38 protein-coding genes, 5 tRNA genes, 3 rRNA genes and 1 riboswitch (2 of these 47 only partly in view) are annotated in these 57,671 nt (G+C 71.5%); of the genes, 23 read left to right on the top strand and 23 right to left on the bottom strand.

What is annotated here, in order from left to right:
* From hrpA to R2E43_RS17955, 5 genes are all read right to left on the bottom strand, one after another.
* Positions 1 to 3,889, bottom strand: partial view of an ATP-dependent RNA helicase HrpA gene (gene hrpA / locus R2E43_RS17975; RefSeq protein ID WP_016326762.1) — the 5' portion only. It extends 95 nt beyond the left edge of the window; only the first 3,889 of its 3,984 coding nucleotides appear in the window; the start codon lies at positions 3,887 to 3,889; the stop codon falls past the left edge of the window.
* A gap of 109 nt (positions 3,890 to 3,998) precedes the next feature.
* A tRNA-Phe gene (locus tag R2E43_RS17970) sits at positions 3,999 to 4,072 on the bottom strand.
* Positions 4,073 to 4,096: 24 nt separating this feature from the next.
* Positions 4,097 to 4,171, bottom strand: a tRNA-Asp gene (locus R2E43_RS17965).
* 34 nt (positions 4,172 to 4,205) lie between these two features.
* Positions 4,206 to 4,278, bottom strand: a tRNA-Glu gene (locus tag R2E43_RS17960).
* An 80-nt stretch (positions 4,279 to 4,358) separates the two neighbouring features.
* A complete protein-coding gene (locus R2E43_RS17955; protein ID WP_003974879.1) occupies positions 4,359 to 6,023 on the bottom strand; it encodes a metallophosphoesterase family protein in 1,665 nt (554 codons plus the stop codon).
* A gap of 71 nt (positions 6,024 to 6,094) precedes the next feature.
* On the opposite strand from R2E43_RS17955, the gene R2E43_RS17950 reads away from it, so the two are divergent.
* From R2E43_RS17950 to R2E43_RS17930, 5 genes are all read left to right on the top strand, one after another.
* Positions 6,095 to 6,445, top strand: coding sequence for a metallopeptidase family protein (locus R2E43_RS17950; RefSeq protein ID WP_011029427.1), 351 nt, complete (start codon positions 6,095 to 6,097; stop codon positions 6,443 to 6,445).
* A gap of 96 nt (positions 6,446 to 6,541) precedes the next feature.
* Complete coding sequence (locus tag R2E43_RS17945; protein ID WP_011029428.1) at positions 6,542 to 7,099, top strand: lipoprotein; 558 nt, start codon at positions 6,542 to 6,544, stop codon at positions 7,097 to 7,099.
* Between the two features lie 312 nt (positions 7,100 to 7,411).
* The gene (locus R2E43_RS17940) at positions 7,412 to 9,598 is read left to right on the top strand and encodes a DEAD/DEAH box helicase (protein ID WP_003974877.1); all 2,187 of its coding nucleotides are present in this window, start codon (positions 7,412 to 7,414) and stop codon (positions 9,596 to 9,598) included.
* A 138-nt stretch (positions 9,599 to 9,736) separates the two neighbouring features.
* Positions 9,737 to 11,272 carry an amino acid permease gene (locus tag R2E43_RS17935; RefSeq protein WP_003974876.1) on the top strand — a complete coding sequence of 512 codons (1,536 nt, stop codon included), beginning with the start codon at positions 9,737 to 9,739 and terminating at the stop codon, positions 11,270 to 11,272.
* 116 nt (positions 11,273 to 11,388) lie between these two features.
* A tRNA-Lys gene (locus R2E43_RS17930) sits at positions 11,389 to 11,461 on the top strand.
* Here R2E43_RS17930 and R2E43_RS17925 read toward each other — a convergent pair.
* Positions 11,459 to 12,148 (bottom strand): CatB-related O-acetyltransferase, encoded by a 690-nt coding sequence (locus tag R2E43_RS17925; protein ID WP_037898125.1) that lies wholly within the window; start codon positions 12,146 to 12,148, stop codon positions 11,459 to 11,461. The genes R2E43_RS17930 and R2E43_RS17925 overlap by 3 nt on opposite strands.
* A gap of 100 nt (positions 12,149 to 12,248) precedes the next feature.
* Here R2E43_RS17925 and R2E43_RS17920 point away from each other — a divergent pair, with 100 nt between their 5' ends.
* The 3 genes from R2E43_RS17920 to R2E43_RS17910 are packed head-to-tail and all read left to right on the top strand — an operon-like array spanning position 12,249 to position 13,755.
* Positions 12,249 to 12,920, top strand: coding sequence for a TetR/AcrR family transcriptional regulator (locus R2E43_RS17920; RefSeq protein WP_210985140.1), 672 nt, complete (start codon positions 12,249 to 12,251; stop codon positions 12,918 to 12,920).
* A gap of 37 nt (positions 12,921 to 12,957) precedes the next feature.
* A complete protein-coding gene (locus tag R2E43_RS17915; RefSeq protein ID WP_003974873.1) occupies positions 12,958 to 13,350 on the top strand; it encodes a hypothetical protein in 393 nt (130 codons plus the stop codon).
* 6 nt (positions 13,351 to 13,356) lie between these two features.
* Positions 13,357 to 13,755 carry a hypothetical protein gene (locus R2E43_RS17910; protein WP_003974872.1) on the top strand — a complete coding sequence of 133 codons (399 nt, stop codon included), beginning with the start codon at positions 13,357 to 13,359 and terminating at the stop codon, positions 13,753 to 13,755.
* Here R2E43_RS17910 and R2E43_RS17905 read toward each other — a convergent pair.
* Genes R2E43_RS17905 through R2E43_RS17895 form a run of 3 tightly spaced genes read right to left on the bottom strand, consistent with a single transcriptional unit; the run spans position 13,736 to position 16,707 of the window.
* Positions 13,736 to 14,695 (bottom strand): MerR family transcriptional regulator, encoded by a 960-nt coding sequence (locus R2E43_RS17905; protein WP_003974871.1) that lies wholly within the window; start codon positions 14,693 to 14,695, stop codon positions 13,736 to 13,738. The genes R2E43_RS17910 and R2E43_RS17905 overlap by 20 nt on opposite strands.
* Positions 14,696 to 14,754: 59 nt before the next feature.
* Positions 14,755 to 16,026 (bottom strand): M20 family metallopeptidase, encoded by a 1,272-nt coding sequence (locus tag R2E43_RS17900; protein ID WP_136209222.1) that lies wholly within the window; start codon positions 16,024 to 16,026, stop codon positions 14,755 to 14,757.
* Positions 16,027 to 16,050: 24 nt separating this feature from the next.
* On the bottom strand, positions 16,051 to 16,707 hold the full coding sequence (locus R2E43_RS17895; protein WP_193485314.1) for a trimeric intracellular cation channel family protein: 657 nt from the start codon (positions 16,705 to 16,707) through the stop codon (positions 16,051 to 16,053).
* A gap of 782 nt (positions 16,708 to 17,489) precedes the next feature.
* On the opposite strand from R2E43_RS17895, the gene R2E43_RS17890 reads away from it, so the two are divergent.
* From R2E43_RS17890 to R2E43_RS17870, 5 genes are all read left to right on the top strand, one after another.
* A complete protein-coding gene (locus R2E43_RS17890) occupies positions 17,490 to 18,620 on the top strand; it encodes a dihydrofolate reductase family protein (protein WP_332056353.1) in 1,131 nt (376 codons plus the stop codon).
* 70 nt (positions 18,621 to 18,690) lie between these two features.
* Positions 18,691 to 18,764: transfer RNA gene (locus R2E43_RS17885), tRNA-Met, on the top strand.
* A 171-nt stretch (positions 18,765 to 18,935) separates the two neighbouring features.
* Entirely contained in the window at positions 18,936 to 20,171 is a 1,236-nt protein-coding gene (locus tag R2E43_RS17880) for a PP2C family protein-serine/threonine phosphatase (RefSeq protein WP_016326766.1), read from the top strand.
* 224 nt (positions 20,172 to 20,395) lie between these two features.
* Positions 20,396 to 20,553, top strand: a riboswitch (cyclic di-AMP (ydaO/yuaA leader).
* A gap of 10 nt (positions 20,554 to 20,563) precedes the next feature.
* On the top strand, positions 20,564 to 21,607 hold the full coding sequence (locus R2E43_RS17875) for a M23 family metallopeptidase (RefSeq protein ID WP_011029440.1): 1,044 nt from the start codon (positions 20,564 to 20,566) through the stop codon (positions 21,605 to 21,607).
* 138 nt (positions 21,608 to 21,745) lie between these two features.
* A complete protein-coding gene (locus tag R2E43_RS17870; protein ID WP_030872475.1) occupies positions 21,746 to 22,690 on the top strand; it encodes an aldo/keto reductase in 945 nt (314 codons plus the stop codon).
* Positions 22,691 to 22,714: 24 nt separating this feature from the next.
* On the opposite strand, the gene R2E43_RS17865 is transcribed toward R2E43_RS17870, so the two are convergent.
* A complete protein-coding gene (locus tag R2E43_RS17865; protein ID WP_210985142.1) occupies positions 22,715 to 24,088 on the bottom strand; it encodes a PrsW family intramembrane metalloprotease in 1,374 nt (457 codons plus the stop codon).
* 9 nt (positions 24,089 to 24,097) lie between these two features.
* A complete protein-coding gene (trmB, locus tag R2E43_RS17860; protein WP_003974862.1) occupies positions 24,098 to 24,913 on the bottom strand; it encodes a tRNA (guanosine(46)-N7)-methyltransferase TrmB in 816 nt (271 codons plus the stop codon).
* 99 nt (positions 24,914 to 25,012) lie between these two features.
* On the opposite strand from trmB, the gene R2E43_RS17855 reads away from it, so the two are divergent.
* Entirely contained in the window at positions 25,013 to 25,438 is a 426-nt protein-coding gene (locus tag R2E43_RS17855) for a Dabb family protein (protein ID WP_329431398.1), read from the top strand.
* An 85-nt stretch (positions 25,439 to 25,523) separates the two neighbouring features.
* Here R2E43_RS17855 and lhgO read toward each other — a convergent pair whose 3' ends face one another.
* Both lhgO and R2E43_RS17845 read right to left on the bottom strand, forming a co-directional pair.
* Positions 25,524 to 26,792, bottom strand: coding sequence for an L-2-hydroxyglutarate oxidase (gene lhgO, locus R2E43_RS17850; RefSeq protein ID WP_319128934.1), 1,269 nt, complete (start codon positions 26,790 to 26,792; stop codon positions 25,524 to 25,526).
* A gap of 82 nt (positions 26,793 to 26,874) precedes the next feature.
* Positions 26,875 to 28,296: an MFS transporter gene (locus tag R2E43_RS17845; RefSeq protein WP_003974859.1), complete on the bottom strand. Its 1,422-nt coding sequence runs from the start codon at positions 28,294 to 28,296 to the stop codon at positions 26,875 to 26,877.
* 712 nt (positions 28,297 to 29,008) lie between these two features.
* Here R2E43_RS17845 and R2E43_RS17840 point away from each other — a divergent pair.
* Positions 29,009 to 31,132, top strand: coding sequence for an asparagine synthase-related protein (locus R2E43_RS17840; protein ID WP_011029443.1), 2,124 nt, complete (start codon positions 29,009 to 29,011; stop codon positions 31,130 to 31,132).
* Positions 31,133 to 31,173: 41 nt separating this feature from the next.
* Positions 31,174 to 34,482: a BTAD domain-containing putative transcriptional regulator gene (locus tag R2E43_RS17835; protein WP_332056352.1), complete on the top strand. Its 3,309-nt coding sequence runs from the start codon at positions 31,174 to 31,176 to the stop codon at positions 34,480 to 34,482.
* Here R2E43_RS17835 and R2E43_RS17830 read toward each other — a convergent pair.
* Together R2E43_RS17830 and R2E43_RS17825 are read right to left on the bottom strand one after the other, a co-directional pair.
* Positions 34,469 to 36,538, bottom strand: coding sequence for a sigma-70 family RNA polymerase sigma factor (locus tag R2E43_RS17830; RefSeq protein WP_332056351.1), 2,070 nt, complete (start codon positions 36,536 to 36,538; stop codon positions 34,469 to 34,471). The two genes, R2E43_RS17835 and R2E43_RS17830, sit on opposite strands and share 14 nt — an antisense overlap.
* A 182-nt stretch (positions 36,539 to 36,720) precedes the next feature.
* On the bottom strand, positions 36,721 to 37,617 hold the full coding sequence (locus R2E43_RS17825; RefSeq protein WP_332056350.1) for a TetR/AcrR family transcriptional regulator: 897 nt from the start codon (positions 37,615 to 37,617) through the stop codon (positions 36,721 to 36,723).
* A gap of 374 nt (positions 37,618 to 37,991) precedes the next feature.
* Here R2E43_RS17825 and R2E43_RS17820 point away from each other — a divergent pair, with 374 nt between their 5' ends.
* Positions 37,992 to 39,371 (top strand): NAD(P)/FAD-dependent oxidoreductase, encoded by a 1,380-nt coding sequence (locus tag R2E43_RS17820; protein ID WP_003974853.1) that lies wholly within the window; start codon positions 37,992 to 37,994, stop codon positions 39,369 to 39,371.
* A gap of 182 nt (positions 39,372 to 39,553) precedes the next feature.
* A complete protein-coding gene (locus tag R2E43_RS17815; protein ID WP_003974852.1) occupies positions 39,554 to 41,212 on the top strand; it encodes an ATP-binding SpoIIE family protein phosphatase in 1,659 nt (552 codons plus the stop codon).
* Between the two features lie 54 nt (positions 41,213 to 41,266).
* Here the strand turns inward: R2E43_RS17815 and R2E43_RS17810 are convergent, their stop codons facing one another.
* A complete protein-coding gene (locus R2E43_RS17810) occupies positions 41,267 to 42,544 on the bottom strand; it encodes an MDR family MFS transporter (RefSeq protein ID WP_003974851.1) in 1,278 nt (425 codons plus the stop codon).
* A gap of 145 nt (positions 42,545 to 42,689) precedes the next feature.
* Here R2E43_RS17810 and R2E43_RS17805 point away from each other — a divergent pair, with 145 nt between their 5' ends.
* The 4 genes from R2E43_RS17805 to rrf all read left to right on the top strand — a co-directional run bounded on the left by R2E43_RS17805 (position 42,690) and on the right by rrf (position 49,010).
* Positions 42,690 to 43,238: a MarR family winged helix-turn-helix transcriptional regulator gene (locus R2E43_RS17805; RefSeq protein ID WP_003974850.1), complete on the top strand. Its 549-nt coding sequence runs from the start codon at positions 42,690 to 42,692 to the stop codon at positions 43,236 to 43,238.
* Positions 43,239 to 43,880: 642 nt separating this feature from the next.
* Positions 43,881 to 45,407: ribosomal RNA gene (locus tag R2E43_RS17800) — 16S ribosomal RNA — on the top strand.
* A 280-nt stretch (positions 45,408 to 45,687) separates the two neighbouring features.
* Positions 45,688 to 48,809, top strand: a 23S ribosomal RNA gene (locus R2E43_RS17795).
* 84 nt (positions 48,810 to 48,893) lie between these two features.
* Positions 48,894 to 49,010: ribosomal RNA gene (gene rrf, locus R2E43_RS17790) — 5S ribosomal RNA — on the top strand.
* Together the 16S, 23S and 5S rRNA genes form the textbook arrangement of a ribosomal RNA operon.
* Before the next feature lie 64 nt (positions 49,011 to 49,074).
* Here rrf and R2E43_RS17785 read toward each other — a convergent pair.
* The gene (locus tag R2E43_RS17785) at positions 49,075 to 49,743 is read right to left on the bottom strand and encodes a response regulator (RefSeq protein WP_011029450.1); all 669 of its coding nucleotides are present in this window, start codon (positions 49,741 to 49,743) and stop codon (positions 49,075 to 49,077) included.
* Complete coding sequence (locus tag R2E43_RS17780) at positions 49,740 to 51,014, bottom strand: sensor histidine kinase (RefSeq protein ID WP_030868540.1); 1,275 nt, start codon at positions 51,012 to 51,014, stop codon at positions 49,740 to 49,742. The genes R2E43_RS17785 and R2E43_RS17780 overlap by 4 nt, the downstream gene beginning before the upstream one ends.
* A gap of 94 nt (positions 51,015 to 51,108) precedes the next feature.
* On the opposite strand from R2E43_RS17780, the gene R2E43_RS17775 reads away from it, so the two are divergent.
* Positions 51,109 to 51,669 (top strand): GNAT family N-acetyltransferase, encoded by a 561-nt coding sequence (locus R2E43_RS17775; protein ID WP_030868536.1) that lies wholly within the window; start codon positions 51,109 to 51,111, stop codon positions 51,667 to 51,669.
* A 47-nt stretch (positions 51,670 to 51,716) separates the two neighbouring features.
* On the opposite strand, the gene R2E43_RS17770 is transcribed toward R2E43_RS17775, so the two are convergent.
* From R2E43_RS17770 to R2E43_RS17750, 5 genes are all read right to left on the bottom strand, one after another.
* A complete protein-coding gene (locus R2E43_RS17770) occupies positions 51,717 to 53,216 on the bottom strand; it encodes a type IV secretory system conjugative DNA transfer family protein (protein ID WP_106518678.1) in 1,500 nt (499 codons plus the stop codon).
* A gap of 73 nt (positions 53,217 to 53,289) precedes the next feature.
* Positions 53,290 to 54,705, bottom strand: coding sequence for an ATP-binding protein (locus R2E43_RS17765; protein ID WP_003974843.1), 1,416 nt, complete (start codon positions 54,703 to 54,705; stop codon positions 53,290 to 53,292).
* A gap of 12 nt (positions 54,706 to 54,717) precedes the next feature.
* Entirely contained in the window at positions 54,718 to 56,259 is a 1,542-nt protein-coding gene (locus tag R2E43_RS17760; RefSeq protein ID WP_003974842.1) for an SCO6880 family protein, read from the bottom strand.
* Between the two features lie 14 nt (positions 56,260 to 56,273).
* Positions 56,274 to 57,605: a hypothetical protein gene (locus R2E43_RS17755; protein WP_173668748.1), complete on the bottom strand. Its 1,332-nt coding sequence runs from the start codon at positions 57,603 to 57,605 to the stop codon at positions 56,274 to 56,276.
* Positions 57,595 to 57,671: the end of a hypothetical protein gene (locus R2E43_RS17750; protein WP_093456609.1), read on the bottom strand. The gene runs 727 nt beyond the window's last position; only the last 77 of its 804 coding nucleotides appear in the window; the start codon falls outside the window, past its right edge; its stop codon occupies positions 57,595 to 57,597. Before R2E43_RS17750 ends, R2E43_RS17755 begins: the two co-directional genes overlap by 11 nt.

Raw genomic sequence — 57,671 nt, 5'->3', positions numbered from 1 at the left:
CCTCGATCATCCAGCGGACCTCCAGGACCTGCCGGGGCACCGGCCGCCCCTGCGGCATCTGCTCGAGGAGCCACGCGTATTCGTCCCGCATCTCGTGGACCTTCTCCATGCGGGACGTGTCCCGCTGCACGCCGGTCGGCATCTGCTGCAGCCGGCGGTCCGCGGCGACCAGGTAGCGCATCAGGTCCGGCAGTCGCTTGATCCCGGCCTCCGTGACGAAGCCGGGCTTCACCAGCGCGTCCAGCTGTCCCCGTACGTCCTGGAGGTTGGCCAGCAGCGCCGGGCTGCGTACCGCCTTCAGGCGGCGCTCACAGGCCTGCCAGGCCGCCAGCACCTGCTGCACCTGCCCCACCGTACGGACGGTCGTGTCGACGATCTCCGCGCGGACCCTGTCGTAGAGCTTGCGGTACGACTCCTCGTCCCAGGCCGGGCCGCCGAAGTCCGCGATCAGCTTGTCCGCCGCCGCCGTGGCGCAGTCGTCGAACAGGGCCTGGATCGAACCGTGCGGATTCGCGGACAGGCCCAGCTTCTGCTGGTTGGTCAGCTTTTCGGACGCGAACTTCGCGGGGTTGACCGGGATGTTGCGCAGGATCAGCCGCCGCGTGCCCCTCCACATCGCCTGCGCCTGCTCGGCCTCGGTGTCGAAGAGGCGGACGGAGACGGTGTCCGCCTTCGGACCGTCGTCCACCAGCGCCGGGTACGCCTTCACCGGCTGACCGGCCCGGCGGGTCTCGAAGACCCGGGTCAGCGTGCCGATCGTCCAGTCCGTCAGCCCGGAGCGCTCCAGGGACTCGCCTCCGCTGCGTTCCGCCGTGGCCGCCGCGGCCTGCGACAACGCCTTGCGCGCCTTCGGGCGCAGCCGGAGCTTCAGCGCCTCCAGGTCCTTGTCCTCGGCCAGCTTGCGGCGCCGCTCGTCGACGATCCGGAACGTGATCTTCAGATGGTCGGGGACCTTCGACCAGTCGAAGTCCTCCGCGTCGAACGGCACCCCCACCATGCGCTTCAGCTCCCGCGCCATGGTCACCGTCAGCGGCTCCTGAAGGGGCACGGCACGGTCCAGGAACGCCTGGGCGTAGTTCGGCGCGGGTACGTAGTTACGGCGGACCGGCTTGGGCAGGGAGCGGATCAGCTCCGTGACGACCTGCTCGCGCAGGCCCGGGATCTGCCAGTCGAAGCCCTCGTCCGTGACCTGGTTGAGCACCTGGAGCGGCACGTGCACGGTCACACCGTCGGCGTCCGCGCCCGGCTCGAACTGGTACGTCACCCGGAACTTCAGCGGCCCCTGCCGCCAGGAGTCCGGATAGTCGTCCTTGGTGACCGCCCCCGCCTTCTCGTTGATGAGCATCTCGCGCTCGAAGTCGAGGAAGTCGGGCTGCTCGTGCCGCTTGTGCTTCCACCACGAGTCGAAGTGCGCACCGGAGACGACGTGTTCGGGCACCCGCTGGTCGTAGAAGTCGTACAGCGTCTCGTCGTCGACCAGGATGTCCCGGCGCCGCGCCCGGTGCTCCAGCTCCTCGACCTCGGTCAGGAGCCTGCGGTTGTCGGCGAAGAACTTGTGGTGGGTGCGCCAGTCGCCCTCCACCAGGGCGTTGCGGATGAACAGCTCGCGGCTGATCTCCGGATCGATCCGCCCGTAGTTCACCTTGCGCTGCGCCACGATCGGTACGCCGTACAGCGTGACCTTCTCGTACGCCATCACCGCCGCCTGGTCCTTCTCCCAGTGCGGTTCGCTGTAGGTGCGCTTGAGGAGGTGCCCGGCGAGCGGCTCCACCCACTCGGGCTCGATCTTCGCGTTGACGCGGGCCCAGAGCCGGGAGGTCTCCACCAGCTCCGCCGACATCACGAACCGCGGGGGCTTCTTGAAGAGCGCGGAGCCCGGGAAGATCGCGAACTTGGCGTTGCGCGCGCCCAGGTACTCGTTCTTCCCGGTGTTCCTCCCGCCCTCCCCTCCGGCGTCCTTGACGTCCTTCATACCGACGTGGGACAGCAGTCCGGCCAGCAGGGACACGTGGACGCGGTCGTCGGGTGCGGGGTGCTCCTCGTCGTTGAGGTGGATGCCCATCTGCTTGGCGACCGTGCGCAGCTGCGTGTAGATGTCCTGCCACTCGCGGATGCGCAGGAAGTTGAGGTACTCCTGCTTGCACATCCGGCGGAAGGACGACGAGCCGCGCTCCTTCTGCTGCTCGCGGACATAGCGCCAGAGGTTCAGGAAGGCGAGGAAGTCGCTGCTCTCGTCCTTGAACCGGGCGTGCTGCTGGTCGGCCTGGGCCTGCTTCTCCGCCGGGCGCTCCCGCGGGTCCTGGATCGACAGCGCGGCGGCTATGACCATGACCTCGCGGACACAGCCGTTCTTGTCCGCCTCCAGCACCATCCGGGCCAGCCGCGGGTCGACGGGCAGCTGGGCGAGCTTGCGGCCGGTGTCGGTCAGCCGCTTGCGTACGTCCTTCTGCGCCGGGTCGAGTGCGCCCAGCTCCTGGAGCAGTTGCACGCCGTCGCGGATGTTGCGGTGGTCCGGCGGGTCGATGAACGGGAACTTCTCGATCTCGCCGAGGCCGGCCGCGGTCATCTGGAGGATGACGGAGGCGAGGTTGGTCCGGAGGATCTCCGCGTCCGTGAACTCGGGGCGCGCGGTGAAGTCGTCCTCGGAGTACAGCCGGATGCAGATGCCGTCGGACGTACGGCCGCAGCGGCCCTTGCGCTGGTTGGCGCTGGCCTGCGAGACCGGCTCGATGGGCAGCCGCTGGACCTTGGTGCGGTGGCTGTAGCGGGAGATGCGGGCGAAGCCGGGGTCGATGACGTACTTGATGCCCGGCACGGTGAGGGAGGTCTCGGCGACGTTGGTCGCCAGGACGATCCGGCGCCCGGTGTGCTGCTGGAAGACGCGGTGCTGCTCGGCGTGCGAGAGCCGCGCGTACAGCGGCAGTACCTCGGTGAATCTGTACTTCTTCTTCTCCAGCGCGTCGGCCGTGTCCCGGATCTCGCGCTCGCCGGAGAGGAAGACGAGGATGTCGCCCTTGCCCTCGCCCATCAGCTCCTCGACGGCGTCGGTGATGGCCGTGATCTGGTCGCGGTCGGCGTCGTCGCCGTCCTCCTCGAGGAGTGGCCGGTAGCGCACCTCCACGGGATAGGTGCGTCCGCTGACCTCGACGATCGGGGCGTCGCCGAAATGGCGCGAGAAGCGCTCCGGGTCGATGGTCGCCGAGGTGATGACGACCTTCAGGTCCGGCCGCTTGGGCAGCAGCTGGGCGAGGTAGCCCAGCAGGAAGTCGATGTTGAGGGACCGCTCGTGGGCCTCGTCGATGATGATCGTGTCGTAGGCGCGCAGCTCGCGGTCGGTCTGGATCTCGGCGAGCAGGATGCCGTCCGTCATCAGCTTGATGAAGGTGGACTCCGGGTTCACCTGGTCGGTGAACCGCACCTTCCAGCCGACGGTCTCCCCGAGCGGGGTGTCCAGCTCGTCCGCGACCCGCTCGGCGACGGTGCGCGCGGCGATCCGGCGGGGCTGGGTGTGCCCGATCATGCCGCGGACACCACGGCCCAGCTCGACACAGATCTTCGGGATCTGGGTGGTCTTGCCGGACCCCGTCTCACCGGCGACGATCACGACCTGGTGATCGCGGATGGCCGCCGCGATCTCGTCCTTCTTCTGGCTGACCGGGAGCTGCTCGGGGTAGCTGACGGCCGGAACCCGCGCCCGGCGTTCGCCGATGCGCTGTTCGGCCTTGGCCACCTCCGTCTCGATCTCGGCGAGGACGGCGGCGCGGGCCTCCGGCTTGCGGATCTTCCGCGCACCCTCCAGCCTGCGGCCGAGCCGGTGCGCGTCGCGCAGCGACAGCTCGGTCAGCCGGGGGGCGAGGGTGCCGAGGGCGGGGGCAGGATGCGTAGACATACGGGTTCCAGGATCTCATCCTCGGGAAAAACCTGGCGAACGCTTTTGCCGCGGCGTCGGCCCGGGCGACGACAACAAGGCCCCGATCCGAGGATCGGGGCCTTTGCTGTGGCTGGGGCCGGGGTCGAACCGGCGACCTATCGCTTTTCAGGCGATCGCTCGTACCAACTGAGCTACCCAGCCGCGAGGTTTCACGTGAAACCTCAGCGGTCCTGACGGGATTTGAACCCGCGGCCTCCACCTTGACAGGGTGGCGAGCACTCCAAACTGCTCCACAGGACCAAGCTTCGTACGACAGTGTCGCACATGTACTGCGTGCCCCCAACGGGATTCGAACCCGTGCTACCGCCTTGAAAGGGCGGCGTCCTAGGCCGCTAGACGATGAGGGCTATCGGCCCGCCTGGGCGCTTCGCAGCGCGTCGGGGACGTGAGAAGCATATGGGATGGCGGGAGGTATCGCCAAAACGGTTTACGGAGTGCTGGGGGCGGGGCTGCCCGGGGCAGTGGGGGAGGCGCGGGTGCCGGAGGGGGACGGGCCGGTGCCGGAGGGAGAGGGGCTGCCGGCGGAGGGGGACGGCGTCGCGCCCGGCTGGTTCTCCTTCGGCAGGTGGCGGCTGACCTCGGCCGTCGTCAGGCCCAGGCCGCCCAGCTTGATCTCGTCCCACGCCTGGAGGCGCCGGGAGTCCCGGTCGAAGTAGAGGATGGACGCCTGGATGGGGTCGGGGTACTTGCCCTCGACCGCGCGCAGGCCGCTGCCGCCGGTGGAGCCCTCGACGCGCAGCCGGGTGCCGTACTTCATGACCTCCATGTCCTCGTGGTGGATGTGCCCCGCGAGCACGAGGGGCACGTCGCCGTCGACCTCGCGGGCGGCCGAGGGCTCGTGGGCGACGGCGATGTCCACGGGGGTGCCGGCCGCGCTCTGGTCGCGCAGGGCGGAGGCGAGGCGGGCGCCGGCCAGTTCCTGGGAGGCCTCGGCGCCGTCCGCCTTGGAGCGGTCGGGGGTGTACTGCGGGTCGCCCATGCCGGCGAAGCGCAGGCCCGCGACGGTCCGGGCGTGGCCGTCGTCCAGGACGTGCACGTTCTTGAGGTGCTTCAGGTACTCCTGGGTGCCGCGGGAGTCGTGGTTGCCGCGGACCCAGACGTAGGGGGCGCCGAGGTCCTCGACGGGGTCCAGGAAGCCGTTCTCCGCGGCCGTGCCGTGGTCCATCGTGTCGCCCGAGTCGACGATCACGTTCACCTTGTACTGCTCCACCAGCGAGCCGATGATCTTCCAGCTCGCCGGGTTCAGGTGGATGTCCGACACGTGCAGGACGCGGATCGTGGTCGGGTCGGGCTGGTAGGCGGGGAGCGTCGAGGTGACGTCGTAGAGCTTGGTCACGTTGGTGACCAGCCGGGCCAGCTCCTTCTGGTAGACGTCGAACTCGGTCACGATGCTGCGCGCGTTGCCGACCAGGGAGGGCGCGGAGGAGAGCAGCCCGGAGAACTTCGGCTCCAGGACGGAGTCGGGGTTCCAGGTCGCGTAGGCGGTGCCGCCGGAAGCGACCAGCAGGGTGAGCGCGAGTCCCCCGGCGGCGAGCGCGCGCCGGGGACGGCGGTAGACGACGAGGCCGAGGGCCGTGGCGCCGGTGACGACGGCCACGCAGGAGCGGACGGCCAGGTCGAGCGTGCCGTGCTCGACGTCCTGGGCGACCTCGTCCTGGAGCCCGGAGAGGCGTTCGGGGTGGTCGACGAGGGCCTGGGCGCGGGCGGGGTCGAGCTGGTCGACGTTGACGTCGAGGCGGACCGGGGCGACGTGGCTGTCGAGCTGGAGGGCGCCCAGCGGCGAGACGTTGATCTTCGTGCCGCCGGCCAGCGACGGGCGCAGGGTCATCGTCGTGTTCATGGGGCCGACCGGGGCCCGGACGTTGCCGACGACCAGCAGGCCCAGCCAGGCACCGAGCAGGACGACGGCGACCAGACCGGCGGCCCGGGTCCAGGGGTGTGAGCGGGCGGCGAGTTCGGGGGTGGCGGCCGCGGGCCGGCCACGGCGTGCGCGCCGGTCGCGGTAGCGGCGGGTGAGGATGCGCGGGGCGTTGCGGATGGGGTTCATCACCTCGGCCAGGGCGTGCGGGACTGCGGCGGGGACGCGGGCCATTGGTCCCGTATGCCCGTGGCCCGGGGCGGATATGCGGGTCGTACTCCACGGTCGTACCCGACAATGGTCCTGTGCTGGAGATGACGCGCGAGGAGTTCGAGGAACTGGTCGCCGAGGCCCTGGACCGCATCCCGCCGGAGCTGACGCGGCTGATGGACAACGTCGCGGTGTTCGTCGAGGACGAACCGCCGGCGGACGATCCCGAGCTGCTCGGGCTGTACGAGGGGACGCCGCTGACGGAGCGCGGGGAGTGGTACGCGGGCGTGCTGCCGGACCGGATCACCATCTACCGGGGGCCGACGCTGCGGTTCTGCGCGACGCGTGAAGACGTGGTCGCCGAGACCGAGGTGACGGTCGTTCACGAGATCGCCCACCACTTCGGGATCGACGACGCGCGGCTGCACTCCCTCGGGTACGGGTGACGCGCTCGGGTCAAGTCCGCCTCGCCGGACGCGTGTCCTCTTGTGGGTGACGGGAGTTGGGCACGTCGACTCCTTGACCCCCGGAGGTGGCCGCCCGTGCGCCCCTTGTACGTACCTGTCCGTATGGCCGCCACCGCCCTGGCCGTCGTCGCCGCCGCCGGCTGCATGAGCGTCGGCGACGACGGGTCCGGCGGGCGCGCCAAGCCGTCCCAGTCCGCCGGGGAACGAGGCGGCGAGGTACCGGAGGGCGGCCCCGCGGTCTCCGGGGGGAACGCCGGGTACGGCGCGGCGGCCGCGGACGACGGGCATGGCAAGGGGAAGAAGGGCGCGGGCGGGGACCGGGCCGGGGGCGACGGCAAGGGGAAGGGCGGCGAGGGCGGCAAGGGCAAGGACGCGTCCGCCTCGGCGCCGCCCGCCGCGCATCCGACGGGGGCCCCGCCGCCGAACGGCGGGAACCACGGACCCGAGCCCACCCGGACGCCGCCCGCGGAGCCCACCCGGACGGCCGAGCCGGAGCCGACGCCGACCGAGGAGCCGCCCGCCTCCCCGACGCCGGACCCGACGGTGGCCGAGCCGTCCTCGTCGGCGCACGAACCGCCCGGGACCCAGCTGGAGCAGCGGGAGCCGGCACCGGCGGCCGGGACGCCGGCGTAGGTCGGGGTGGACGGGGTGGTCGGGGCGGACGGGGTGCGGCTCGGCCGGGCGGCCGGGCGGTCGGGCGATCCACGGGCCGCTGAGCTGGGGCTGAGCCGGGCGTGTGCTGCCGGTTTGCCTTCGGGGGTGGAGGGTGCGTATGGTGGTAGATCGTTTGATCCCATTTGCCCGGCGCCACCGCAGAGCGCGCCGTGTGGCGCGTTCTCTCCCCCTGCCGTGGTGGACCGCATTGAGGCGGTCGTATTGCGAATCGCGATTCACGGAGTTGACGGGCGCGTGCCGACGAGAGACTCCGGAAGGTTTCGCATTCGCATGTCCATGACCAGTACTGACCACGTCGTCGTGCCCGGAAACGCCGAAGGCGCAGAGGGCGCGCCGGAGGCCGTCGAGGCCGTAGACGCCTCCGCGACCACCGAGTCCCCGGAGGCCGCCGAGGCTCCCGAGGCGGCTCCCGAGCCCACGTTCGCCGACCTCGGTCTGCCCGAGGGCGTCGTGCGCAAGCTCGCGCAGAACGGCGTGACCACCCCCTTCCCGATCCAGGCCGCGACCATCCCGGACGCGCTGGCGGGCAAGGACATCCTCGGCCGGGGCCGCACCGGCTCCGGCAAGACCCTCTCCTTCGGTCTGCCGACCCTGGCCACGCTGGCCGGCGGCCGCACCGAGAAGCACAAGCCCCGCGCCGTCATCCTCACCCCGACCCGCGAGCTGGCCATGCAGGTCGCCGACGCGCTCCAGCCGTACGGCGACGTCCTCGGCCTGAAGATGAAGGTCGTCTGCGGCGGTACCTCGATGGGCAACCAGATCTACGCCCTCGAGCGCGGCGTCGACGTCCTGGTCGCCACCCCGGGCCGGCTGCGCGACATCATCAACCGCGGCGCCTGCTCCCTGGAGAACGTGCAGATCGCGGTCCTCGACGAGGCCGACCAGATGTCCGACCTGGGTTTCCTGCCCGAGGTCACCGAGCTGCTCGACCAGGTCCCGGCCGGCGGCCAGCGGATGCTGTTCTCCGCCACCATGGAGAACGAGATCAAGACCCTCGTCGACCGGTACCTGAAGGACCCGGCCCTCCACGAGGTCGACGCCGCCCAGGGTGCCGTGACGACCATGTCGCACCACATCCTGGTCGTGAAGCCCAAGGACAAGGCGCCGGTCACCGCGGCCATCGCCTCCCGCAAGGGCCGCACCATCATCTTCGTCCGCACCCAGCTGGGCGCCGACCGCGTCGCCGAGCAGCTGCGCGACGCCGGTGCCAAGGCGGACGCGCTGCACGGCGGCATGACCCAGGGCGCGCGCACCCGCACGCTGGCCGACTTCAAGGACGGCTACGTCAACGTCCTGGTCGCCACCGACGTCGCCGCCCGCGGCATCCACGTCGACGGCATCGACCTGGTCCTGAACGTGGACCCGGCCGGCGACCACAAGGACTACCTGCACCGGGCCGGGCGTACGGCGCGCGCGGGCCGTACCGGCACCGTCGTGTCCCTGTCCCTCCCGCACCAGCGCCGCCAGATCTTCCGGCTGATGGAGGACGCGGGCGTCGACGCCACGCGCCACATCATCCAGGGCGGCGCCGCCTTCGACCCGGAGGTCGCCGAGATCACCGGCGCCCGGTCGATGACCGAGGTCCAGGCCGAGTCGGCGGGCAACGCGGCGCAGCAGGCCGAGCGCGAGGTCGGTCAGCTCACCAAGGAGCTGGAGCGGGCCCAGCGCCGTGCCAACGAGCTGCGCGAGGAAGCGGACCGCCTGGTCGCCAGGGTCGCGCGGGAGCGCGGCGAGGACCCGGAGACGGTACTGGCCGAGGTGGCCGCGACCGTGGCCGAGCCGGAGGTCTCGCTGCCCGAGCAGTCCGGCGCCCGGGACGTGGAGAAGGCGGAGCGCGGCGGCAACGACCGCGAGCGCTCGCAGGACCGCCGCGACTACCGCCGTGACGACCGCGGCGACCGTGGCGGGCGTTCCTTCGACCGGCGTGACGACCGTCGGGACGACCGTGGTGGCCGTTCCTTCGAGCGTCGGGACGACCGGGGTGACCGTGGTGGCCGTTCGTTCGAGCGTCGGGACGACCGTGGCGGTTTCCGCCGTGACGACCGGGGCGACCGCGGTGGCCGTTCCTTCGAGCGCCGTGACGACCGCGGCGACCGTGGCGGGCGTTCCTTCGACCGGCGTGACGACCGTCGGGACGACCGTGGTGGCCGTTCCTTCGAGCGTCGGGACGACCGGGGTGACCGTGGTGGCCGTTCGTTCGAGCGTCGGGACGACCGTGGCGGTTTCCGCCGTGACGACCGGGGCGACCGCGGTGGCCGTTCCTTCGAGCGCCGTGACGACCGCGGCGAGCGCGGCGGGCACCGTGGCAGCGACCGCCCGTTCAACCGCGACCGTCAGGGCGACCGCCCCGGCTTCCGCTCCGGCGGTCACGACCGTCCGTACGGCCGCCGCGACGAGCACCGCGGTTCGTCCTTCGGCCGCCGTGACGACAAGCCGCGCTGGAAGCGCAACGGCTGACGCCTGAACGTCTGACAAGCGCCGTGGCCCCCACCCCGACGGGTGGAGGCCACGGCGCTTAGCGTTGCGGTCCGGTTTCGGCCACGAAGTCCACGGAGTGACGCATGTCACGCTCGCCGCAAGGGAATTGCTGGGGGCATGACAGAAGACGCCAAGGCGAGCGGGCTCTCGGACGAGGAACGGCTGGCCCAGCTCGGCTACACCCAGGTTCTGGCCCGCCGCATGTCGGCGTTCTCCAACTACGCGGTCTCCTTCACGATCATCTCGGTCCTGTCGGGCTGCCTGACCCTCTACCTCTTCGGCATGAACACGGGCGGCCCCGCCGTCATCACGTGGGGCTGGGTCGCCGTCGGCCTGATGACGCTCTTCGTCGGCCTGGCGATGGCCGAGATCTGCTCGGCGTACCCCACCTCGGCGGGCCTGTACTTCTGGGCGCACCGTCTGGCACCCCCGCGCACGGCGGCGGCCTGGGCCTGGTTCACGGGCTGGTTCAACGTGCTGGGCCAGGTCGCGGTCACCGCCGGCATCGACTTCGGCGCCGCGTCCTTCCTGGGCGCCTACCTGAACCTGCAGTTCGACTTCGAGGTGACACCGGGGCGCACGATCCTGCTCTTCGCCGCGATCCTGATCCTGCACGGCCTGCTGAACACGTTCGGCGTCCGCATCGTCGGCCTGCTGAACAGCGTGAGCGTGTGGTGGCACGTCCTGGGCGTCGCGGTCATCGTCGGCGCGCTGACCTTCGCGCCCGACCACCACCAGTCGGCGTCCTTCGTCTTCGGCGAGTTCGTGAACAACACGGGCTGGGGCAGCGGCGTGTACGTCGTCCTCATCGGCCTTCTGATGGCCCAGTACACCTTCACCGGCTACGACGCCTCCGCCCACATGACCGAGGAGACGCACGACGCGTCCACGGCGGGCCCCAAGGGCATCGTCCGCTCCATCTGGACCTCCTGGATCGCCGGCTTCGTCCTCCTCCTCGGCTTCACCTTCGCCATCCAGTCCTACGACGGCGCCCTGACGTCCCCGACCGGCGCCCCGCCCGCACAGATCCTGCTCGACGCCCTCGGCGCGACGGCGGGCAAACTCCTCCTCCTCGTCGTGATCGGGGCCCAGCTCTTCTGCGGGATGGCGTCGGTGACGGCCAACAGCCGCATGATCTACGCCTTCTCCAGGGACGGCGCGCTCCCGTACTCCCACATCTGGCACTCGGTGAACCCGCGCACCCGCACCCCGGTCGCGGCGGTCTGGCTGGCCGCCCTCGCCGCCCTGGTCCTGGGCCTCCCCTACCTGATCAACGTCACGGCGTACGCCGCCGTGACGTCGATCGCGGTCATCGGCCTCTACATCGCGTACGTCATCCCGACGCTGCTCCGCGTCCGCAAGGGCGCCGCCTTCGAACGCGGGCCCTGGCACCTGGGCCGCTGGTCGCAGTTGGTGGGTGTGGTCGCGGTGACGTGGGTCGGTGTCATCACGGTGCTGTTCATGCTGCCCCAGGTCTCCCCGGTCACCTGGGAGACCTTCAACTACGCGCCGATCGCCGTCCTGGCCGTGCTGGGCTTCGCCGCCACCTGGTGGCTGGTCTCGGCCCGGCACTGGTTCCTCAACCCGGACCACGAACGCACCCGCACCCGCGCCGCCGCCCGGGCGAGCGCGCCCGAGCCGGTGGACCCGTAGCCCAGGGCCCCGTGCCCACCGACGCGGCCGTGACCCCGATACCCGATCGGCGTCCCGGCCGCGGCGGGCTATGCTCGGTGTGGCAACATCACGCAGCACCGCGCGACACACCGCCTGGGCCCTTAGCTCAATTGGCAGAGCAGTGGACTTTTAATCCATTGGTTGTGGGTTCGAGTCCCACAGGGCCTACTCGTCGGACCCCGGCTCACGGCAGGACTGAGCTGGGGTCCTTTTCGTCCGTGCGGCGGCCTCTTCCAGTTGCGTGACGGTGCCCGACATGATCGTCCGGACGTGTGCGGTGATCTGCTCCACCGGCCAGTCCCACCACGCCACCGCGAGCAGTCGGGCGATGTCCCGCTCCGGGTGGCGCTTACGGATCAGACGGGCCGGGTTGCCGCCGACGATGCCGTAGTCGGGCACGTCGCTCGTCACCACCGCCCCGGTGGCGATGATCGCGCCGTGGCCGATGCGGACGCCGGGCATCACGGTGGCGCCGTTGCCGAACCAGACGTCGTTGCCCACCACGGTGTCCCCCGGGTTCGGCAGGCCGGTGAGCAGGTCGAAGTGCTCGGCCCAGGAGCCGCCCATGGTGGGGAAGGGGAAGGTGGACGGGCCGTCCATACGGTGGTTGGCGCCGTTCATGATGAAGCGCGTGCCGGTCCCCAGGGCACAGAACTTCCCGATCACCAGCTTCTCCGGCCCGTAGTGGTAGAGCACGTTGCGGGTCTCGAAGGCGGTCGCGTCGTCCGGGTCGTCGTAGTAGGAGAAGTCGCCGACCTCGATCAGCGGGGACCTCACCAGAGGCTTGAGCAGTACGACCCGGGGCTGTTCGGGCATCGGGTGGAGCACGGTGGGATCGGCGGGGGCGGCAGGCATCGGCAAGGCGGATCCTCTCGGCGGACCACTAGTGCGACAGGTGTAGCGTTAAGAGGGTGGCACGACCAGTCGTATCGATCAAACGGATAGTGGACGGCCGATGACGGATTCGACGGAATCGACGGAGCCGGCAGTCGGGGCGCCCGAGCGCCGTCCGGGCGGCCGTACCGCCCGCGTCCGCGCCCAGGTCCTCGACGCGGTGCGCGCCGAACTCGCCGAGGCCGGGCACGAAGGGCTCACCGTGGAGGGGGTCGCCGCCCGCGCGGGAGTTCACCGCACCACGGTCTACCGGCGTTGGCGCGACGTGGGCGGGCTGCTCGTCGACGTCATCGCCGCCGCCGGCGAGATGGACTGGCAGCCGCCGGACACCGGCTCCCTGCGCGGCGATCTGACCGCGCTCAACCGGGAGATCCAGGAGTCCCTCGTCGTACGGCCGTCCTTCGCCGTCGCGCTGATGGCGGCGTCGTTCCACTCCGAGCAGGCCGCGCGGGCCCAGACGAGACTGTGGGCGGACCGGTACGCCCAGTGCGAGATCCTCGTGGAGCGCGCCGTCGCGCGGGGCGAACTCCCCGTACGAGGCGCGCGAGGCGCGCGAGGCGCAACGGAGCTGGACGCCCGCAGCCTGCTGATCGCCGCCACGGCGCCGGTCTACCACCAGGTGGTACTCCTGCGCGCCGATCCCGACCCGCGGCTTCCGGAACGGGCGGCGGCGGCCGCGGTGCTGGCGGCCGCCGCGGGCGCCTTCTCCGTCCCCCGGACTGAGGGCGCGTGACCGGGGCCCGTCGGAGCGACGGGTAGAGTCCCCCGGCATGAGCCCAACTCCCCCCGGCGACAGCCTGGTTGACCTGCGGCCCCGCCGCGTCACCCCGCGCCGTCTCGGCGCCGCCGCCGTGGTCTACGGCGTGTTCGTCGCGGGCTGGTACCTGGGGCAGCCCGTGACCCCCGAGTGCCACGTCGACCGGGCCGCCCTCGACCGGGCCGCCGAGCGGTACCGCCCCGAACCGTCTCCCACGCCCACGTACAGCCCGATTCCGTCGCCGTCGCCGTCGGCGTATCCGGGCCGCAGTTCGCTCGCGGACGCCCACACGGCCCAGGGCCCGATGGTCATGTCCCTGACGTACACCTCCTACGCCGTCGCCTGCACCAACGACATGGGCGAACGCCCCCGCCTCCGGGCCTGGTTCGACGGCGGCCGGGAGTAGCGCCGGATGCCCGCCTGGACGACCCCGCGCCGCCTCGGCGTCGTCACCACCCTGTACGCCGTGTTCCTGGCCGGGTGGTGGCTGGGCCAGCCGGTGCGGTCCGACGGCTGTGTCGAGGACCGGATCGCCGCCGGGGCGGACGCCCGTCCCGCGCCGGTGGAACCGGCCGACCCCGGCCGGTACTTCGGCAATCTCGACCTCGGCTTCGGCCTTCTGGACTTCGGCCTCCTCGACTGGGCCGACGACCTGGACGGCTACCGGGACGGCGAGTACGGCCCCAGCGACTACGGGTACGACCTCCAGGGCGGCCCGCAGACGTACGACACGGCCGGTGCCGACCACGCACCCTGCTCCTACAAGAAGCGCGCCCGTCTGCTCGCGTGGGTCAACGGCGACTGGGGCTGACCCGGCCGGGCCGGCGAAGGGCCTGGGCCATCCAGGGCTGGAAGGGCAGGTGACCGGGGACGACCTGCCAGTCGTTGAGGGTCCAGACCAGGCGCCAGTACCGCTCGACGAGCGGGTCGTGTCCCGCCTCGAACCGCCCGGCCAGCCACTCCCGCAGCTCCGGGCCGTCCGGACGGCCGAGTACGGCGGCGAAGCGCGCCGTCACGGCGTCGACGACCGGGGCGGCCTCGTCGCCCTCCGGATCGATGCCCGCCGCCCTCGCCCCGGCGACGGTCTGCCGGACGAAGGGGACGAGTTCCGCCACCGCCTCGGGGGCCACCCCCGGCAACACGTCCTCGTCGGCGGGCGGGAGGGCCGCACGGGCCATGCGCTCGCGGAAACCGTCGTCGGCGACGAGTTCGGCCAGCTCCACCCACGCGGCGAGCTGGGCGTCGGAGGGCTCGTCGGGGAGTTCGGGCAGGGCGGTGCGCAGGGCGGCGGCGGCGTCGCGGGCGTGGGGCGTGCCGGCCTCCAGTGCGGCGATGAAGTCGGCGATCAGGCGCCGACGTTCGTCGGAGGTGAGGCGGGCGATCCGGTGCATGAGAACTGTCTCCTCGGGGCTGGCGTCGCGGCGGGCAACGAGCCGCAGCACGCTGTGCCGCAGCCGCAGCGCGCGGATCTGGAGGGCGGTGGCGTCGGCGTGCGCGGCGGCGACCTCGGCGACGGTCAGGTCACCGTCCAGGACGCGGCGGACCGTGGTGAGGCCGACGTCCAGCTCCCGCAGGACGCCGATGAGGTGGAGCCGGTCCAGGGCCGCCTCGCCGTATCGGCGGTAGCCGGCCGGGGTGCGGTCGGTGGGAGGCAGCAGTCCGGTGTCCGAGTAGAACCGGATCGTCCGTACGGACACGCCGGTACGGGCCGACAGTTCACCGATCGAGTGCGGGGGCGTCGCGCCGTTCATGAGCCCACCCTGCGGTCTCCAGCCACTGGAGAGTCAAGCCGTACGAACCTGCCCGGTTCCTAGGCGGCCCGGTCGCCGTCGCCGAGCCAGGCCAGCGCGGCCACCGTCAGCGCGCTCACGCCCGTGTCCAGGGTCGGCTGGACGACGGGGGCGAAGGCGGCGCTGTGGTTGACCGGGATGTCCTGGGCGACGGTTCCCTTGCGGGCGGCCTCGGCGTAGCGGTCCGGGTCGGTGCCGCCGATCGCCCAGTACGTGAACGGCACCCCGAAGGCCCCCGGGATCTCGCTCATGTCCTCGCTGGCGGTCTGCAACTCGACGGTGTGCGCGTCGTCGCCGAAGTACACGCCGAACGCCTCCGCGACGCGCCGGGTCGGCTCCTCGTCGTTGACGGTGGGCGGGAAGGTCGAGAGCCGCTCGAACTCCGGTTCCCGGGGGGAGCGGGACGCCTCGCACTCGGCCCGGACGATGCGCTTGATCGCGTCCAGGACCTGGGTGCGGGTGGCGTCGTCGTACGTACGGACGTTGAGCTCCAGGACGGCCCGGTCGGGGATGACGTTGGGGCCGCTGCCGGCGTGGATGCTGCCCACGGTCACCACGGCGGGCGTGGTGGCGGCCAGCTCGCGGGAGACGACGGTCTGCAGCCGTACGACGACCGATGCGGCGATCACCACGGGGTCGACCGACGCCTGGGGCGCCGAACCGTGCGCGCCCCGGCCGTGCACGGTCACCCGGAGACTGTCCGCGGCGGACAGGAAGGACCCCGCGCGGGTGCCGACGTACCCGGCGGGGTACGGCAGGACGTGCTGGGCGAGGACGACGTCGGGGCGGGGCGATCTGTCGGTGAGACCGTCCTCGACCATGGCGCGGGCGCCGGCGCCGTTCTCCTCGGAGGGCTGGAAGAGGGCGACGAAGGTGCCCCGCCAGTCGTCCCGGTGCCCGGCCAGCAACCGCGCGCACCCGACCAGGGAGGTCACGTGCACGTCGTGGCCGCAGGCGTGCATCACCGGCTGTTCCCGGCCGTCCTCGTCGGTCACCGTCGCGGTGGAGGCGTACGGGAGGCCGGTCCGCTCGCGCACCGGGAGGGCGTCCATGTCGGCGCGGGCCATGACCACCGGGCCGTCCCCGTTGGCGAGGACCCCGATCACGCCGGTGCCGCCGACGCCCTCGGTGACGTCGTAGCCGCTCCGCCGCAGGGACTCCGCCGCCTTCTTCGCCGTGCGGTGCTCCCGCAGACCGAGTTCGGGGTGCCGGTGCAGGTCCTGGTAGAGGTCCTCCAGGTCGGAGCGGACGGAGCCGAGGCCGGCGAGGACGGTCCGGGCGGTGTCACTCATCTGAGGTGCTCCATTCCATCGAGGCTACTTATGGCGCCGTGTTCCGCCACCGGACGGACGCGTCTCGGGCGGCTCCGGAGCGTTGATGCCGAAGTGCAGGCCGAGCATGCGGATCAGGAAGCAGACCGCCGCCGCTCCGAGCGCGGCCGGGAGGCCGTACAGCCCGGTCTCGGTGGTCGCGACCGTCACCGCCGCGCCTGCCAGGGCGGGGATGGCGTACAGCCCGGTGCGCAGCACCGTCGGGATCCGGCCGACCAGGGTGTCGCGGATCGTCCCTCCGCCCACCGCGGTGATCACGCCCAGCAGCATCGCCGGTACGACGGCCAGCCCGGCGTCCAGCGCCTTGCTCGCGCCGATCACCGCGAAGGTGCTCAGTCCGACCGCGTCGAGCACGGTGATCGCCGGTTCCAGCCGGCGCAGGTGCCTGCTGACGGCGAAGGCGAGCAGGCCACCGGCGGCGGCGAGCGTGTAGTAACGCCAGTCCAGGAATGCGGCGGGCGGCAGCGAGTCGATGAGCACGTCCCGGATGACCCCGCCGCCCAACGCGGTGATCATCCCGAGCACCACCACCCCGACCACGTCCAGCCGGGCGGCCCGCACCGCGGTCAGCGCCCCGTTCAGCCCGAACGCGAACGTGCCGGTCAGGTCGAGGGCGAGCAGCGGAGCGGGTTCGGTGCTCATGGGGCGCCGGGTACCCCGCCGCCGGGTTCGTCAGCCGGTGGGCTCGTCATCCGGCGGCGGGGGGCCGCTCCACGACGAACGCCTCCTTGCCGCGCACGGTGACGATGAGCCCCCGTTCGCGGAGCTCCTGCGCGGCCACCGGAACCCACCGTGCAGGCGCCCCACGCCACCGAGCCCGGAGCACCCCCAGCCCCACCGCCCCCTGCCCCCGTCCGCCTCCCGCAACACCACTCCCCGTACTGCCGTCACCTCCCCCTCGACGGCGCCGCCCCCCGCCTCGTCCGCCCCTGCGTCGCCGCCCACGAGCAGGAACCGGACCGACAGCGGCACCGCCGCCTCGCCCTCGTGCTCGCCGCCGACTTCGGCATCGACCTGACCGGCACGTCGTCGGTGCGCGGAGGGCGGCCGCGTGACGGCACCGCACACCGCGCTACGGCTGCTGCCCTGGCCGTCGGCCGAGGGCAAGCCCTGCTTCCCCGCTCCCGGCGACGGCAGCGGATTCGTGTCCCGGTTCGCCGACGAGACGGAGGTCCGGCAGCTCGCCGGCGGGCGGGACGTACTCCGCTCGGCGCGCGGCGTCCTGGACGACCCGGTGTCCCCGGACGCGGAGGTCCGCTGCACCGCGATCCGGCTGACCGGGTGCCTCGCGGTCGCGCCGCGGGTGGCGGAGTCGAGGGGGCGGCGCCTGTCCACGGGCCACGGTGAACCGCAGCGGCAGCAGCGGCGCCTAGTGTGTGCCCGCCGGAACCCGCCGCCCGTCTGCCTCCCGGGAGTGCCCACCCATGCCCCTTCCCCACGTCCTCCTCTCCGCCGCCGTTTCCCTCGACGGATACCTGGACGACACCGGCCCCGAACGCCTCCTGCTGTCCAGCCCCGCCGACTTCGACCGGGTCGACGGGGTGCGGGCCTCCGTGGACGCGATCCTGGTCGGGGGCGGGACGGTCCGGGCCGACAATCCGCGGCTGCTGGTGAACTCGGCCGAGCGGCGGGCCGCGCGGGTCGCGGACGGGCGGGCGGAGTACCCGCTCAAGGTCACCGTCAGCGGCAGCGGTGAGCTGGACCCGGCGGCGCGGTTCTGGCACACGGGCGGGGACAAGGTGCTGCTGACCACGGACGACGGTGCCCGGCGGGCCCGCGCGCTCGGGATCCGTGCCGATGTGGTGTCCCTGGGGGCGGACCTCGACTGGCGGGCGGCGCTGGAGTACCTGCACGACCGGCGGGGCGTGCGGCGGCTCATGGTCGAAGGGGGCGGGACCGTCCACACCCAGCTGCTCCAGCAGGGACTCGCCGACGAACTCCAGCTCGTCCTCGCGCCGCTGTTCGTGGGGGACCCGGCCGCGCCCCGGCTGTTCGGGCCCGGCGCCTACCAGGGCGGGCGGCTGCGGCTGGTCGAGACGCGGCGGATCGAGGACGTGGTGCTGATGCGGTACCTGCCGACCGCACCCGGCGCCGGTGACCGCGTCGCCGCCGCCGACCGGCACTGGCTGGCGCTCGCCTGCGAGCTGGCCGAGCTGTGTCCGCCGTCGGACACCGCGTTCAGCGTGGGGGCGGTCGTGGTCGCCGCCGACGGGAGCGAGCTGGCGCGGGGTCACTCGCGGGAGGGCGGTGATCCGGTCGTACACGCCGAGGAGGCCGCGCTCGCCAAGGTGGACCCGGAGGACCCGCGGCTCCCCGGCGCCACCGTCTACAGCAGCCTTGAGCCGTGTGCCCGCCGGGCCTCCCGGCCCGCGCCCTGCGCCCGGCTCATCCTCGACGCCGGGGTGCGCCGCGTCGTCACCGCCTGGCGGGAGCCGGACACCTTCGTGGCGGGGGCGGACGGCAGCGGGGTGCTCACCGCCGCGGGTGCCGCCGTCGTCGTACTGGCCGAGTACGCGCAGCGGGCGAAGGCGCCCAATCGCCACCTGGAGGGGTAGGGAGAGCGGGGCGAGGAGATACCGATGTGCATTCCACCCCCGGGATGACGTACAGTGGTGAACACAACGGCGCGGGGTGGAGCAGCTCGGTAGCTCGCTGGGCTCATAACCCAGAGGTCGCAGGTTCAAATCCTGTCCCCGCTACTGAAGGCCGAGGGCCGGAATCCGAAAGGGTTCCGGCCCTCGGTGCGTTTCCGGCAGGTGCCGCGTGTCATCCGGTCGGCCCCTCACCGCTCGCCGCCCGTCCCCGCCCCCGGAACCCTGGAGTGCGGGACGGCAAGCGGCGCGGACGTACGGGGCGGCGGGAGACGAGTGGTGCGGCCAGGTGACGTGGACGACGAGGGAGCGGCCGCCAGGGCCGGTGGCCGGCTCCCCGGCGACCCCGTGCCCGACCCGGGTCTCGGCCTCGGCGACGAGACGCCGCCCGTGCCGCCCTCCGGACCACCGCCCCGCCGGCGGGCCGGGCGGACCTTCGTGCACGCGCTCCCCGTGCTGCTGATCGTCGTCGCCATCCTGTACGACATCTTCACCCCGAGGTACTTCACCGCCGGGCCCCTCTACACGGCCGCGCCCCTGGTCGCCGCCCCGCTCTACTCGCGGCGCGGCACGGCGCTCACGGGTGTCGCCGTGGTCGTCGCGGTCATCGGACTGCAACTCGGCAAGGGCGTCATCCACTACGTCGACTCCCTCACCGAGCTGATCACCATCGCGACGGTCGCGGTGCTCGCCGTCCTCGTGAACGGCATGGTCCGCCGCAGCAGCGAGCGCCTCGTCTCCGTCCGGGAGATCGCCGAGGCCGCCCAGCGCGCGGTGCTGCCCCAGCCCGCCGAGCGGATCGCCGGCTTCGAGATCGCCGTGTGCTACGAGGCCGCGCAGGCCGACGCCTTCATCGGCGGCGACCTGTACGCCGTGCAGGACAGCGCCCGCGGCGTCCGGCTGATCGTCGGGGACGTGCGCGGCAAGGGCATGGGCGCGGTGGCCGCCGTCGCCGTCGTGATCGGCGCCTTCAGGGAGGCGGCCGAGCAGGAGGCGACACTGGAGGCGGTGGCGCAGCGCCTGGAGCGGGCGCTGGCGCGCGAGGGCACCCGGCGCGACGGGCTGGACGCCTTCGAGGGCTTCACCACCGCCGTCCTCGCCGAACTCCCGCACGGCGACGGCACCGTACGCATCGTCAACCGCGGCCATCCGCCGCCCCTGCTGCTCCACGGCGACGGGACCCTCGGCCCGCTGCCCGCCCACGAGTCGGCGCTGCCGCTCGGCATGGGCGAACTGGGCGTGTGGCCCGACCGGGCGGAGGAGGTCGCCTTCCCCGGCGGCGCCACGCTGCTGCTCTACACCGACGGACTGACCGAAGCCCGGGACGCGAAGGGCGAGTTCTACGATCCGCAGGCGCGGCTGGCCGGCCGCGTCTTCCCGCATCCGGCGACCCTGCTCGACACCCTCGCCGAGGACGTGCGCCGGCACTCCGGGGGCGGCATGGCGGACGACATGGCGCTGCTCGCCGTCCGGCGTCCCCGACGCGCCGACCATGATCATTGTGACGAGCCGTGACAGTGCGACCCCCCTCCGCATAACAACTGATACACCGTCAGAAGAAAGTGCCGTGAAGGGGAATACCGGAGCGGGGTCAACTCGCCCGGTTTTCACCGGCCGTGAGGTGTACGTCCCGGCGGTATTCGGTAATGATCAAGAGGAACGGCTTGGAATCGGAGCCTCGCGTCTATTAACGTTCGATAACGCAGCGCGGTCGTCCCAGCCGTCACAGAAGGCGGCTCCGTGCGCACGCGCCGAATCCCGCAAGGGAACCGGGGAACCACCACATTGGGGTGAATCGGGCGTATGCCGCCGTGGGAACACGGTCGGCAGGCACCCGTAGGAGACCTTCCTGCTCCGAACCCGTCAGCTAACCCGGTAGGCGAAAGGAAGGAAAGGAGTACGCCCACGTGGCGTCAAACCGGCCTGCCCCCGAGGCCCCGTCCGCGCCCAGTGGGCACGGCACCGACACCTTCGGCTACGACGGCTACCGCGCCGAAGAGGGTCCCTGGGAGGAGTGGAATCCCACCGCGGAATCCATCCGCCCCGTACGCGGCCGGCACCGCGTGGCCAAGCAGCGCGGCGGACTCGCCCGCAGCTCCACCGTCCTCGGCGTCGGTGTCATAGCCGCCGTCGGAGCGGGCGGCATGGCCAGCGCGCAGACCGGCAAGCCCCCGGTGTCCATCTCCATGCCGGACCTGCCGAACGTGGGCTCGCTCATGCCCGGCGGTGACGAGGAGCCGGAGCCCGAGGGTTCCGCCACCCCGCTCAGCGGCATCACCCAGGCGGTCGCCGCCGACAGCGCGGAGGGCCCCGACACCACCGGCGCCGGCGAGTCGCTGCGGGCCCGGATCATGGCGCAGGCCGAGCAGCAGCAGGCGCAGGTCGAGACCAAGGCCGCCGCCGAGGCCGCCGCCGCGGCGGAGAAGAAGGCCGCGGAAGCCGCCGCCAAGGCGGAGAAGGAGGCCGAGGAGAAGGCCGCCGCCGCCAAGAAGAAGGCGGCGGAGGAGGCCGCGAAGAAGGCCGAGGCCGAACGGCTCGCGAAGCTGGCCAAGCAGTACACGCTGCCGACCTCCTCGTACACGATCTCCTCCACGTTCAACCAGGCCGGCTCCCTCTGGTCCTCCGGTCACCACACCGGCCTCGACTTCGCCGCCCCCACGGGCACGCTGCTCAAGGCGGTGCACGGCGGCACCATCACGTCGGCCGGCTGGGACGGGTCGTACGGCTACAAGACGGTGCTCACCCTCGACGACGGCACCGAGCTCTGGTACGCGCACCAGTCCTCCATCAACGTCAGCGTCGGCCAGAAGGTCACCACCGGTGACGTCATCGGCCGCGTCGGCGCCACCGGCAACGTCACCGGCGCCCACCTCCACCTCGAGGTCCACACCGCCGGCGGCACCGGCATCGACCCGATGGCCTGGTTGCAGAGCAAGGGGCTCACCCCCTGATCCGCCCCGCCCACGACGCGCGCCCCGCTGATCCCCGGCGGTCCTGACGGCGACCCCCCGACGCCAGGGCTGCCGGTTTGCGGGGATTTTGCGCGCCTGCCGGAATCCCCCGCTCCGGCGCGGTCGTTGACTCCCTACATGACTTCTCTGCGCAAGCTCGGCTCCTCCGACCTCGAGGTCTTCCCCCTCGCCCTCGGCGGCAACGTCTTCGGCTGGACCGCCGACCGGGACCGGTCCTTCGCCGTCCTGGACGCCTACACGGCGGCCGGCGGCAACTTCGTCGACACCGCCGACTCCTACTCCGCCTGGGTCGACGGCAACAGCGGCGGCGAGTCCGAGACCGTCCTCGGCCAGTGGTTCGCGGCCCGCGGCAACCGTGACGACGTCGTCCTCGCCACCAAGGTCAGCCAGCACCCCGAGTACCCGGGCCTGTCCGCCGCGAACATCAAGGCCGCGGCCGACGCCTCGCTGCGCCGCCTGGGCACCGACCACATCGACCTGTACTACACCCACTTCGACAAGCCCGAAGTGCCGGTCGAGGAGATCATCGGCGCGCTCGACGAACTGGTGAAGGCCGGCAAGGTGCGGCACATCGCCGCCTCCAACATCTCCGCCGAGCGGCTCGCGGCGTCCCTGGAGTTCTCCGACCGCGAGGGCCTCGCCCGGTACGTCGCCCTCCAGCCGCACTACAACCTGGTCTCCCGAGACACGTACGAGGGAGAACTGCGCGACCTCGCCGAGCAGGCGGGTCTCGCCGCCGTGCCGTACTACGCCCTCGCGGCCGGCTTCCTCACCGGCAAGTACCGGCCCGGCACGGAGGTGGACAGCCCGCGGGCGGGCGGGGCGGCGAAGCACCTGGAGACGGAGCGGGGCCGCCGGGTGCTGGCCGCCCTGGACGAGATCGCCGCGGCCCACGAGGCTCCCGTCGCCACGGTCGCCCTGGCCTGGCTGGCCGCCCGGCCGACGGTGGCGGCGCCGATCGCCTCCGCGCGCACGGTGGAGCAGCTGCCGGCGCTGCTGGGCGTGGCCGAGCTGAGCCTGACGGACGACGAGGTCGGAAGGCTCACCCGGGCGTCCGCCTGAGCGGGCGGCCGTCGCGGCGCGGACCTACGGCCGCTGCGGGCCGGGCGGGGCGTACGGGTGGTACGGCGGCACGTACGGGTAGTGCGGGGCCTGTGCGGCGTAGGGGGCCTCCGGGGCGTAGGGCCAGGGGGCCGTACGGGGGCCGTACGCGCTGTGCGTCCCGCCGTACGGATACGCCCACGGCGGCACCGGCGCGGGCGGCGGGGCGGTGGCGCGGGCCGCGTGGTCCAGGGCCGGGCGGGCGAGGTCCCGCAGGTGCCACAGGACGTCCAGCAGCGCCCGCTCCCGTACGGCGAAGTCGGCGCCCGCCCTGCCCCGGCGGCCCCGCTGCCGCAGGAACGCCACCGAGGTCGCGCAGGCCTGGTACCGGGCCACCGCCCGCGCCCCTTCCTTCCCGGCGTGCCGGCGGGCGTACTGCCGGGCGATGCGGCGGGCCCGCATCGAGCCGAGCGCGTACGGCTCCGCGGGCGTGAGCCATCCGGCCATGACGTACGCGGGCAGCTCGGCCCGCACGGTGCCCAGTTCGCGCTGCCGGGTCCAGATCACCAGCCAGGTCAGCAGGCCGAAGGACGGCACCATGAACGCCGCGTACACGGCGAAGAAGCCGTACTCGCCGAACGCGGCCGAGCCGTTCCACAGGGCGTGCATGCCCATCGCGAGCAGCAGCCCGGCCAGCGGGAGCAGCGCCCGGCGCAGGCGGTGCCGGCCGGTCGAGAGCGCGGCGATACCGAAGCCGATGCCGGTGAGCACGGTGAACAGCGGGTGGGCGAACGGCGACATCACGACCCGCACGAAGAAGGTCGCCGCGGTGACCGAGGCGATGCCGCTGTCGCCGGTGAGCTGGTCGGTGCCGAAGGCGGTGCCCAGGTAGAGGATGTTCTCGGTGAAGGCGAAGCCGGTCGCGGTGACCCCGGCGACGACCACGCCGTCGACGATGCCGGTGAAGTCCCGCCTGCGGAAGAGGAAGACCAGGAGGACGGCGGCGGCCTTGGCGGACTCCTCGACGACCGGCGCTATGACCGTGGCGCCCAGGGTGTCCGCGCTCGCCGGGTCCGCGGTCGCGGTGGCTATCCAGCGGGTCGCGAAGCTGTTGGCGACGATCGCTATCAGCGCCGCCGCGCAGGCCCCCCAGGCGAAGCAGAAGAGCAGGTTCCGCCAGGGGCCGGGGTCCACCCGGTCCAGCCAGCGGAAGGCGGCCATGAGCAGCGGCACCGGCAGCACCGCCAGGCCCAGCCCCACCAGGAACCCCTGTGTGCCGGTCTGTTCGCGCACCAGGGCCAGGATCACCAGGCCGGAGAGCGCGAGCAGGGTGATCAGCGCGCCGTAACGGACCCAGGTCCGCTGCCACCAGTGCGTATGCCGGTGCACATGGGTCGGATACGGGGGACAGGTGGCCACGGCAGGACCCTAACCGTTGGGGGGCGGCTCCTTGTGCTGTACGCGACGGAAGAGCAGGTCGTTCACCACATGTCCCTTGTCCAGTCCCTGGCCCTCGAAACGGGTCAGCGGCCGGTGCTCGGGGCGTGGCGCGAATCCGCCGCCGGGCACGGTGTTCTCGAAGTCGGGGTGCGCGGTCAGCACGTCGAGCATCTGCTCGGCGTACGGCTCCCAGTCGGTGGCGCAGTGCACCACGGCCCCCGGGGCGAGCCGGGTCGCGGCCAGGGTCAGGAACTCCGGCTGGATCAGCCGGCGCTTGTGGTGCCGCTTCTTCGGCCACGGGTCGGGGAAGTAGACGCGCAGCCCGGCGAGGGAGCCGGGGGCGAGCATCTCGCGCAGCAGGATGATCGCGTCGCCGTTGGCCACCCGGATGTTGGGCAGCTCCTGGCGCTCCGCGAGGCCGAGCAGGTTGCCCTGGCCGGGGGTGTGGACGTCGGCGGCGAGGATGTTGGTGTCCGGGTCGGCGGCGGCCATCCGGGCGGTGGTCTCGCCCATGCCGAAGCCGATCTCCAGGACGACGGGCCGGGCGTTGCCGAAGAGTTCGGCGAGGTCGACGACCCGCCGGCCGTCGATGTCCAGCCCCCACAGGGGCCACAGCCGTTGCAGCGCGTCCGCCTGCCCGGCGGTCACCCGGCTCCGCCGGGGCTGGAAGCTGCGGATCCGCCGCTCGAAGTGCGACCCGGCGGGATCGGCCTTCGGCCCGTCGGGGAAGCGGGGCTCGCCCTTGGCGCGGACGTGCCGCAGGGAAGCGGATGCGGCCTCGGGGGTGTGGTGGGAGTCAGACACAATGCGTCGATTTTAGACCGCGCACGTGGTTGCGACTGCCTGTAGGTGTAGTTAGAGTCTATAACGCAAGCGATTGGTTGAAGCGACAGTCGTGTACCCGTGGGGAGAGACACCGTGATTCACCACCAGATCCGCCTTGCCATGCGACCCGACGCACCCCGGGACAAGGTCGAGGAAGCCCTTGAGATGCTCCGCAGGATGGGGCGCGAGATCGATGCCGTCGCGTCCTGGACGGTCGGGCGCGACGTGGGCGGCGACTTCGACTACGGAGCGATGTTCGCCGTCGAGGACATCGAGGGCTACCGGGCGTACATGCACGCCCCGCTGCACCGGCGGGTCGACGAGATCGGGCTGCCACTGGTGCGGCACATGGTCTCCCACGACCTGACCGACGACGAGGACCCGGCCACCGGCGACCGCATCCGCCAGATCCACGCCGAGCGCTTCGCGGGGGACCCGGCCCTCGTCGCCCTGATCGAGGGCCTCGGCTCGTACGAGGGCAGCAGCGCTCCCGGGCGCGGTTAGGGGGTGTCGTTTGGATCTTGCCGGGGTCGCGGGGTCTGCCACAAGGCACCGTCGGCCGCGGCCGGCCTGATCCGAACGACACCCCCTAGCCGGCCCGCCGGGGGGCCGGGCGGCCGGGTGGTGCCTGGTCCGCCAGCATCGCCAGCGCTCTGCGGGCCACCTCCCGGCCGATGGGCAGGGAGGCGGTCGCCGCGGGCGACGGCGCGTTCAGGACGTGCACCGCGTGGGCGCCCTCCTTGATCAGGAAGTCGTCCACCAGCGTGCCGTCGGCGAGCACCGCCTGCGCCCGGACCCCGGCGGGCGCCGCCACCAGGTCGTCCTCCGTCACCGCCGGCAGCAGCCTGCGGACCGCGGTCGTGAAGGCGCTCCTGGACAGCGACCGCCGCAGCTCGCCCGCCCCGTACCTCCAGTGCCGCCGGGCTATCCGCCAGGAGCCCGGCCAGGCCAGGGTCGCGCCCAGCTCGCGGGGGCGCACCACGCCCCAGCCGTACCCCTCGCGGGCCAGCGCCGGTACCGCGTTCGGCCCGACGTGGACGCCGCCGTCGATCCCCCGGGTCAGATGCACGCCGAGGAACGGGAAGGCCGGGTCCGGCACCGGATACACCAGTCCCCGCACCAGCTCCGGCCGCGCCAGCTCGTAGTACTCGCCCCGGAACGGGACGATCCGCATGCCGGGGTCGTCCCCGGTCAGCCGGGCGATCCGGTCGCAGTGCAGCCCGCCGCAGTTGACCAGCACCCGGGCCCGGAGCACGTCCCCGGTGCGGGTCCGGACGGCGACGCCCCGGCCGGGGCGCCGGTCGACGCGGTGCACCTCGGCGCCGTAGCGGATCTCCGCCCCGGACGCCCGCGCGAGCTGCCGGGCCACGGCGACGTAGTCGCAGATCCCGGTGGTGCCGACGTGTATGGCGGCCAGGCCCCGCACCTCGGGCTCGTACTCCTGGATCTGGGCGCCGCTCAGCTCGCGCACCGGTATGCCGTTCTCCCGGCCGCGCTGGACGAGGGCGTGCAGGCGGGGCAGCTCGGCGCGGTCGGTGGCGACGATCAGCTTGCCGGTGACGGCGTGGTCGATGCCGTACTCGGCGCAGAACTTGACCATCTCGGCGGCGCCCCGGACCGCGTAGCGCGCCTTGAGGGAGCCGGGGCGGTAGTAGACACCGCTGTGGATGACCCCGCTGTTGCGGCCCGTCTGGTGGCGGGCGGGGCCCGGCTCCTTCTCCAGGACCGTGACCCGGGTGCCCGGTGCCGCGCGCGTGATCGCGTACGCCGTGGACAGGCCGACGATCCCGCCGCCGATCACCAGCACGTCGCAGTCGTACACGGTGCTCCGAACGAGCCCGGCCCGCACTTCTTCCATTTCCCGGCCCACCTCCCGCTTCGATAGTGCACTGCGCCACTGACAATGCCCTCAAACCCGTCAGGGGCGGGCGGTCGGGCGATCAGGCCGGAGTCACCAGCAGCGGGCGGGCGCGCTCGCGCAGTTCCACCACGCGCGGCTCGTCGCCGTAGGGCTCCAGGCGGTGCAGGAGGTCCTTCACGTACTCGGTGGTACGGGCCGAGGAGATGCGCCCGGCCACCTCGACCGCCCGCACGCCCTGCTCGCAGGCCGCGTCCAGGTTGCCGGACTCCAGCTCGGCCACCGCCGAGACGACGAGTCTGAGGCCGTGCGAGCGTACGAACTCCTCCGTCGGTTTCGACAGGGCCTGCTCGGTGAAGCGGCGGACCTGGCGCGGTGCCTTCAGGTCGCGGTAGCACTCGGCCGCGTCGGCGGCGAACCGGTCGTAGGAGTAGAAACCCAGCCACGTCGGATCGCTGTCGCCGGGACGGGCGCGCTCCAGCCAGCTCTCGGCGGCCTTCAGGGCGGCGCCGGCCGCCACCGCGTCGCCCGCGCGCGCGTGGGCGCGGGCCTCGACCAGGCGGAAGAAGCTCATGGTGCGGGCCGTGGCCAGGCCGCGGTTGCGCTCCAGGGCGGCCTGGGCGAGGTCCACGCCCTCGTCGCCGAAACCGCGGTAGGTCGCCTGGAGGGACATGGAGGCGAGGACGTAACCGCCGAGCGGGACGTCGGCCGCCGCGCGGGCCAGGCGCAGGGCCTGGATGTAGTACCGCTGGGCCGCCTCCTGCTGGCCGGTGTCGAAGGCCATCCAGCCGGCCAGCCGGGTCAGCTCGGCCGAGGCGCCGAACAGGGCGCGGCCGACCTCGTCGGAGTAGGAGCCGAGGAGGAGCGGGGCCGCCTCGACGCGTAAGCACTCGGGGACCATCGAGGACCGCCAGTCGCCGCCGCCGTACTTGGAGTCCCAGCGCCGGGCGTCCTCGGCGGCCTCGCGCAGCTTCTGCACATCACTGTGGCCGACTTTGAGCGGTGCGCCGGAGCCCTCCGCCGGGCTCACCTCGCGCGCCACCGAGCTGTCGGCCGGGGTTATCAGCCATCGGGAGGCGGGCGTCGCGTAGGCGCTCACCGCGAACGAACCGGCGAGCGACTGCCAGATGCCGCCGCCGGTGCGGCGGCCGGCGAGGTCGAGACGGTACAGCTCGGTGGCGGACCTGACCGCCTGGCCGACGTCCCGCGGGAAGGCGAGGCCCACCTCGGGGGCGGGATCCGCGTCCGCGAGACCGATCTCGTGGAGCGGCACCGGGCGGCCGAGCTTCTGGCCTATGGCCGCCGCGATGAGGTGTGGCGCGGCGCCCTGGGGCACCATGCCCTTCGACACCCAGCGCGCCACCGACGTCTTGTCGTAGCGAAGTGTCAACCCGCGTTGGGCGCCGAGGTCGTTGACGCGCCGGGCGAGTCCTGCGTTGCTGATTCCCGCGAGGGCGAGAACGGCGCCGAGCTTCTCGTTCGGCCCGCGTTGCTCCCTGGACATGCGCCACCCCTCGACACAGACGGCTGCCGCGCTGGCATAACCACGCGGCATTCGTAAACCCAGCGTAGTTCGCCGCATCCCAGGCGTTAAGAGGCATTGTTCCGGATGGCGGGATTGTGGTCCGTACTCAATTGCGGTGCATGTACGGTCTGTTGCCGCGTGCTCCCGATGTGTGGCCGTGCGCCCGTGCGTGCGCTCTTCTCCGGCCACGACGGGAGCGATTCCATGGGCGGTGCGTGGGTCGGCCCGCTGTACTGGATCCAGTGGGCTGGGGGACGCCGCCGCCTACATCCCCGCGGGCGGCGGACCGGTCCGGGGGGCGAGTCCCGTCCCCCGGACTGCGCGCCGCCGGTGAACTGACGGACGGTGCGCGGAGTTTGTACGGAGCGTGTTCGAGTGTGTCCGCGTGGCGCCGATTTGGCTGAAAATCACCGCTGGTGATTTCGGGGTACAACCGCCCTCACCATGGGAGTTGAGGGCGCGTTGGGGAGCCAAGGGGCGCGTTGCGGGGGCGCATTCGCGTCGTCTTCGCCGTGGGAGTACGGGAGTTGACGGTCCCGCGGCGATGTCCCGGCGTTCTCGCGTGAGTCTCCGCGAGGCGCACTCGCGGAGCACACGCGGCTCCGCCGACGCTCTGTGGCGCGCCCTTCATGGCAGCATGGGGAACCAGTTCGTACGGTGCACTGGTTGTCCCCAGCCTGTGGAGGCGTCGATGCGGTGGTTGGTGGGGTGGAGCAGCGCCGCCGTGGGAGCAGGAGCAGCGGGGATCGCCGGGGCCGCCGGCTCCGCCGGTGCCACCGGCTACGACGGGGAGACCGTGCAGCCCGTGGGTGCCCAGCCGTTGTGGGGCGACCCCGATCCCCTCTGGGCGGTGGGCGACTGGCGTCCCGACGAGGTGCGCGTCGTCGCCGCCGACGCGCAGACCCGGATCGCCGTGCTCGGCATCTGCGGTGCGAGCGACGAGCAGCTGCGGGTCGCGCTGTTCGCCGCGCGCGGGGGCGCACTGCGGCATCTGACGGCGTGGCCCGGCAGTTACACGGCCGTCGTCCAGGTGGGGCGGCGGATCACCGTCTGCGGCGACCTCGCGGGCGCGCGGCCGGTTTTCCACACCCCCTGGGCGTCCGGCACCGCCTACGCGACCGCCGCGCTGCCGCTGGCTGACCTCGTGGAGGCCAACCTCGACTTCGGCCACCTCGCCGCGCTGCTCGCCGCGCCCGACGTGCCGGCCGCGCTGGACGACTCCACCCCGTACGACGGCGTGAAGCGTGTTCCGCCGGGGCACGCGCTGATCCTGCGCGCCGGGTCGCGGGAGATCGCCGGGTACGAACCGGTGGCCTCGCTCGCCGTCGCGGCGCCCTCGGCCGACCCCGACCGCGCGGTGGACGGCGTGCGGGACGCCCTGGTGGACGCGGTGCGCACCCGGCTCGCCGCGCCGCGGCACGTCCCCGGGGACGGCATCGACCCCGGGCCCGTCCCGGGCATGGGGCCCGCGGAGCGGCGGGCGGCGCGGGGGATGCCGGTGCCGGGGATCGGGGCCGATCTGTCCGGCGGGCCGGCCTCGGGCACGCTGGCGCTGCTGGCGGCCGGGCTGCCGGGGATGCCGGGGACCGTGCTCGGGCACGGGACCGGGGCGGGGGAGCGGCTGCTGGCCGTCACCTTCAACGACCTCGCCGTCGGCGGGCAGGAGCCCGAGCTGGCGCGGGCGGGGGCGCTCGCGGCCAACCCGCGGCTGCACCACGTGGTGGTCACCGGCGGCGAGGACATGCTGCCGTACGCCGCGCTGGACGGGCCGCTGACCGACGAACCGGGCTCGTCCCTGGTCGCCGCGGCGCGGCACCGGGCGCGGCTGGCGGCGGGCAGCGCGGACCACTTCACCGGGTACGGGGCCCGGCAGGTGCTGGACGCGCATCCGGCGCGCCTCGCCGACCTGCTCATGGACCGCAAGCGGCGCCATCTGGTCCGGCCGGTCGCCGCACTGGCCAAGGCCGACGGGTCGGTCCTGGTCCCCGCGCGCGTGTACGGCGCGGCGCGGCGGCTGGCGCGCACGCCGTACCGGAGCGGGCTCGAGGTGCTCGCCGAGCGGTTGCTGCGCAGACGGTTCGACACGCCGGGCGACGGGGCGATGGACGCCTCTTTGGCCGCGCTGACCTGGGCCGGGGCGGGGCCGGCGGCGCGGTGGCTGACCGGAGAGGCGCTGGCTGAAGTATCGGTTCGCCTCCAGACGTCCTCGCAGCGGTCGGGGGTGGGGCCGGGGCAGCGTCCGGGGGACTTCCGGGCGCGGGCGGCGCTGGCTCGGCAGGCGGCGGAGGTGCGGGTGCTGGAGCAGGCCGCGGAGATCCGCTTCCAGCGGCTGCACACGCCGTTCCTGGACAACCAGGTCGTCCGGGCCTGCCGGGCCCTGCCGGAGGCGCTGCGGGTGCAGCCGGGGGCGCGGGCGGCGATCTTGCGGACGGTGCTGGAGGGGGCGGGGGTGAGCGAGCTGCCGAGCGGGTGGGGCGCGCCCACGCAGGCGCTGGCGGCCTCCACGGCGCGGACGGGGCTGCGGGTCGCCGCGGACTCCCTGCTGGGGCTCTTCGACCGGCCGCTGCTCGCGGAGGCGGGGCTCGTGGAGGCGCGGGTCGTGCGCAAGGCGGTGCGGGCGGCGGCCGCGGGTGAGCCGCTGCCGCTGGACGGACTGGCCGACCTCGTCTCGCTGGAGCTGTGGCTCGGCCGCCTGCTGGCCCGCCGCGGCACCTGCTGGACCGGCACCCCGGCCCGCCAACGCGCGGTACCCGCGGGCATCGCGCCGCAGCGGGGGGCGCTGGGCGGGGCCGGGGCGGTCGTGCGGCGGGTCTGACGCGGGTGCCCGCACCGCACCGGTGCGGCGACAATGACTCCGTGCGGTACAGAATCCTGGGCGTCACCCAGACGGAGGACCACGGCACCGTCGTCAACCCCGGCGGTCCCCGCCTGCGCGCGCTGCTCACCGCCCTCGCCCTGCGCCCCGGCGACGTCGTCACCCCCACCACGCTGATCGACGAGGTCTGGGCCGAGGACGACCCGCCGCAGGACGCCCCCGCCGCCCTCCAGGCCCTGGTCGGCCGCCTCCGCCGTACCGTCGGCAAGGACGCCGTCGCCTCCGCCCCCGGCGGGTACCGGCTCGCGGCGACGCGCGACGACGTGGACCTGTTCGTGTTCGAGCGCCTCGTACGGCGAGGCACCGCCGCCCTCGCGCACGGCGACGCCGCGACCGCCGCCCGGCACCTGGACGAGGCGCTCGCCCTCTGGCGCGGCCCCGCCCTGGCCGACCTCCCCGGGCACGCCGCCCGCCCCGACGCCCTGCGCCTGGAGGCGACCCGCGCCCGTATCGAGGCCGGTCTGCGGCTCGGTGACGCCCACGACGCCGTACCGCGGCTGCGCGAACTGACCGCCGCGCACCCGTACGACGAACCGCTGCACGCCCTCCTCATCGCCGCCCTGCGCGCCGCCGGTCGCGACGCCGACGCCCTGGCCGCCTACGAGAGCGCCCGCCGCACCCTCGCCGACGGCCTCGGCATCGAACCCGGCCCCCGGCTGCGCGCCCTGCACGCCGAACTGCTCGGCACCGGGGGCGCGCAGCGGCCCTCCCCGGCCCCCGGGCGGGCCCCCTCCGACGGCCGCAAGGGCAACATCAGGCCCCGGCTGACCACCTTCGTGGGGCGCGAACCCGAGCTCGACGCCCTCCGTTCCGAACTGCCCGGGGCCCGCCTCGTCACCCTCACCGGACCCGGCGGATCCGGAAAGACCCGCCTCGCCGAGGAGGCCGCCGCCGGGCTCGATCAGGCGTGGCTGGTCGAACTGGCCCCGCTCGACCGGCCGGAGGCGGTGCCCGGCGCGGTCGTCAACGCCCTCGGGCTGCGCGAGACCGTGCTGCTCACCGGCGACCGGCCGGCCGGGCAGGACGACCCCGTCGCCCTGCTCGTCGAGTACTGCGCCCCGCGCAGCCAACTCCTGGTCCTCGACAACTGCGAACACGTCATCGGCGCGGCGGCCCGGCTCGTCGAGACCCTGCTGACCCGGTGTCCGGGCCTCACCGTCCTCGCCACCAGCCGGGAGCCCCTGGGCGTGCCCGGCGAGTCGGTGCGACCGGTCGAGCCGCTCACCCAGGAGCAGGCGCAGCGCCTGTTCACCGCGCGCGCCGGCGCCGTGCGTCCCGACGCGGACGCGGTCCTGCGCGACGAGGAGGCGGTCGCCGAGATCTGCCGGCGGCTCGACGGACTGCCGCTGGCCATCGAGCTGGCGGCCGCCCGGCTGCGGCTGCTCACCCCGCGGGAGATCGCCGACCGGCTCGACGACCGGTTCCGCCTGCTCACCTCGGGCAGCCGTACCGTCCTGCCCCGCCAGCAGACGCTGCGCGCGGTCGTCGACTGGTCCTGGGACCTCCTCGACGAGGCGGAACGCACGCTGCTGCGCGAACTGTCGGTCTTCGCGGGCGGCTGGGACCTGGCGGCCGCGGAGGCCGTGGGCACCGGGCCCGCCGCGGACCTCCTCGGGGCCCTCGTCGACAAGTCCCTCGTCGTCGCCGACCCGGGCGCCGACGGCGCCGCCATGCGCTACCGCCTGCTGGAGACCATCCACGAGTACGCCGGGGAACGCGCCGCCGAGACGCCCGGGCTGCGCGACGCCGCCGAACGCGCCCACCGCGCGTGGGCCCGCGCCCTGGCACAGGAAGCCGACGCGCAGCTGCGCTCGGCCGGGCAACTGCCGTACATCTCCCGCCTGGAGGACGAGCACGACAACATCCGCGCGGCCCTCGACCGCTCCCTCGCCGCGGGCGACGAGCCGGAGGCCGCGGCCCTCGCGCTCGCCATGGGCTGGTTCTGGTGGCTGCGCAACTACCGGCACGAAGGCGTCAGGTGGCTGGAGCGGGTGCTGCGCCTCGGAGCCGCCCTGGACGCGGGGGGCAGCGGACGGGTGCCGGGGGCGGACGTCCTCGCCCGGCGTACCGCTGCCGCCGACCACGTCGGCGCGCTCCTGGAGGGGAGCGGGGGCGGTCCGGGGCATCCGCTGCACGCGTTGCGCATGCAGGTGCGGATGATGCACATCCTCCTCACCTTCGAGACCGCGCCGAGGGAGGGGCTGCTGGACGAGCGCATGCGGCGGTACGTCCGGCGGGTGCGGGACCACTTCGCGGCGGGCGGCCCCGAAGCGGCCCGGGTGCCCGGTCTCATCTGGCCGCTGACCGAGTTCTTCGTCAGCGACTCCGGCGACGTCCAGGGATCCATGGACGCCTCCGTCGCCAACTGCCGTGTCTACGGCGGCGAGTGGGAGATCGCCGCCAGTCTCATGTTCCGTACGCATGCGGTGGTCGACATCTCGGGCACTCCGGTGGGCATCGACGCCGACCTGGCGGAGATGCGTGTGCTCAGCCGTCGGGTCGGCGACCGCCTCGTGGAGGCCCAGGTGTGCAGCGCCTTCGGCGAGGCAGCCATGGTGCGCGGCCGCTACGAGGAGGCCAGGGCCGAGTACGCGGAGGCGCTGCGGCTCGCCGAGGAGGTGGGGGCCTTCGCGGAGGCGCCGTTCCTCATCGCCCGGCTCGCCGAGATCGCCTACCGCGAGGGGGACCACGGCACGGCGCTCGGCGTACTCGACGAGGCCGGAGCCGCGGCCGACCGGTACGGCGTGGTGGACTCCAAGGCCTTCGTCCTGATGCTGCGGGCCGGACTCGCGGTGGCCGACGAGGAGTTCGCGCGGGCCCGCGTCCTGTGGGAGGCGGCCCGCGAGGAGTGCCTGCGCGGCACGCCGCCGCCGCAGTTCCTCGCGATGCTCGGGCTGGTGGACGCGCTCGTGACGGCGGGCGAGTCGGGCCCGGGCGCCGCCTTGCCGTTGCTGACGGGCACCCTGCGGACGGCCGTCGAGGAGCGGTGCGCCGAGCTGGTCCTCGCGACGCTGGCGGACAGCGCGGCCGGACTGCTGAGCGACCTCGGCGACCAGGCCCGTGCGGTGCGGCTGCTGGGCGCGGCCGGACACTGGCGCGGCGACCGCCCGCGCCCCATGCCGGACCGGGCACACGCCGAGCGGGCCGAGGCCGCCGCCCGCGGTGTCCTCGGCCCGCAGCGGTACGCCGCCGAAGTGGCCGCGGGCGCCGGCCTCACGCCCGGGGACGTCGTCGGCGAGCTGGAGACGGCGGTGCGGCGGCCGGTTCCGCAGGCTCCTACGCGCAGGTGAAGCGGGACTGGGCCCAGTCCGCGAGCGCCAACGAGTCGAAGTGGCTGTGCGGCTCGGTCACCAGCCGCAGCGTCTCGCGTCCCGTGATGTCCACGTGGACCGGTACCGCGGGGTCCCCGCCCTTGACCATCCCCGAGTTCCACAGCCGCACGTCGTCCGCGTACACCGAGAAGTGGACCTTGCCCAGCTTCATCGTCAGGTCGTCGACGCCGGCCAGCGCGTCGTAGGACGAGCACTCGCGGTTGAGGTCGATGGTGACCGAGGAGCGTCCGTTGACGGTGACGCCGTGCGCGTACGACACGTCGTCGACCGACAGGTCGGAGCGCTGCCACACCCAGCTGCTTCCGGCCAGCCGCATCTCGGGGCCGGTGCCGTCGCCGCTCACGTCGTACGCCAGCTCGCTCCACTGGTAGACGGCCGGGACGGGTGGCGGTGAGGGAGGGGGCGGGGGAGGTGTCGGGGTGGGGGTCGGCTTCGGCTTCGGCGGGGGAGTCGGGGTGGGGGTGGGGGTCGGTTTCGGGGTGGGCTTCGGGGTCGGGGTCGGGGTCGGGATGGGGGTGGGAGTCGGCTTGGGGGCCGCCACCGGTTCGGGTGGGCGGGGCGGCCGGGGCGAGGGCGTGGGGGTGTCCGGGGCGGGCTGCGCCACCGGGGAGGAGGCGGGCGGGGCGGCCTTCGGCGGCTCCTTGCCCGGGGCGTCGTCGCCGATCAGGGCCAGGGCCAGCGCCGCCGCTGCGGCCACCGCGACCACACCGGCCGCGATCCCCGCCTTCACCGGCGCGCCCAGCCCCTCGGAGGCCGCCGCCCCGGCCCCGGCGCCCGCTCCGCCGGACGCACCGCCGCTCGCCGCGGCCGCCGCGCCCGCGGCTCCCGCCGCACCCGCGCCCCCGGCGATGAGCCCCGCCGCCTTCGCGTACCCGGCGACACCGAACCAGCCGATGACCGCGACGGGCACCACGGCGGGGATGCCGCTCGCGACCTCCTCGATCTGGGTCGCGGCCAGCCGGCACCTCGCGCACTCCTCCAGGTGTTTGCGCAGCCCGCGTTCGGCCCGGACGCGCAGCCTGCCGCGCGCGTACGTGCCGAGCTGGTCGGCGTAGCGGGCGCACTCCTCGTCGGTGGCGAGGGCATCGCTGACGTGGGCCTGGAGATAAGCCTGCTTGAGCCCCTCGCGGGCGCGGCTGGCCAGGACACGCGTGCCGTTGGCGTCCAGACCGAAGAGCATGGCCACCTCGCTCGGCGACTCGTCCTCGACCTCGGTGTGCCACAGCACGGCCTGCCACCGCTCCGGCAGCGACCGGAACGCCCGCATGGCCATCGACTGCTCGGCCTCGTGCATGGCGCGGACGTCGGCGCCCAGCTCCAGGGTGTCGTCGTCCGGCACCTTCGCGGTGTGCGCGGCCTGCGCGGCGAACACCGCGAAGTCCTCGACGAGTTGCTCCCGACCGGCCGACCGGGTCCAGCCGGCGGCGACGCGCCGGACCGCGGTGAGCAGGTAGGCGCGTACGGCGTGCTCGGGTCCCGAACCGCCGCGCACCGCCTGAAGCATGCGGGCGAACACCTCGGCGGTGAGGTCGTCCGCGGTGTGGGCGTCGCGGCAGCAGGTGCGCGCATACCGGCGTACCGCGTCCGCGTGGCGCCGGTACAGCTCCTCGTAGGCCGTGTCGTCGCCCGAGCGCATCCGCCCGATCAGCTCGGCGTCGGACGCGGGAAGCTCGCGCGGCGGCGGCAGGATGCCGTCGTCGTACAGGTCGCGCGGCGGCGGCAGGACGCTGTCCTCGTGCAGCTCGCGCTGGGCCGGAACGCCGGTCCCGGCAGGGCGCTCGTCCTCGGCGGGACCCTCGCGGCCGCCGTCCCGGGCGAGGCCCCGGCCGCCGTCCTCCACGGGAGCGGCCTCCCGCCCGGCACGGGGCGGACCGCCCTGGCCCGGCACCTGCGGCGAGCCGCCCGCCCGGGCGTCACCGTCCCCGGTGCGGCCGCCCAGGCCAGCGCCGGTCCCGACGTCACCGGGACCGCTCTCGCCGTCACCGAGTGAACCGTCCCGCCCGTCAACGCTCATCGCGGAAAGCCCCCGCCAACCTGCCCAGCCAGTCCGAACACCGGGTCAGCGTGCCATATTGGCTTTTGTTCAGGACCCCCCTGTGCCGACCGTCACTCGTCTGTGCGGACTTCACGTGCCGCGGTAATAACGCTCAGCCGTTCGGGGAAGGAGATACGGGCCCCCGACGACGTCGCCGCGTCTCACACCGGCCGCGACCGCAGCCCCTCCAGCAGGATGTCCAGCAGCCGGGCCGAGGCCGCCGCCTGCTGGGCCGGGTCCGGCAGCGAGGGCGCCGCCGTGGCTATGACCAGCAGCACGTCCGACACCGACACGTCGGGCCGCAGCTCACCGGCCGTGCGCGCCCGCTCCACGAGCCGGCCCACGACCTCCAGCAGCGCCGCGGCACCGTCGTCCCCGACCACGGAACCCGCGACAGAACCCGCCACAGGTCCTGCGGCAGGTCCTGCGGCAGAGGTTGCGACAGGGCCCGCGGCGTCCGCGGCGGAAACTCCGACGGCGGCCGACGCCCTGGCCGCGGCGGACTCCTCGGACACCAGCCGCAGCTCGCCGGTGCCCGGCTGTATCCGCTGCTGCGGCACCCGCGGATCACCGGCGGCCGCTGCACCGGGACCGCCCACGCCGCCGTCGGTCCCGGCGTCGTCCGACACCCCGACCCGCAGCACCTGCGGCGGCAGCAGCCGGCCGGCGCCCGAGGCAACCGACGTCCGCAGGAAGCGGGACAGCGCCGACCACGGCTCGTCCTCCTGCCCGAGCGCCGTGCGGGCCTGGTCGGTCAGCCGTGCCGTCTCCTCCTCGGCTATCCGGCGCACCAGCACGTCCTTGCTCGGAAAGCGCCGGTACACCGTGCCGACACCGACCCGCGCGCGCCGCGCCACGTCCTCCATCGGCGCGCCGTACCCCAGCTCGCCGAACACCTCCCGCGCAGCGCGCAGCACGTGCTCCAGATTGCGCTGGGCGTCCACGCGCAAGGGCGCGCTCCGTCCCGCGTCCCCGTGTGCGCCGCCCGCCGCCGTACTCATCGCACCGCCGGGCGCGACGGCCGACGCGGACGACCAATGAGAATCCTGAACATGCATAGACAATCCCCCGGTAATGACGTCTCCCCCCGGAGACACTCCCCGCCATCGAAAGCCGGAGTGCGTGGAACGGGCCCGGTTGCGCGGCCCGCCCGTCGCGGACCGCATGAGCACATCCGCCTACACACCGTGGGAAAGAACATAGTTGAGCGGGGGTCAATTCAGAAGGGGCACGTTCCGCACGGAGCGCCCCCCGATCGGAGCACGGATGGCACCCGCCCCGGATGTGCCCCCCTCCGAGCCCCCACTCACCCACGCTGACCTGCGTGATCATGCCGTGCGACGTTGGTTCCCGCGGCTGGGCGCCCCGACGATCTCCGGTCACACAATTTGACGAGCCTGTGGACAAACGCAAGCGCCGGGTGCGTCATGGGATGGTGAAGGAACGTGCGCGCATTCTCGTTGTCGGCGGTGGCTACGTCGGGATGTACACGGCCCTGCGGCTGCAACGGAATCTCAAGGGCGAACTGCGGCGGGGCGAGGCCGAGATCACGGTCGTCACGCCCGACGCCTACATGACCTATCAGCCGTTCCTCCCCGAGGCGGCGGCCGGTTCCATCTCCCCCCGGCACGTCGTCGTGCCCCTGCGCCGCGTCCTCGGCCAGTGCGACGTCGTCGTCGGCGAGGCCCGGTCCATCGACCACACGACCCGCACCGCCACCGTCACCACCCTCGCCACCGACGAGGCGAGGACGGGCGCCCGCCGGCTGACCTACGACGAACTCGTCCTCGCCCCCGGCTCCGTCTCGCGCACCCTGCCCGTCCCCGGACTCGCCGACCACGGCGTCGGCTTCAAGACCGTCGAGGAGGCCATCGGCCTGCGCAACCACGTCCTCGAACAGATGGACATCGCCTCCTCCACCCGCGACCCCGCCATCCGCGACGCCGCCCTCACCTTCGTCTTCGTCGGCGGCGGCTACGCGGGCGTGGAGGCCCTGGGCGAGCTGGAGGACATGGCCCGCTACGCCGCGCGGTACTACCACAACGTCACCCCCGAGGACATGAAGTGGATCCTCGTCGAGGCGTCGGGCCGCATCCTGCCCGAGGTCGGCGAGGAACTGGGCCGCTACACGGTCACCGAACTGCGCCGCCGCAACATCGACGTACGCCTGGACACCCGCCTCGAGTCCTGCGCCGACCGCGTCGCCGTCCTCAGCGACGGCTCCCGCTTCCCCACCCGTACGGTCGTCTGGACGGCCGGCGTCAAACCGCACCCCCTCCTCGCCGCCACCGACCTGCCCCTCGACGACCGCGGCCGGCTCGCCTGCACCGCCCACCTGTCGGTCGACGGCGCCCCGCACGCCTGGGCGGCCGGTGACGCCGCCGCCGTCCCCGACGTCACCGCGGCGGAACCCGGCCGAAACTGCGCCCCCAACGCCCAGCACGCCGTCCGCCAGGCCAGGGTCCTCGGCGACAACGTCACCCACGCCCTGCGCGGCGAGCCCCTGGACACGTACGCGCACCGGTACGCGGGCTCCGTCGCCTCCCTCGGCTTCCACAAGGGCGTCGCACACGTCTACGGGCGCAAGCTCAAGGGCTACCCCGCGTGGTTCATGCACCGCGCCTACCACCTCAGCCGCGTCCCCACCGTCAACCGGAAGGCACGCGTACTGGCCGAATGGGTGATCGCCGGGCTCTTCAAACGGGAGATCGTCTCCCTGGGCTCACTCGAACATCCGCGGGCGGAGTTCGAACTCGCGGCCGGTGGAAAGCCTTCTCAGGAGCCCCCGCACAACCCGAAGGGGTCGTCCTGACCGGACTCAGGAACTCCCCCGGCCACCGGGGCGTCTGACGGATGTCGGCCAGGCGGGCACCCTGCCAGACTGGTCCACCACCGCGGGCGCGCCGCCGCTCGCCCCAGCGCGGCCCCCGGGGCCCGGGCCGCCCCGGCCCGTCCCGGTCCCCGGCCGCCGACAACTACACGAGGCAAGGATTCGTGAACTTCACGCGCTGGAGCGCCCGACTCCCCGGAACACAGCGCCGCGCCGCCGCGCGGACCGACACGGCCCTCTCCCCGGACCGGCGGGCGGACGGCTCCGTACCCGCCGCCCGCGCCGAACAGCCGGCCGACGAGGCCCCGCTCGCCGCCGACGTCCCCAGCGTCGACGAACTGCCCGTCCGCGACGTCCTCGGCCGCGTCCCGGCCCTCGTCGCCCTCCTGCACGGCCCCGAACACCGCCTCGCCTACGTCAACGACGCCTACGTCGCCGCCTTCGGCATCCGCGACCTCGGCGCCCGCGCCCGCGAGGCCCTCCCCGAGTTGGACGAGCCGGGCCTCTTCCCGCTCCTGGACCAGGTCCAGCGCAGCGGCAGACCCCGCACCCTCAAGTCCCGCAAGGCCCCCGACGGCCGCTCCTACACGTTCACCTGCACCCCGGTCACCGAGGGCCACAACGGCGACGGCCGCGGCGTCCTCGTCTTCGCCACCGACGTCACCGACCACGCCGAGGCCGCGGGCCGCCTGCGCGCGAGCGAACGCAGCCAGCGCGAGACCGCCGTCACCCTCCAGCGCTCCCTCCTGCCGCAGGAGCTGGAGGAGCCCGACGACCTGCGCGTCGCCGCCACCTACCACCCCGGCGGCACCGAGGCCGCGGTCGGCGGCGACTGGTACGACGTGATCACCCTCGGCGGCGGCCGCACCGCCCTCGTCATCGGCGACGTCATGGGCCGAGGCGTCCGCGCGGCGGCCGTCATGGGCCAGCTCCGCACGGCGGTCCGGGCCTACGCCCGCCTCGACCTGCCCCCGCACGAGGTGCTCCAGCTCCTCGACGGCCTCGCCGCCGAGATCGACGCCAACCAGATCGCCACCTGCGTCTACGCCATCCACGACCCGAACGAGGGCCGGCTGGTCTACGCGTCCGCCGGCCACCTCCCCATCCTGGTCCGTGACGAGGACGGCACCGTCCAGCGCGCCGACGAACCCACCGGCCCGCCGCTCGGCACCGGTGGCTGGATCCACGCGTCCGGCTCGATCGCCCTGCCCCCTGGCTCCACGGCCGTCCTCTACACCGACGGCCTGGTCGAACGCCGCGACGAGGACCTCGACGAGGGCATCGCCGCCCTGGAGCGCGCCCTGTCCGGCGCCACCGGCACGCCCCAGGTGGTCTGCGACCGGCTGGTCCGCTCGGCGGGCGTCACCCCGGACCACGACGACGACGTCGCCGTCCTGGTCCTCCAGCACCCCGCCCGCAAGGGCGCCGAGGCCGAGCTGTTCCGCAACGCCGCCCTGGAGCTGCTCGGCGGCGTGGAAGCGGCCCCACGCGCGCGTGCCTTCGCCTCCGGCGTCCTCACCAGCTGGCGCTTCCCCGCCGAGCTGCACGACCTCGGCGTCCTGGCCACCAGCGAACTGGTCGCCAACTCCCTCCAGCACGGCACCCCGCCGATGCGGCTGCGGCTGCGCCGTACCGACCGCCGCCTCATCATCGAGGTGACCGACGGCGACGACCACCTGCCCCGCCGCCGCCGCGCGGAGCCGGGGGACGAGTCCGGCCGGGGCATCGCCATCGTCGCGACGATCGCCTCCAACTGGGGGTCCCGGCGCACCCCGGGCGGCGGCAAGGCCGTCTGGTGCGAGTTCGTCCTGCAGAAGCCCTGAGCCGACGGCGGAGCGGGTACGGACCCCGGCCCCGCCACTACCCGCCCGGCCCGCTCACGCCTCCGCGGACACCACGGCGTCGGCCGGCGCCCCGCCCTGCGTGACCACCCGGCTCCTGGCCAGCGACGGCTGATTCTGGACATCGGTGAGCTGCCGCCCCAGCCGCACCGCCAGCACCGTGATGCCCAGCGAGAACAGCAGGAACGCCACGATGTACGGCGCGTGCAGCGAGGCCCCGAGCGGCCCGCCGACCGCCGGACCGATCGCCAACGCGAGCTGCTTCACCAGGGCGAAGGCGGAGTTGTACTGCCCGGCGAGACCGGTCGGCGCCAGGTCCGCCACCAGCGGCGCCAGCGTCGGCGACAGCATCGCCTCACCCAGCCCGAACAGCGCGTACGTCGAGATGAAGGCGGCCGTGGCCATCGTCTGGCTGCCGTGTCCCAGCCCGGCGTACCCGGCCACGGCCCACGCCACGGCCCAGATCAGCCCCACGGACGCGATGACCCGGGACCGCTTGCGCCGCTCCACGAACTTCAGCACCGCGAACTGCGCGATCACGATCACCAGCGTGTTCGCCGCCAGCGCGGTACCCAGCGCGGACGTGGAGATCCCGGCCGCCTCGACGCCGTACGCGCTCAGCCCCGACTCGAACTGCCCGTAGCAGGCGAAGAACAGCACGAAGCCCAGGACGCACAGCTGCACCATGGCCCGATTGCCGAGAAGCTGCTTCCAGCTCCCGCCGCCGGCCTGTCCCGGCGCCCCCTCGATCCGCGGCGCACGCGGCGTCCGCACCGTCGCCATGACGGCCACCAGCACCAGGAACATCGCCGCCTCGATGGCGAACAGCAGCGTGAAGGACGACGGGCTCGTGGTGTCGACCAGGTGACCGCCGATGAGCCCGCCGACGCCGAGCCCCAGGTTCTGCAGGAAGAACTGCATCGCGAACGCACGCGACCGGGTCTCCGTCGTCGAGCAGTCCACGATCATCGTCGCGAGCGCGGGCTGCATCACGGCCTGCCCGGCCCCCAGCGCGGCGGCGGACAGCAGCACGGTGCCGGCCGAGGCCGACAGCCCGAGGCTCAGCGCGCCGAGCGCGGCGGTGACCAGGGCGACCAGCAGCACCGGCAGCGGACCACGCCGGACGATGGCCCGCCCGGCGAACGGCAGCACGATCAGCGCGGCCACGGCGAAGACGGCGAGCACGAGGCCCGCCGTGACAGAACCCAGTCCCCGTACCTGCGCCACATAGACGTACAGGTAGGGGACCGTGAAGCCGAGTCCGAACGCGCTGAGTGCGTTGCCCACGTGGATCCGGCGCATCGCCGCGCCCATTGCCCTGGTCACGTTCACCCTCTCTTGATCTCTCGGATCGTCCGCTCCAGCCGTTAGAGCTGAAGACTTAGAAGCTAAAGTTCGAAGGTAAAGAGTACATACCGAAGGACTTCAAAGCAAAGGAGTTGCGTGCCATACTGCGGCCATGGGCGACACCTCCGGCGCCGGCGAGCCGACACTCGAAGAGCAGATCGCCGCCTACCAGCGCGAGTTCCAGGACCTCGACCCCCAGGTCGAGAAGATCGTCTCGGCGCTCTCCCGCCTCAACCGCCGTATGAACGTCGCGTACGGCCGCCAGACCGCCGAGCTGGGCATCAGCAACACGGACTGGGAGGTGCTGAAGGCCCTCGTGCTCTCCGGCGCTCCGTACCGGCTAGGCCCCGGCGACCTCGCCAAGCGCCTCGGCCTCACGCCCGCCGCGATGACGCACCGGATCGACCGCATGGTGACGGAGGGCCTGGTCACCCGGGAGCGCGACGAGACCAACCGGGTGCGCGTGATCGTCGCGGTCACGGCGGAGGGGCGCGAGAAGTGGCTGGCGGCCATGCGCCTGGCCACCGTCTTCGAGGAGGACCTGCTCCAGGACCTCTCCGCCGACGACCGCACCGCGCTCGGTGATGTGCTGACCCGCCTCCTGCGCAGGGTGGAGCACGCACAGCCGGACGCCGGTGGCCGGCTCAGCGACCTCGATTAAAGATCTTGACAGCGACGCTTGACAGCCCCCTGCGGGATCCGTAAGGTTCTTCGGGTTGCCACGGGACCGTAACGGTTCTGCGGCAGCACCTCCCGCCGCAGCAGCGGCAATCAAACCACCAGCACGACCCCCAAGTGGGAATGACTTCGGCGCGCCCGAATTCAATTTCGCTGGGTACTCGTCGGCCCGATCGACCCCGATTGGGAATCGCCGAGAGGGTCCGCTAAGGTTTGAGACGTCGGAACGGCCCAACAACCGGGACGACAACCCCTTCTGACGGGGAATCAGGGCCCGAAAGGATCTGATAGAGTCGGAACCGCCGGAAAGGGAAACGCGGAAGCGGGAACCTGGAAAGCACCGAGGAAATCGGATCGGAAAGATCTGATAGAGTCGGAAACGCAAGACCGAAGGGAAGCGCCCGGAGGAAAGCCCGAGAGGGTGAGTACAAAGGAAGCGTCCGTTCCTTGAGAACTCAACAGCGTGCCAAAAGTCAACGCCAGATATGTTGATACCCCGACCTGATCGGATCTCCGTTCGGGTTGAGGTTCCTTTGAAGTAACACAACAGCGAGGACGCTGTGAACGGTCGGATTATTCCTCCGACTGTTCCGCTCTCGTGGTGTCACCCGATTACGGGTAAACATTCACGGAGAGTTTGATCCTGGCTCAGGACGAACGCTGGCGGCGTGCTTAACACATGCAAGTCGAACGATGAACCACTTCGGTGGGGATTAGTGGCGAACGGGTGAGTAACACGTGGGCAATCTGCCCTTCACTCTGGGACAAGCCCTGGAAACGGGGTCTAATACCGGATACTGACCCTCGCAGGCATCTGCGAGGTTCGAAAGCTCCGGCGGTGAAGGATGAGCCCGCGGCCTATCAGCTTGTTGGTGAGGTAATGGCTCACCAAGGCGACGACGGGTAGCCGGCCTGAGAGGGCGACCGGCCACACTGGGACTGAGACACGGCCCAGACTCCTACGGGAGGCAGCAGTGGGGAATATTGCACAATGGGCGAAAGCCTGATGCAGCGACGCCGCGTGAGGGATGACGGCCTTCGGGTTGTAAACCTCTTTCAGCAGGGAAGAAGCGAAAGTGACGGTACCTGCAGAAGAAGCGCCGGCTAACTACGTGCCAGCAGCCGCGGTAATACGTAGGGCGCAAGCGTTGTCCGGAATTATTGGGCGTAAAGAGCTCGTAGGCGGCTTGTCACGTCGGTTGTGAAAGCCCGGGGCTTAACCCCGGGTCTGCAGTCGATACGGGCAGGCTAGAGTTCGGTAGGGGAGATCGGAATTCCTGGTGTAGCGGTGAAATGCGCAGATATCAGGAGGAACACCGGTGGCGAAGGCGGATCTCTGGGCCGATACTGACGCTGAGGAGCGAAAGCGTGGGGAGCGAACAGGATTAGATACCCTGGTAGTCCACGCCGTAAACGGTGGGCACTAGGTGTGGGCAACATTCCACGTTGTCCGTGCCGCAGCTAACGCATTAAGTGCCCCGCCTGGGGAGTACGGCCGCAAGGCTAAAACTCAAAGGAATTGACGGGGGCCCGCACAAGCGGCGGAGCATGTGGCTTAATTCGACGCAACGCGAAGAACCTTACCAAGGCTTGACATACACCGGAAAGCATCAGAGATGGTGCCCCCCTTGTGGTCGGTGTACAGGTGGTGCATGGCTGTCGTCAGCTCGTGTCGTGAGATGTTGGGTTAAGTCCCGCAACGAGCGCAACCCTTGTCCCGTGTTGCCAGCAAGCCCTTCGGGGTGTTGGGGACTCACGGGAGACCGCCGGGGTCAACTCGGAGGAAGGTGGGGACGACGTCAAGTCATCATGCCCCTTATGTCTTGGGCTGCACACGTGCTACAATGGCCGGTACAATGAGCTGCGATACCGCAAGGTGGAGCGAATCTCAAAAAGCCGGTCTCAGTTCGGATTGGGGTCTGCAACTCGACCCCATGAAGTCGGAGTCGCTAGTAATCGCAGATCAGCATTGCTGCGGTGAATACGTTCCCGGGCCTTGTACACACCGCCCGTCACGTCACGAAAGTCGGTAACACCCGAAGCCGGTGGCCCAACCCCTTGTGGGAGGGAGCTGTCGAAGGTGGGACTGGCGATTGGGACGAAGTCGTAACAAGGTAGCCGTACCGGAAGGTGCGGCTGGATCACCTCCTTTCTAAGGAGCACATAGCCGACTGCAGGCAAATGTCCTGCACGGTTGCTCATGGGTGGAACGTTGACTACTCGGCACACTTGATCCTGATCTTCTCGTCAGTACTGCTTCGGCGTGGAACACGAGTAAGGGAAGGCAAGGGTGTCGGGCACGCTGTTGGGTATCTGAGGGTACGGCCGTGAGGTCGCCTTCAGTTGCCGGCCCCGGTAAAAATCCGCGTGAGTGGGTTGTGACGGGTGGTTGGTCGTTGTTTGAGAACTGCACAGTGGACGCGAGCATCTGTGGCCAAGTTTTTAAGGGCGCACGGTGGATGCCTTGGCACCAGGAACCGATGAAGGACGTGGGAGGCCACGATAGGCCCCGGGGAGTCGTCAACCAGGCTTTGATCCGGGGGTGTCCGAATGGGGAAACCCGGCAGTCGTCATGGGCTGTCACCCGCTGCTGAACACATAGGCAGTGTGGAGGGAACGCGGGGAAGTGAAACATCTCAGTACCCGCAGGAAGAGAAAACAACCGTGATTCCGGGAGTAGTGGCGAGCGAAACCGGATGAGGCCAAACCGTATACGTGTGAGACCCGGCAGGGGTTGCGTGTGCGGGGTTGTGGGATCTCTCTTTTACGGTCTGCCGGCCGTGAGACGAGTCAGAAACCGTTGATGTAGGCGAAGGACATGCGAAAGGTCCGGCGTAGAGGGTAAGACCCCCGTAGTCGAAACGTCAACGGCTCGTTTGAGAGACACCCAAGTAGCACGGGGCCCGAGAAATCCCGTGTGAATCTGGCGGGACCACCCGCTAAGCCTAAATATTCCCTGGTGACCGATAGCGGATAGTACCGTGAGGGAATGGTGAAAAGTACCGCGGGAGCGGAGTGAAATAGTACCTGAAACCGTGTGCCTACAAGCCGTGGGAGCGTCGGGATGGAGCTTGCTCCATCCTCGTGACTGCGTGCCTTTTGAAGAATGAGCCTGCGAGTTTGCGGTGTGTTGCGAGGTTAACCCGGGTGGGGAAGCCGTAGCGAAAGCGAGTCCGAATAGGGCGTTTTTAGTAGCACGCTCAAGACCCGAAGCGGAGTGATCTAGCCATGGGCAGGTTGAAGCGGCTGTAAGAGGTCGTGGAGGACCGAACCCACCAGGGTTGAAAACCTGGGGGATGACCTGTGGTTAGGGGTGAAAGGCCAATCAAACTCCGTGATAGCTGGTTCTCCCCGAAATGCATTTAGGTGCAGCGTCGTGTGTTTCTTGCCGGAGGTAGAGCACTGGATAGGCGATGGGCCCTACCGGGTTACTGACCTTAGCCAAACTCCGAATGCCGGTAAGTGAGAGCGCGGCAGTGAGACTGTGGGGGATAAGCTCCATGGTCGAGAGGGAAACAGCCCAGAGCATCGACTAAGGCCCCTAAGCGTACGCTAAGTGGGAAAGGATGTGGAGTCGCACAGACAACCAGGAGGTTGGCTTAGAAGCAGCCACCCTTGAAAGAGTGCGTAATAGCTCACTGGTCTAGTGATTCCGCGCCGACAATGTAGCGGGGCTCAAGCGTACCGCCGAAGTCGTGTCATTGCAGCAATACGGCCAACGCCGGCTGTGATGGGTAGGGGAGCGTCGTGTGCCGGGTGAAGCAGCCGCGGAAGCGAGTTGTGGACGGTTCACGAGTGAGAATGCAGGCATGAGTAGCGATACAAACGTGAGAAACGTTTGCGCCGATTGACTAAGGGTTCCTGGGTCAAGCTGATCTGCCCAGGGTAAGTCGGGACCTAAGGCGAGGCCGACAGGCGTAGTCGATGGATAACCGGTTGATATTCCGGTACCCGCTGTGAAGCGTCAAACATCGAGCATCGTGATGCTAAGGCCGTGAAGCCGCCCTGATCTCTTCGGAGTTGAGGGGAGTGGTGGAGCCGCCGAACCAAGCGGTTAGTAGGTGAGTGATGGGGTGACGCAGGAAGGTAGTCCATCCCGGGCGGTGGTTGTCCCGGGGTAAGGGTGTAGGCCGGTGTGTAGGTAAATCCGCACACCTTGTGGCTGAGACCTGATGCCGAGCCGATTGTGGTGAAGTGGATGATCCTATGCTGTCGAGAAAAGCCTCTAGCGAGTTTCATGGCGGCCCGTACCCTAAACCGACTCAGGTGGTCAGGTAGAGAATACCGAGGCGTTCGGGTGAACTATGGTTAAGGAACTCGGCAAAATGCCCCCGTAACTTCGGGAGAAGGGGGGCCACACCTGGTGACGAGTTTTGCACTCTGAGCTGGGGGTGGCCGCAGAGACCAGCGAGAAGCGACTGTTTACTAAAAACACAGGTCCGTGCGAAGCCGTAAGGCGATGTATACGGACTGACGCCTGCCCGGTGCTGGAACGTTAAGGGGACCGGTTAGTCACATTTCGGTGTGGCGAAGCTGAGAACTTAAGCGCCAGTAAACGGCGGTGGTAACTATAACCATCCTAAGGTAGCGAAATTCCTTGTCGGGTAAGTTCCGACCTGCACGAATGGCGTAACGACTTCTCGACTGTCTCAACCATAGGCCCGGTGAAATTGCACTACGAGTAAAGATGCTCGTTTCGCGCAGCAGGACGGAAAGACCCCGGGACCTTTACTACAGTTTGATATTGGTGTTCGGTTCGGCTTGTGTAGGATAGCTGGGAGACTTTGAAGCTCGCACGCCAGTGTGGGTGGAGTCGTCGTTGAAATACCAGTCTGGTCGTGCTGGATGTCTAACCTGGGTCCGTGATCCGGATCAGGGACAGTGTCTGATGGGTAGTTTAACTGGGGCGGTTGCCTCCTAAAGAGTAACGGAGGCGCCCAAAGGTTCCCTCAGCCTGGTTGGCAATCAGGTGTTGAGTGTAAGTGCACAAGGGAGCTTGACTGTGAGACCGACGGGTCGAGCAGGGACGAAAGTCGGGACTAGTGATCCGGCGGTGGCTTGTGGAAGCGCCGTCGCTCAACGGATAAAAGGTACCCCGGGGATAACAGGCTGATCTTCCCCAAGAGTCCATATCGACGGGATGGTTTGGCACCTCGATGTCGGCTCGTCGCATCCTGGGGCTGGAGTCGGTCCCAAGGGTTGGGCTGTTCGCCCATTAAAGCGGTACGCGAGCTGGGTTTAGAACGTCGTGAGACAGTTCGGTCCCTATCCGCTGTGCGCGTAGGAGTCTTGAGAAGGGCTGTCCCTAGTACGAGAGGACCGGGACGGACGAACCTCTGGTGTGCCAGTTGTCCTGCCAAGGGCATGGCTGGTTGGCTACGTTCGGGAGGGATAACCGCTGAAAGCATCTAAGCGGGAAGCCTGCTTCGAGATGAGGACTCCCACCCCCTTGAGGGGTTAAGGCTCCCAGTAGACGACTGGGTTGATAGGCCGGATCTGGAAGCACCGTGAGGTGTGGAGGTGACCGGTACTAATAGGCCGAGGGCTTGTCCTCAGTTGCTCGCGTCCACTGTGTTGGTTCTGAAACCACGAACAACCCCATGTGCCACACATGGTGCGGTTGAGTGTTTCATAGTGTTTCGGTGGTCATAGCGTAGGGGAAACGCCCGGTTACATTTCGAACCCGGAAGCTAAGCCTTACAGCGCCGATGGTACTGCAGGGGGGACCCTGTGGGAGAGTAGGACGCCGCCGAACAATTGTTGCTGGGAGACCCCGCACCGGGAACGGTGCGGGGTTTTCTGCGTTCTACCCCCGGTTTCTAGCCCACCAGCTTTGTTTCATAGGCCAGGATGACCGCCTGGACACGGTCCCTGGAGCCCGTCTTCGCCAGGATGCGGCCCACGTGTGTTTTCACCGTGGACTCGGCGAGGTGGAGACGCTCGGCTATCTCCGTGTTGGTCCAGCCCTGGCCCATGACGCGCAGGATCTCGGTCTCGCGTTCGGTGAGTGGGGACAGGCGCGGATCGGGGGACCCGGGCGTGTGGTCCCGTGTGCCGGCGGCCGGCAGGTGGTGGACGTAGGCGTCGAGCAGGCGGCGGGTGAGGCTCGGGGCGACCACCGCGTCGCCTGTGGCCACCGCGCGGATGCCGGAGAGGAGTTCCTCCGGCAGGGCGTCCTTGACCAGGAAGCCGGAGGCGCCGGCGCGCAGGCCTGAGTAGGCGTACTCGTCCAGGTCGAAGGTGGTGAGGATGAGGACGCGGCTGCGGCCGCCGCCCGCGACGATGCGGCGGGTCGCCTCGATGCCGTCCAGGCCGGGCATGCGGACGTCCATGAGGACGACGTCGGGGTGGAGTTCGGCCGCCATCCGGGCCGCTTCGGCACCGTTGGCCGCCTCGCCCACGACCGTCATGTCGTCCTGGCTCTCCAGGAGCATGCGGAAGCCGAAGCGCTGGAGGGGCTGGTCGTCGGCGATGAGGACGGTGGTCACTGCGGGGATTCCTCCGGTAGGTGCAGATGGACGCGCCACCCCTGCTCGGGGGCCGGGCGCGGGCCGGCCTCAAGTGTGCCTCCGTACAGGGAGGTCCGTTCACGCATCCCCGGCAGGCCGCGGCCGCCGGACGGCGTGCGGGAGGGGAGCGGGGCCGCCCGGCCCGTGTCGGTGACGGTGAGGGTGGCGGCGCCGCCCGACCCGTAGGACAGCTCGATGTGGGCGGTGGCGTCGGGACCGGCGTGTTTGAGGGTGTTGGTGAGGGCTTCCTGGATGACGCGGTAGAGGGTGAGCTGGCGGCCCTCGGGGAGGGCGGGCTCCCCCTTGACGGACGTGCGGACGGGGAGGCCGGCCCGGCGTACGCCGTCGAGGAGACGGGCGAGGTCCGTGAGGGCGGGCTGCGGGGCCAGTTCGGGCTCCGGGCCGGTGCCGTCCTGGTCGTCGTCGCGCAGGACGTCCAGGAGGCGGCGGAGTTCGCCGAGCGCCTGGCGGCTGGTGGTGCCGATGGCGTCGAGGGCCTGGGCGGCGCGGTCCGGGGACTTGGCGGCGGCGTAGCGGCCGCCGTCGGCGAGGCCGGTGATGACGGAGAGGTTGTGGCCGATGATGTCGTGCATCTCCCTGGCTATGCGCGCGCGTTCGGCGGCGGCGGCGAGCCGGACCTGCTGGTCGCGTTCCGTCTCCAGGCGGCGGGCGCGGTCCTCCAGGGCTTCGGTGTAGCCGCGCCGGGTGCGCACGGTGATGCCGATGAGGGCGGCCACGCCGATGGCGACGAGCTGCGAGCCGAGCTGCTGGTTCCAGGAGCCCGCGCTGTCCCCGTAGCGGGCGACCGAGACACAGGTCGGCGCGGCCACCACGGCCACCGCCCACCAGAGGTTGCGCAGCGGCAGGCGCAGGGCGATGTGGTGGACGAGGAGGAGTTGCAGCAGGGCGGCCTGGAGGGCGGCGCCCGACCATGCGCTCACCAGCGCCGCGGGCAGCGTGACGAGGAGGGCACCCCGGGGGTGGCTGCGGCGCCAGACGACGGGGACGGAGAGGGCGAGGCTGAGCACGAGGACGAGGCCGACGGGGACGCCGGGGTCGTGGGCGACGCTGCGCCAGCCGTCGCCGGTCCCGTCGACGAGGGCGGCCAGGACCCAGAAGCCGGTGAGGGTGAGGTCCCACAGGAGCGGATGGCGGTGGTCGAAGGCGCGGATCCGCCGGTTGACGCGCTGGACGTACTCGGTGACGGGTTCGGCGGCTCGGTCTTCCGGCACCGGCTTCACGGGCTCCATCTGACCATGGTCGGGGGTCCGGGCGGGACGGGCGTCCGTCCGGGGGCCGTATATGAGATGAGGGGCGTAGTACCCGGGTATTACGGTGGCCGGCATGAGTGCCTCGGTCCCCGGTGACTACGTGATCCGTTCCATACGCGCCGACGAGTGGCCCGCGGTGAAGGAGCTGCGGCTGCGTGCGCTGCGGGACCCGGTCGCGGATCTCGCGTACCTGGAAACGTACGAGGAAGCCGCCGCGCGGCCGGACTCCTACTGGCAGGAGCGGGCGGTCCGTGGCGCCGAGGGGGCCGCCGAGGCGCAGCAGGTCGTTGCCGTGGGACCCGGCGGGCTGTGGCTCGGCACGCTGACCGTGCTCGTGGAGGAGGCCGGGACGACGGACTGGGCCGGGTTCCCGGTGGAGCGGCGGCAGGGTCATGTCGTCGGGGTGTTCGTACGGCCCGAGTGGCGGGGGAGCGGGCTGACCAAGGCGCTGTTCGACGCCGGTCTCGAGTGGGGGTGGGCGAACGGCGTCGAGCGGATGCGGCTCATCGTGCATCCCGGCAACACGCGGGCACAGGGGGCCTACCGCAAGGCGGGGTTCGTGCCGAGCGGGCGGACGGTGCCGCTGGAGGGCGGGCCCGGGGACCACGAGTTGGAGTACGTGCTCGAGCGCTGACCCGCCTCGCGCCGCCGGGCCTCAGGGCACGTCGGGCGGGCGGTTCGTCAGACGGGCAGTTCGTCGTGGGGCCAGCGGGCGCGGCCCTGTTCGCGGGAGCGGAGCAGGGCCAGGGTCGGCATGCCCGCGTCCGTGCCGTCGGCGAGCAGGTCCGGGAGCTGGGGCAGCGGGGCGACGGCCGCGACGTCGTCCAGGACGAGCGTCATTGGTGGGTCGAGGCGACCGGAGGATGACCGTTCGGCCATGCGCCGGCCGCGCTCGACCACGCTGGAGACGAGCGCCGTCAGCAGCGGCATCGCGCCCGGGCTCGTACGGGGATCCTCAATGGATTCACCCACCACGTAAAGGGTGCCCTGTTCGTGGACGAAGGAATCCAAGGCGAGGGCATCAGTTCGGTTGGGAGTGCACGCCTCGCGGATATTGACCGTGGAGAGCGCGGCGAGGGCCCGGGCGGTGAGCTGCTGGGCCATGTCCCGGCGCTCGGGGTGGGCGGTAAGGGACCCTTCGAGTTCGCCCGCGGAGCCGGGGGCGGCCTTGGGGTGGGTACGCAGGATGCGGACGGCGTCCTGGACCTGGAGGCCCTGGGACCAGCGGTGGACGTGGCGGATGGTGCGGCCGTCGATGGCGGCGGCGTGGAGGTAGCTGCGCAGCAGCAGTTCGGCGGTGTCGCCGATCGCCTGGTCGAGGCGGGCGGTGGGGCGGACGGGGGTGAGCAGGGCGGCCGCTCTGGCAGTGGCCGTCTGTCTGTCCTCGCAGCCCCCGGTGGGGGACCAGTGGACGCGGGCGGGGGTGTCGCAGAGGTGGTTCGGGTCGTAGAGGTGGGTGGGGCCGAGTTTGGCGCGGGCGTCCTTGGTCTCCGACCACAGGGCGGGGTTGGAGGTGATGACGAGGGCGGCGCCCTCCGCGTCCCGCAGGGTTTGGACGGCGGTTGAGTGGCGGCTCTCCCCGGGGCCGTAGTGCACCGCGCCTTCGGCGCGGTGTGTTTCCCACCCACCCAACCGTTTGCCGTTGGCCGCAGAGGCTGGGGGCTCGGTTTCCAGAGCCGGGTCCTGGTGCGGCGCCCTGGGGGTGGGCACCTCGTGCCGCGAGGGCTCCTGGACCGGCGTCTCCTGCGCCACCGGTGCTGCCGGCGGTGCCGGTGCCGGTGCCGGTGCCGGTGCTGGTGTCGGCTGCTCGCGGTGTCGCTGTCGTACCGCGCGCCACCGCGCCACCGTGCCCATCACGAACACCGTCAGCACCACCAGCACCATCAGCTGGCCGATGAACAGCCCCCAGAACAACCCGTACCCGGACAGCGCCCCCTCCGGGGCGTCCGGCCACGCGCCCGGGATGTCGTGCGGCTCGGCGATCAGTTGGCGCATGGCCTGCGGGGTGCCGGTGAAGCTGACGCCGTCGGGCCAGGCGCCGTGGGCGAACAGGGCGGACAGGCCGGTCGCCGTCCAGACCAGCAGGGTCATGCCGAGGAGGAAGGCCAGTATGCCGATCAGCAGGCCGTCGGGGATGCCGCCCTGGGCCGGCCGCTGATCGCGGCGGTCGTCCGGTCTCATGCGTCCGGTGCCTCTCCTCGTCCCGCTGTCCTGCTGCCCTGGCGCTCCTGCTGCGCCGGTGCTCCTACTGGCCCTATGCCACCGTCGATTCCGACGAGTCGCCGATGTGCTGCTCCATGAAGGCCGCCGCCCGTTCCTCCGCCTCCAGCTCCGCGGCGCGCAGGGCGTCGTCGGTCAGGTGGTCGGCGGAGGACTCGGTCATCGCGCGGTCGGTGAAGACCAGGGGGCGTTCGGTCTCGGTGATCAGGTGTTTGACCACCTGGACGTTGCCGTTGACGTCCCAGACCGCGATGCCGGGGGTCAGGGAGGGAATGATCTCCACCGCCCAGCGGGGCAGGCCGAGGACGCGGCCGGTGGCGCGTGCCTCGTCGGCCTTCTGGGCGTAGATGGTGCGGGTGGAGGCCATTTTGAGGATGGCGGCGGCCTCTCTCGCGGCCGCCCCGTCGACGACGTCGGACAGGTGGTGCACCACCGCCACGAAGGACAGGCCGAGCCGGCGCCCGAACTTCAGGAGCCGCTGGAACAGCTGCGCCACGAAGGGGCTGTTGATGATGTGCCAGGCCTCCTCGACCAGGAAGATGCGCTTCTTCCGGTCGGGGCGGATCCAGGTGTGCTCCAGCCAGACGCCCACGATGGCCATGAGGATGGGCATCGCGATGGAGTTGCGGTCGATGTGGGAGAGGTCGAAGACGATCAGCGGGGCGTCGAGGTCGATGCCGACGGTCGTCGGGCCGTCGAACATGCCGCGCAGGTCGCCGTCGACGAGCCGGTCGAGGACCAGCGCCACGTCCAGGCCCCAGGCCCGTACGTCGTCTATGGCGACGTTCATCGCCTCGGCGGACTCCGGCTCGGGGTGGCGGAGCCGCTCGACGATGTCGGTGAGGACCGGCTGGCGTTCGACGATGGTCTCGTTGACGTAGGCGTGGGCGACCTTGAGGGCGAAGCCGGAGCGCTCGTCCAGGCCGTGGCCCATGGCGACCTCGATGATCGTCCGGAGCAGCGCCAGCTGGCCCGTCGTGGTGATCGCCGGGTCGAGGGGGTTGAGGCGGATGCCGTGGTCCAGGGCGGCCATCGGGTCGAGGCGGATGGGAGTTATGCCCAGCTCCTCGGCGATGAGGTTCCACTCGCCGACGCCGTCCTCGCCCTGGGCGTCCAGGACGACGACCTGGCGGTCGCGGAAGCGGAGCTGGCGCAGGACGTACGTCTTCTCGAGGGCCGACTTGCCGTTCCCCGACTCCCCGAGCACCAGCCAGTGCGGGGCGGGGAGCTGCTGGCCGTAGAGCTGGAAGGGGTCGTAGATGTAGCCCTTGCCGGAGTAGACCTCGCGGCCGATGATCACGCCGGAGTCGCCGAGGCCGGGGGCGGCCGTCGGCAGGTAGACGGCCTGGGCCTGTCCGGTGGACGTGCGGACGGGGAGGCGGGTCGTCTCCACCTTCCCGAAGAGGAAGGACGTGAAGGCGTCGGTGAGGACGGTCAGCGGGTCCCGCATCAGGCTCAGCCCCTACCTTCGGATGCCGGTGGCGAACGGAAGAGTGTTCACGAAGGCGCGATGGTGCTCACGGTCGCACCACTCCAGTTTCAGGTACGACTTCCCGGCCGATGCCCTTATCGTCCGCTTGTCGCGGGCCAGCGCCTCGGGGGTGCGGGAGGAGACGGTGATGTAGCCGACCAGGTTGACGCCGGCCGCGCCGCTGGCGAGGTCCTCGCCGCGCTGGTCGAGGCGGCCGTGGGCGGCGATGTCGCGGGGGTCCACGGTCCGGTTCATCTTGGCGGCGCGGGACGCCTCGGCGTCGTCGTTGGTCTTCTCGGTCAGCATGCGCTCGATGGCGACCTCGGTGGGTTCGAGGTCCATCGTGACGGCGACGGTGCGGATCACGTCCGGGGTGTGGACGAGGAGGGGAGCCAGGAAGTTGACGCCCACCGGGGTCATCGGCCACTCCTTGATCCAGGCGGTGGCGTGGCACCAGGGGGCGCGGGTGGCGGACTCGCGGGTCTTGGCCTGGAGGTAGGTGGGCTCCATGGCGTCCAGCTCGGCCGGCCAGGCGTTGCGCTTGGTCATCGCCTGGATGTGGTCGATGGGGTGGTCCGGGTCGTACATGGCGTGGATCAGGGAGGCGAGCCGGCCCTGGCCCAGCGGCTGGCGCACGCGGATGTCGGCTTCCTGGAGGCGGGAGCAGATGTCGGTCAGTTCGCGTGCCATGACGACCGCGAGCCCGGCGTCCCGGTCCAGCTTGCGGCCGGTGTGCGGGCGGGCGGCGCGGGCCATGGTGTGGGCCTCGGCGGCCAGCTCGCGGTTGTAGTGCATGCAGGCGATCAGATAGGCGCGGTGCTGCTCGCTGCTGGTGGACACCATCGACTGGAGCTGGTCGTACGACTGCCGCAGCCACGGCGGTGACTTCTCGTCGCCGCGCTGGGAGACGTCCTTGGCGTGTGCGTCGGGGTCGGCCGGGAGGGTGCGGGCGAGCATCTGGATGCGGGTGACGAAGCCGTCGCCGTTGGCCACGTGCTTGAGCAGGGTGCCGAAGCGGTCGACGAGGGCTTCCTGGTCCTCGGAGTCGCGCAGGCCGACGCCGGGCCCCTCGATCTCGATGGCGGCCGTCACGGTCTTGCGGTCGGCGTGCAGCAGTACGGCGATCTCGTCGGGCCCGAAGGGCGCCGCCAGCCAGGAGATGCGGCCGATGCCGGGCGGCGGGCCGACCTCGATCTCGCGGCCGTCGATCCTGGTGCCCGCCTCGATGGCGCCGGAGCGGTACGTGGTGCCCCGGCGGAGGGTGCGCTTGTAGCTGCGGTTGATCTCGAACCACCGGTAGAACGTGCGGTGGTTGTACGGCACGTAGACCGCCGCCAGGGCGAGCATCGGGAATCCGCAGAGCAGCACGATCCGCAGGGTCAGGACGGGGACGAGGAGCCCGCACATCATGCCGAGGAACGCGCCCGCGACGATCAGCGCGATCTCACCGGTCTCGCGATTGCGGCCGACGATCGCGTTCGGTCGGGCGCGGCCGATCAGATACGTACGGCGGGGCGTGACCGTATGGGACATGTGGGACTCGGTCGTCAACGCCCGTCACCTCCTGTGCTCTGGCTGTTGCGGGTGTTGCTTGCGTGGGGCGTGTTCACCGGGCTGCCGGAGCGCGGTGCGGGTGCGGCGGAGGGGACATTTCCGCCGCCGCCGTTCGAGGGGCGCGAGCTGTGCGCGGCGACTCCGCCGGAGGCGGGGTTCGAGGGGCGGGCGGCCGCGGAGGACGAGGACTGCCCGCCGCCGCCGTCGCCGTTGTGGCGGCTGCTGTGGGTTCTGATGCCCTGGGCGACGAGGTTGGCCGGGGAGCTGATCACGGCGGCTGCCTTGCCCTCGGCCCCCTGCATGATGCGGTTGTTGCGGCCGTTGGCGATCTCGTCGCCGAAGCCGGGGACGAAGCGGTAGATCATCGCCGAGGCGAAGATCGCGAGCAGGATGATGGCGAGGCCGGACACGATGGCGGCCACGGAGTCGGGCCCGTCCGCCGTGGTCAGCGCGCCGGCGAGGCCCAGCACGATGACGATGACCGGCTTGACCATGATCACGGCGATCATGATGCCCGCCCAGCGGCGGACGTGGCCCCACAGGTTCTTGTCGACCAGGCCGGCGTAGACGACGACGCCGAGCAGGGCGCCGACGTAGAGCAGGACGGCGCGCAGGTACAGCTCCAGGTAGAGGACGCCCGCGGCGATGATCGACACGAACGACACCAGGATCAGCATGATCGGGCCGCCGCCGATGTCGTTGCCCTGTTTCAGCGCCTGGGAGAAGGTGCCGAAGAAGGTGTCCGTCTGGTCCCCGGTGCCCTTGGCCAGGACGTCGGTGACGGCGTCGGTGGCCGACACGACCGTGTACAGGATCAGCGGCGTGAAGGCCGACGCCAGGACGGTGAGCCAGAGGAACCCGACGGCCTCGGAGAGCGCGGTGGTGAGCGGGACGCCGCGGACGGCACGCTTGGCCACCGCGAGCAGCCAGAGGATCAGGGTCAGGAACGCGGACGCCGCGAAGACGACGGCGTACTGCTTGAGGAACGTGTCGTTCGTGAAGTCGACGTCGGCGGTGTTCTTCACGGCGTCACTGAGCGTGTCGACGGTCCAGGCGGCGGCGTCGGCACAGCCCTTGGCGAGGGAGGAGAGGGGGTCGAGGGTGGAGGGGAGCGTGTCGGGCGTCCCGCCACCACCACCGGAACCGCCGCCTTCGCCTCGTTCGCAGTAGTCCTTGGCGGGGCCGCGGATGAGATCGCAGGGGTCTTCGGTGTCCGTGGGCGCCGGTGTAGGGGCGGCGAACGCCCGGGTGGCCAGCAGAATGGTCGAGGCCTGTACTGCTGCGACAGCGGCAGAGACCCTGAGGACTCGGTGGTTAGCGCGCATACGTGAACCCTCCGTATTCCTCCACGGCCTTCGTCATGTCGTCGGCCGTGGAGGCCCGCTGATCGC

It is taken from the genome of Streptomyces violaceoruber (assembly GCF_033406955.1).
Classification (GTDB): domain Bacteria; phylum Actinomycetota; class Actinomycetes; order Streptomycetales; family Streptomycetaceae; genus Streptomyces; species Streptomyces violaceoruber.
The sequence above is the reverse complement of the archived record's forward strand: the minus strand, read 5'-3'. Positions and strand labels throughout refer to the sequence as shown.

Bases quoted from the DNA above. Each gene is read 5' to 3' on its own strand.
- R2E43_RS17840 (WP_011029443.1), top strand. From the start codon at position 29,009: ATGCGGTGGTTGGTGGGGTGGAGCAGCGCCGCCGTGGGAGCAGGAGCA.
- R2E43_RS17940 (WP_003974877.1), top strand. From the start codon at position 7,412: ATGTCCATGACCAGTACTGACCACGTCGTCGTGCCCGGAAACGCCGAA.
- R2E43_RS17845 (WP_003974859.1), bottom strand. From the start codon at position 28,296: ATGTCCAGGGAGCAACGCGGGCCGAACGAGAAGCTCGGCGCCGTTCTC.
- R2E43_RS17925 (WP_037898125.1), bottom strand. From the start codon at position 12,148: ATGCCTGCCGCCCCCGCCGATCCCACCGTGCTCCACCCGATGCCCGAA.
- R2E43_RS17810 (WP_003974851.1), bottom strand. From the start codon at position 42,544: ATGGGCGCGGCGATGCGCCGGATCCACGTGGGCAACGCACTCAGCGCG.
- R2E43_RS17780 (WP_030868540.1), bottom strand. From the start codon at position 51,014: ATGGAGCCCGTGAAGCCGGTGCCGGAAGACCGAGCCGCCGAACCCGTC.
- R2E43_RS17910 (WP_003974872.1), top strand. From the start codon at position 13,357: ATGCCCGCCTGGACGACCCCGCGCCGCCTCGGCGTCGTCACCACCCTG.
- R2E43_RS17920 (WP_210985140.1), top strand. From the start codon at position 12,249: ATGACGGATTCGACGGAATCGACGGAGCCGGCAGTCGGGGCGCCCGAG.
- lhgO (WP_319128934.1), bottom strand. From the start codon at position 26,792: ATGGAAGAAGTGCGGGCCGGGCTCGTTCGGAGCACCGTGTACGACTGC.
- R2E43_RS17770 (WP_106518678.1), bottom strand. From the start codon at position 53,216: ATGAGACCGGACGACCGCCGCGATCAGCGGCCGGCCCAGGGCGGCATC.
- R2E43_RS17765 (WP_003974843.1), bottom strand. From the start codon at position 54,705: ATGCGGGACCCGCTGACCGTCCTCACCGACGCCTTCACGTCCTTCCTC.
- R2E43_RS17805 (WP_003974850.1), top strand. From the start codon at position 42,690: ATGGGCGACACCTCCGGCGCCGGCGAGCCGACACTCGAAGAGCAGATC.
- R2E43_RS17760 (WP_003974842.1), bottom strand. From the start codon at position 56,259: ATGTCCCATACGGTCACGCCCCGCCGTACGTATCTGATCGGCCGCGCC.
- R2E43_RS17900 (WP_136209222.1), bottom strand. From the start codon at position 16,026: ATGAGTGACACCGCCCGGACCGTCCTCGCCGGCCTCGGCTCCGTCCGC.
- R2E43_RS17775 (WP_030868536.1), top strand. From the start codon at position 51,109: ATGAGTGCCTCGGTCCCCGGTGACTACGTGATCCGTTCCATACGCGCC.
- R2E43_RS17820 (WP_003974853.1), top strand. From the start codon at position 37,992: ATGGTGAAGGAACGTGCGCGCATTCTCGTTGTCGGCGGTGGCTACGTC.
- R2E43_RS17905 (WP_003974871.1), bottom strand. From the start codon at position 14,695: ATGAACGGCGCGACGCCCCCGCACTCGATCGGTGAACTGTCGGCCCGT.
- R2E43_RS17830 (WP_332056351.1), bottom strand. From the start codon at position 36,538: ATGAGCGTTGACGGGCGGGACGGTTCACTCGGTGACGGCGAGAGCGGT.
- R2E43_RS17895 (WP_193485314.1), bottom strand. From the start codon at position 16,707: ATGAGCACCGAACCCGCTCCGCTGCTCGCCCTCGACCTGACCGGCACG.
- R2E43_RS17870 (WP_030872475.1), top strand. From the start codon at position 21,746: ATGACTTCTCTGCGCAAGCTCGGCTCCTCCGACCTCGAGGTCTTCCCC.
- R2E43_RS17955 (WP_003974879.1), bottom strand. From the start codon at position 6,023: ATGGCCCGCGTCCCCGCCGCAGTCCCGCACGCCCTGGCCGAGGTGATG.
- R2E43_RS17755 (WP_173668748.1), bottom strand. From the start codon at position 57,605: ATGCGCGCTAACCACCGAGTCCTCAGGGTCTCTGCCGCTGTCGCAGCA.
- R2E43_RS17915 (WP_003974873.1), top strand. From the start codon at position 12,958: ATGAGCCCAACTCCCCCCGGCGACAGCCTGGTTGACCTGCGGCCCCGC.
- R2E43_RS17935 (WP_003974876.1), top strand. From the start codon at position 9,737: ATGACAGAAGACGCCAAGGCGAGCGGGCTCTCGGACGAGGAACGGCTG.
- R2E43_RS17890 (WP_332056353.1), top strand. From the start codon at position 17,490: ATGCCCCTTCCCCACGTCCTCCTCTCCGCCGCCGTTTCCCTCGACGGA.
- R2E43_RS17825 (WP_332056350.1), bottom strand. From the start codon at position 37,617: ATGCATGTTCAGGATTCTCATTGGTCGTCCGCGTCGGCCGTCGCGCCC.